Genomic DNA, 55,928 nt, shown 5'->3' on the forward strand with positions numbered 1-55,928 from the left:
CGCGGCTGCGGGAAACCGCAGCCGCGCCCCTTTGCTTTTTGCGACGCCAGTCCCCGCGCGGGCCGCGCGAGGTGTCGCCGATCATAAAACTCAAGAGTGGTATCTATGTCTTTCGAATCTCTCGGCCTGGCCGAACCGCTTGTCAAGGCGGTCAACGAGCTCGGCTACACGTCGCCGACTCCGATCCAGCAGCAGGCGATCCCCGCCGTGCTCGGCGGCGGCGACCTGCTCGCCGGCGCGCAAACGGGCACCGGCAAGACCGCCGGCTTCACGCTGCCGATCCTGCAGCGCCTGCACACGTACTACGCCGAACATCGCGGCGCGAAGCGCGCGGTGCGCGCCCTGATCCTCACGCCGACGCGCGAACTCGCCGCCCAGGTCGAGGAAAGCGTGCGCGCATACAGCAAGTACCTGAAGCTGCGTTCGACCGTGATGTTCGGCGGCGTCAGCATCAATCCGCAGATCGATGCGCTCAAGCGCGGCGTCGACATCGTCGTCGCGACGCCGGGGCGCCTGCTCGATCACATGCAGCAGAAGACGATCGACCTGTCGGATCTCGACATCCTCGTGCTCGACGAAGCCGACCGGATGCTCGACATGGGCTTCATCCACGACATCAAGCGCGTGCTCGCGAAGCTGCCGCCGCAGCGCCAGAACCTGCTGTTCTCGGCCACCTTCTCGGACGAGATCAAGGCGCTCGCCGACAGCCTGCTCGACTCGCCCGCGCTGATCGAAGTCGCGCGCCGCAACACGACCGCCGAAAGCGTCGCGCAGAAGATTCACCCGGTCGACCGCGACCGCAAGCGCGAACTGCTCACGCACCTGATCCGCGAGCACAACTGGTTCCAGGTGCTCGTGTTCACGCGCACGAAGCACGGCGCGAACCGTCTCGCCGAGCAGCTGACGAAGGACGGCATCAGCGCGATGGCGATCCACGGCAACAAGAGCCAGTCGGCACGCACGCGCGCGCTGGCCGAGTTCAAGAACAGCACGCTGCAGGTGCTCGTCGCGACCGACATCGCCGCGCGCGGGATCGACATCGACCAGTTGCCGCACGTCGTCAACTTCGACCTGCCGAACGTGCCCGAGGATTACGTGCACCGGATCGGCCGCACGGGCCGCGCGGGCGCGACCGGCGAAGCCGTGTCGCTCGTGTGCGTCGACGAGAAGCAGCTGCTGCGCGACATCGAGCGGCTGATCAAGCGCGAGATTCCGCAGGAAGTGATCGCGGGCTTCGAACCCGATCCGAACGTGAAGCCGGAGCCGATCCAGCAGCGCCGCGGGCAGCAGCAGCCGCGTGGCGGTGGCGGTGGTGGCGGCGGCAATCGCCAGCCGCGCGCAGGCGGCTCAGGCCAGCCGGCCGCGAAACGCGAAGGCAGCGCGCAACCGAAAGCGGCACAGCCGAAGGCCGCGAAGCCGCGCACGCAAGGCGGCGCCGGCGGTACCGGCGGACGCCCGGCGGGCGGCGGCAACAGCGCGCGCCCGGCAAGCGGCAACGCCGCGCACCCGAACCGCAACCGTTCGTCGCGCAGCGGCCAGCGCGGTCACTTAAGCCGCGCGGCCGCGCGCCGCAGGTGCTCGACCTGGCGTTGCCAGCGTGCGAGCACCGCGGCGCGCTCCCCTTCCAGCGTGAACGTGACGCCTGTCGCGAGACGCGCATAACCGACCCGCTGTGCATCGCCGTGCGCGATCGTCGCAGCGAATCCGGCCAGTCCGCCGAAGTCGCCTTCGAGCGGCTCGAGCCTCAATTGCGCCTGAAAGAACGCACCGTCCGCGACCAGCGTCAACGCGGCCGCGCGCCGTTGTGCGAGCGCGCGCGCCGCACGCGATTGCGGCCATAGCGCGATCAGCAGCGTGCGCGCATCGTGCGCATAGATCTCGCCGACGCCGAGCAGCGTCGTGCGCAACTGGCCGTCGTCGGTCGCGACGATCAAGGATGCAGCGATGTCGGCATGACGCTCGAGCGCGGTGCCGTCGAACAGCGAGACGACGGCCGGCGGCCACGCGTCGAACGTCCATTGTTCGAGCGCGTGGCGATGGGTATCGGTCATGGTGGCGTGGCCCTGGTGCGGATCGGATAACGATGCGCCAGCATACGCCCGGCAGGCCGCGCCGCGGCGATCAGCGCAGGAATACGTGCCGCGTGATCTTCGTGAGCGGATAGTGGACGCCCGGCTGGATCTTTGCGGGCAGGTCGAGCGGCTTGAGCAGCATCTTCACGCACATGTCGGCCGACAGGTTGCGCCGCACGAGCGTACTGATGCGCGCGGCGCGCTCGCGGTTGTACTGGCTGTCGCCGACGCGATCCGGATAGCGGACCGCGAACACGTGGCGCAACGCAATCTCCGAATCCTCGTTCTTGATTTCCATCACGCGGCGCATCAGCGCGCCGAGCACCGCGAGCCGGCCATTGCCTTCGAGCTTGTTGTATTTCTTGAAGAACTTGAAGAAGTGCTTGTAGTGACGCACTTCGTCCGTGCGGATGTTGTCGGTGATTTCCTTCAACACGGGCTCGTCGGAGCACTCGTTGATCGCGCGATAGAGCGTGGCCGTGCCCGTCTCGACGACGCAGCGCGCGACCATCTCGAGCGCGCGGGTCTTCTCGAATGCCTCGACCTTGCAGGTCTTCGAATACTCGGCGAAGAAATTCGCGAACGCGGTATCCCAGTCGAACTCTGGCCACACGTGCGCGATGTACGCCTTCAGCGCGCGGCCATGCTGCAATTCTTCGTGCTCCCATGCATTGTTGAGCCACGCCGATACTTCAGGATCGTCGTTGAAGAATTCGCTCAGATTGCTCGTGTAGAGATCCGAGCCGCTTTCGATGAACGACGATGCGCACAGCAGCAGCAGCAGATCTTCGTTGGCGGCGGCACGCTGACGATCGATCCGGTTCAGGTCGATGTCCTCGATTCGCCACGGCATCACATGTGTCGTTTCGGTGTGCATGGTGGTGCGCTCCCAGTCGTCGTGCAGGGGCCGGCCCATGCCTTCGGCACAGGCGCCAACCGTCCAGCAGGCGGCGTTTTACTTGCGTTTATAGTGACTTGGTCCGGCCGAACCATCCTGGCATCTTAGCCGGACTTTGATGTTCGTGCTCCAGAGCACTGACCATACCGGACAAGCGCAGTTCCGCGACGTCTGTTGCCGTTCGTTAGACGAGTCCTTCGAACCCGTCGCGCCCGCTCGACGGCACGGGCCGCACCCAACGAAACGGGCGGCCATGCGGCCGCCCGTCGAGCATCAAAAATGGAAGCGAACCGTCAGAAACCGGCCGCCAGACCGTCGCGCCGGCTGTCGCTCGCGGCCACGTAACCACGCTCGCGATCGTCGCGGTCGAGACGACAGATGAACTGCCCCGAACCGAAATCCATGTAAGGATCGTCGATCGACTTGATCGTGTGGCCGCGTGCGGCCAGCCCGTCGACGGTCGCGCGGTTCATCGTCGATTCGACGTCGAGCGTGAAGTCGCGGTTGACCTTCCAGCGCGGCGCATCGCATGCGGCCTGCGGCTGCTGCCCGTAGCCGAGCATCCGCACGACGGTCTGCAGGTGGCCCTGCGGCTGCATGTCGCCGCCCATCACGCCGAAGCTCATCACGGCCTCGGTGCGGCTATCGACCTCCTCGGTGACGAACGCCGGGATGATCGTGTGGAACGGCCGCTTGCCGCCCGCGACGACGTTCGGCGAAGCCGGATCCATCGAGAAGCCGTGCCCGCGGTTCTGCAGCGCAATGCCGGTGCCGGGCACGACGAGCCCCGAACCGAAGCCCATGTAGTTCGACTGGATGAAGCTCACCATCATCCCGCGCTCGTCGGCCGCCGACAGGTAGATCGTGCCGCCCGAATGCGGCCGGCCGGCACCGAAGTGCGTCGCACGCGCGGGATCGATCAGCTTCGCGCGTTCGGCGAGGTACGCGTCGTCGAGCATCTGCTCGGGCGTGACTTCCATCGCGCGCGGATCGGCGACATAACGATAGACGTCCGCGAACGCGAGCTTCATCGCCTCGATCTGCAGATGCTGCGAGTCGACCGAATCGACCGGCCATTCGGTCACGCCCGCATGCTCGGCGATGCCGAGCGCGATCAGCGCGGCGATACCCTGCCCGTTCGGCGGAATCTCGTGAATCGTGTGGCGGCCGAAGCGCTTGCCGATCGGCTCGACCCATTCCGGCCGATACGCACGCAGGTCGGCTTCGGTCAGCGCGCCGCCGCCTTCACGGGAAAACGCGGCGATGCGCTCGGCCAGCGCGCCCTCGTAGAACGCGCGCGCGCCGTCCTTCGCGAGCGTGCGCAGCGTCTGCGCATGGCCGGGCAGGCACACGCGTTCGCCGACGAGCGGCGCACGGCCGCGCGGCATGAAGGTCTCCGCGAAACCGGCCAGCCCCTGCAGCGCGGGCACGGCAGCCGCCCACTTGTGCGCGACGATCGGCGGCACCGCATAACCGCGCTCCGCGATCTCGATCGCCGGCTCGAGCAGGTCCGCGAACGGCAGCGAACCGAACTTCGCGTGCAGCGCTTCCCAGCCCGCGATCACGCCCGGTACCGTGACGGTATCCCAGCCGCGCATCGGCTTGTTCGCGAAGCCGCGCACATCCTCGCCGTGGCGCTGGCGGAAATAGTCGACGTTCCACGCGGACGGCGCGACGCCCGACGCGTTCAGCCCGGACAGCCGCTCGCCGTCCCACACGAGCGCGAACGCGTCGCCGCCGAGCCCGCACGACACGGGCTCGACGACCGTGATCGCGGCGGCGGCGGCCAGCGCCGCGTCGACCGCGTTGCCGCCCTTCCACAGCATCCGCAGCCCGGCCTGCGCGGCGAGCGGGTGCGATGTCGACACGACGTTGCGCGCGAACACCGGAATGCGGGTCGTCGGATACGGGTTGTGCCAGTTGAAGCCAGTCATCGGTTCCACCTCGTCGAAAGCTGAATGAGTGCGCGCCCGCGAGCGCGGGCAATCCGCCATTGCAGCGCGATCAGCGCAATCGTACAAATTCATTTGTCACATGAATCAATGCATTTTCCGCATGAATACCCTGTGGCCACGCGCGGCAAGCCGGCCGATCGCCGTTACCGCCCTTACAATAGCCGCTCCGTCTCACGACACGACCATCGAGCCATGACCCGAGATCCCCGCCTCACCCTCAACGCGCGTCAGCAGGAATTGCTCGAATGGGTGCAGCGCGACGGCTTCGTGACCGTCGACGATCTCGCCGCGCACTTCGCGGTGACGCCGCAGACGATCCGCCGCGACGTGAACTGGCTCGCCGACCTGAACCTGCTGCGTCGCTACCACGGCGGCGCGAGCCTGCCGACCAGCTCGGAGAACGTGTCGTACACGGCGCGCCAGCGGATGTTCCACGACGAGAAGCGGCGCATCGCGGCGCTCGCGGCGTCACATATCCCCGATCAGGCATCGCTGTTCATCAACCTCGGCACGACGACCGAGGAAGTCGCGCGCGCGCTGAACCGCCACCACGGGCTGCACGTGATCACGAACAACCTGAACGTCGCGTCGATGATGAGCGGCTACCCCGACTGCGAGGTGCTGATCACTGGCGGCATCGTGCGGCCGTGGGACAAGGGCATCGTCGGCGAGCTCGCGATCGACTTCATCCGCCAGTTCAAGGTCGACTACGCGATCATCGGCACGTCGGCGATCGAGGCCGACGGCACGCTGCGTGATTTCGACACGCGTGAGGTGCGCGTCGCCGAGGCCATCATGCAGCACGCGCGCACGGTCTACCTCGTGACCGACCATTCGAAGGTCGGCCGTCCCGCGCTGGTGCGCCAGGGCCACCTGAGCCAGGTGCACGCGCTGTTCACCGACAAGCCGCTGCCGCCCGAAATGGCCGACACGGTGGCCGCCGCCGGCACCCAGGTGTACGTCGCGGAATGACGGTGGCGATGCTGCACCGCACCCGAAACTTCAAGTGAAATCAAGAAGTTGGCGGCGCAAGCGGACCGCTTGCGCGCGGCCCGGCTGTCAAACGGAAAATTAACGGGGCACGATTTGTCGTTGCCTGCGCGCTCGACTAGACTCCAGTTCCCCGGCCCGTTCGCCCGATCCGCCCGTGCCAAGGCGTGTGCGAATCTCAGGGTCGGCGAATACAGCTTTTCCCCCCAAGCCATACCCCCCGGGGTATCGTGCACCGGCGTTTGCGCCGGCCGCGCGGGCAGACCGGATGCCATGGAGAGAACGATGCTGAGTCCGCATGAATTCGCCACGCTATTGCTTGTGAAGGACGCGCCTGACCAGCGCGACATGGATCGGGATGAACTGGACATCCTGCTCGAACAGCAGCTCGTCCGCCTGGAAGGGCTCGGCTCGGGGCGCAAATACTGCGTGACCGAGACCGGCGACGCCGCGTTGCGATCCATCAAGTACCGCTATTCGTAAAGCCACGCTGTTCCTGACCTGACCGCGCCGGCCGGATTCCCGGCCGCGCTGTCGCTCCCGCCTCCCCCGCCAAGTTCGCCGCGGCCTGCTTCAGCCGCCGCGCAGCGTCGGATCGACCGCCGCCCGCCAGCTGATGGCCTGCGCGCGCGCACCGTTGAAATACGCGATCCAGCCGGCGCGCGCCGCCGCGTCGGGCGCCACATAGTGCGTCGAAAGTTCGTTTACGAACGCGCAATAGTTCGCTTCGGTCAGCCCGCGATACCGTTTCGCCACGTACGCGTCGTACAGCGTCGAATAGACCGGCTGCGCATCCGCGCCCCAGTCGCGCGCCGTGCCGCCGCACGACGTCTGCAGATCGGCGAACGACGGCGCCCGCCAGTTGCCGGCCAGCGGCGGCGTGCCGGCGCTGCACCCGGCCAGAAGGACGGCGCACGCGCCGGCCCACATCCCAATACGCATGATTCACCTCGTGAAACGGTCGATCCCGCCAGTATCGTCCGGGATCGTGCCGCGCGCTACTGGCCCCGCTTCTTCGAACTTTACTTTTTCGATTCCGTTCGTTAAATTTCGAATTCGAACATTTCGTGTTCGCCCATTTCCCTCAGACGATAAGGACAGCAGGTGACCCAACCGAATCGCTTCGATCTGCTCGTGGTCGGCGGCGGCATCAATGGCGCGGGTATCGCGCGCGATGCGGCCGGCCGCGGCCTGTCGGTCATGCTCTGCGAGCAGGACGATCTCGCGTCGCACACGTCGTCGTCCAGCACGAAGCTGATTCACGGTGGCCTGCGCTATCTCGAGTACAACGAATTCGGGCTCGTGCGCAAGGCGCTGCAGGAACGCGAGACGCTGCTGCGCGCGGCGCCGCACATCATGTGGCCGCTGCGCTTCGTGATGCCGCACATGCCGAACCTGCGGCCGGCCTGGCTGATCCGCATCGGCCTGTTCCTCTACGATCACCTCGCGAAACGCGAACTGCTGCCCGGCTCGCGCGGCATCGACATGCGCCGCCATGCGGCCGGCGCGCCGCTGATCGACTCGATCAAGCGCGGCTTCGTGTATTCGGACGGCTGGGTCGACGACGCGCGCCTGGTCGTGCTGAACGCCATGGACGCGAAGGAGCGCGGCGCCGAGATCCTGACGCGCACCAAGCTCGTGTCCGCCGAACGCCGCGGCGACGAATGGGAAGCGCGGCTGCAGCACGCCGACGGTTCGATCCGCGTCGTGCATGCGCGCGCGATCGCGAACGCGGCCGGCCCGTGGGTCGGCGAAGTGCTGCACGGCGCGCTCGGCCGCGGCGCGCATCATAGCGTACGGCTCGTGAAGGGCAGCCACATCATCACGCGCCGCCTGTTCGATCACGACCACGCGTACATCTTCCAGAACCCGGACAAGCGGATCATCTTCGCGATTCCGTACGAGCAAGACTTCACGCTGATCGGCACGACCGACGTCGAATACACGAACGATCCCGCGAAGGTCGCGATCGACCGCGACGAAACGCAGTACCTGTGCGATTCGATCAACCGCTACTTCAAGCGCAAGATCGCGCCGGCCGACGTGCACTGGACCTATTCGGGCGTGCGCCCGCTGCTGGAAGACGAGAACGCGACGAACGCATCGGCCGTCACACGCGACTACCGCCTCGAACTGGACGACGGCGCGGGCGCGCCGCTCCTGTCGGTGTTCGGCGGCAAGATCACGACCTTCCGCAAGCTCGCGGAAGAAGCCGGCGACATGCTGTGCCGCGCGCTCGGCCGCGACGCAAAAACCTGGACGGCCGGCGTTGCACTGCCGGGCGGCGACATCGCGAACGCGAAGTTCGACGCGTTCGCCGACGCGTTCGCCAAACGTCATCCGTGGCTGCCCGCCGCGCTCGCCCGCCGTTATGCGCGTGCCTACGGCACGCGTGCGGAGCGCGTGGTCGACGGTGCGAAGTCGCTCGCCGATCTCGGCGCCGAGATCGCGCCGGGCATCCACGACGCCGAACTGCGCTACCTGCGCGACGCCGAATGGGCGACCTGCGCGCAGGACGTGCTGTGGCGCCGCTCGAAGCTCGGCCTGCACGTCACGCCGGGCTCGCTCGATGCCGTGACGGCCGCGGTCGACGCATGGTTCGCCGCCGCGCACGCGCCGCACGCGTGACCCGAATGCAGTTGCAGTTGTCTTACCGACGTTGACTCACCGACGCGCCGCCCACCATGCGGCGCGCATCACAACTAAGCAATCCACGGATGGAGATGAGAGACATGCAGGACCAGTACATCCTCGCGCTTGACCAGGGCACCACGAGTTCCCGCGCGATGCTGTTCGATCGCCAGGGCAATATCGTATCGATCGCCCAGAAGGAATTCGAACAGATCTACCCGCAACCCGGCTGGGTCGAGCACGACCCTCAGGAAATCTGGTCGACGCAAGCCGGCGTCGCCGCTGAAGCCGTCACGCGCACGGGCCTGAACGGCACGTCGATCGCGGCGATCGGCATCACCAACCAGCGCGAAACGACGATCGTCTGGGATCGCGAGACGGGCCAGCCCGTCTACAACGCAATCGTCTGGCAGGATCGCCGCACGGCCGACTTCTGCGACTCGCTGAAGCAGCAGGGTCTCGAAGCGAAGGTGCGCGCGAAGACCGGCCTGCCGATCGACTCGTACTTCTCGGCGACGAAGATCCGCTGGATCCTCGACAACGTGCCGGGCGCGCGCGACAAGGCGCGCCAGGGCAAGCTCGCGTTCGGCACCGTCGACAGCTGGCTCGTGTGGAACTTCACGAAGCACGAACTGCACGTGACCGACGTGACGAACGCATCGCGCACGATGCTGTTCAACATCCATACGCGCGAGTGGGACAACGAGCTGCTCGAACTGCTCGATATCCCGCGCAGCATGCTGCCGGAAGTGAAGGCATCGTCGGAAATCTACGGCTACACGAAGACGACCGTATTCGCGTCGAAGATCCCGCTCGCGGGCATCGCGGGCGACCAGCAGGCCGCCCTGTTCGGCCAGATGTGCACGACGTCGGGCATGGTGAAGAACACCTACGGCACCGGCTGCTTCCTGATGATGAACACCGGCAACAAGCCGATCGAGTCGAAGAACAACCTCGTCACGACGATCGCCTGGCAGATCGGCGACGACGTGCAGTACGCGCTCGAGGGCAGCATCTTCATCGCGGGCGCGGTCGTGCAGTGGCTGCGCGACGGCGTCGGCGTGATCAAGACGGCCGCGGAAATCGAAGCGCTCGCCGCGAGCGTGCCGCACACCGACGGCGTCTATCTCGTACCCGCGTTCGCCGGCCTCGGCGCACCGCACTGGAACGCGCGGGCGCGCGGCTCGGTGTTCGGCGTCACGCGCGGCACGACGTCCGCGCACCTCGCACGCGCGGCGCTCGATGCGATCGCGTACCAGTCGCTCGACGTGCTGGCCGCGATGGAAGCCGACTCGGGCATCAGCATCGGCGAGCTGCGCGTCGACGGCGGCGCGAGCGCGAACAACCTGCTGATGCAGTTCCAGGCCGACCTGCTCGGCGTCGACGCGGTGCGGCCGCAGATCACCGAGACGACCGCGCTCGGCGCGGCGTATCTCGCGGGTCTCGCGATCGGCTACTGGAAGAACCTCGACGAAGTGCGCGACCAGTGGCAGCTCGACCGCCGCTTCTCGCCGTCGATGCCGAAGGAGCAGGTCGAACGCTGCATGTCCGGCTGGCAGCGTGCGGTGCGCGCGGCGAAGGCGTGGGCCGACGACACGCAGTAACCGTCAGCGCTCCATACGAAATACAACAACACCGGCGGACCGCGCAGCGCGCGAGTCCGCCGTGACATTCGAGAGACAACCATGTCACCTTATATTGCAGAATTCATCGGCACAGCGATCCTCGTGCTGCTCGGCAACGGCGCGGTCGCAAACGTGCTGCTTGCAAAGACCAAGGGCAAAGGCGCGGACCTGATCGTGATCGTGATGGGCTGGGCGATGGCCGTGTTCGTCGCCGTCTACGTGACCGCGTCGTTCAGCGGCGCGCACCTGAACCCGATCGTGACGATCAGTCTCGCGCTCGCGGGCAAGTTCGCGTGGTCGAAGGTCGGCGGCTACATCCTCGCGCAGATGCTCGGCGGGATGGCGGGCGCACTGCTCGTGTGGCTCGCCTATCGCCAGCACTTCGCGAAGGAAGCCGATGCCGACCTGAAGCTCGCGGTGTTCTGCACCGCGCCCGCGATCCGCAGCGTCACGCACAACGTGCTGACCGAAGCGATCTGCACGTTCGTGCTGATCCTCGGCGTGCTGTACCTCGCCTCGCCGCAAGTCGGCCTCGGCGCACTCGACGCGCTGCCCGTCGGCCTGCTCGTGCTCGGCATCGGCATCTCGCTCGGCGGCCCGACCGGTTATGCGATGAGCCCCGCGCGCGACCTGTCGCCGCGCATCATGCACGCGCTGCTGCCGATTCCCGGCAAGCGCGACAGCGACTGGCGCTATGCGTGGGTGCCCGTCGTCGGCCCGCTGCTGGGCGGCGCCGCGGCGGCCGGGTTGTATCTGCACCTGCACGCGACGGTCTGATCGCTGTTTCACCGAAACGCGCGGCGTTCATCGCCGCGCGTTTTTTCGCTTCCCCTCCCCCGCATCACCGCCGCTTCGCCGGTACCGCCTCCCGCTACCGCTCGCCTTCGGCCGACACCAGCGATTTCAGCTTCACGCCCGCATCCGCGACCGCGGCCGGCGTCACGTCGATCCTCCGCTCGACCAGCATTCTCGCCACGCGCATCTCCTTGACGAATCCCGACGCGCGGCCGAAACCGCTTGCCGCGACCAGCCGCGCATTGCCGTCGAAATGGAAATGGATTTCCGCGTCGTCGCCGAGCACGCGCGCGACCGACCGTTCGCCGAGTGCCGGCTCCCCGGCCACCTGCAGCTGTGCGTCGTACTGATCCGACCAGAACCATGATGTCTCGCGATACGGCTCGTCGGCGCCGAGCATGTTGCGCGCGGCGACGCGCGCCTGCGTCTCGGCGCCGTGCCATGTCTCCTGCCGGATGAGCCGCCCCGACAACGCGCTCGGAAACACCGCGACGTCGCCGGCCGCATGAATGCCGCGCGCCGATGTCTCGAGCCGCGCGTTCACGACGATGCCGCGATCGACCGCGAGGCCTGCTTCGCGCGCCAGTTCGTCGGCCGGTTCGATACCGACGCCGGCCACGACCGTATCGGCGATCAGCGTGTCGCCGTCGTCGAGCACGACGGTCAGCGCGCCGCGTGCCGCGCGCTCGATCGCAACCGGTTTCCGGTTCACGCGGATCGCCACGCCCTGCCGTTCGTGCAGCGCCTGCACGCGCGCCGCGATCGGTTCCGGCACCGCGCGCCCGAGCAGGCGCGGCGCAGCGTCGAGCACCGTCACGCGGCAACCGCGCAGTCGCGCCGACGCCGCGACTTCGAGACCGATGAAACCGCCTCCAATCAGCACGATCCGCGCGCCGGGTACGAGCCGTGCGCCGAGCGCTGTCGCGTCGTCGAGCGTGCGTAGCGCGAACACGCCGTCTGACGCCGCGCCCGGAATCGCGAGACGGCGCGCGCGGCCGCCGGTCGCGAGCAACAGCGCGTCGTAGCCGAACACCCGCCCGCCGGACACGCGCACTTCGCGTGCGTGCGGATCGATGCGCTCGACCGTCGCGACGACCGCCTCGATGCCATCGGCCGCCCAGGCGGCCGGATCGCGCAACCGGCACTGCGCCGCGCTGCGCTCGCCCGTCAGCATGCCCTTCGACAACGGCGGCCGCTCGTACGGCAGGTGCGCTTCCGCGCCGATCAGCACGATGCGCCCGCGCCAGCCGGACTCGCGCAGCACTTGCGCCGCGCGGCCGCCCGCATGGCCCGCGCCGACGATTGCCATCACCCGGTCGGTCGTCATCGTGTCACACCTCGATCAGGATGCGGCCGCTTTCCACTTTCGCGCGATACGTGCGCAGCTTCTCGCACGCGGGCGCGGACAGCGGCCGGCCGTCGCGCACGTCGAAGCGTCCGTTGTGCTTCGGGCATTCGATCACGTGATCGATCACGAGCCCGTCGGCGAGATGCACGTGCTCGTGCGTGCACAGGCCGTCGCTCGCATAAACGTGACCGTCGATCCGGTAGATCGCGTACGTGCGGCCTGCGTGGTCGAAGCGTGCGACGTCTTCATCGTCGATGTCGTCGAGCGCGCCGGTGTCGATCCATTGCGTCATGATGCGTGTCTCCTTGATCGGGTGGTTCGATGTCCGTCACGCGCGCGCCGTGTCCGGCACCGGCCGCACGACATGATGGGACGGATCGCGCGTCTGCCGGACCAGCGCCGGCACGATCTCCGCATACGCGGCGAGCGTGCTGCGGTACGGCGGCGGCATGTCGGCCTTCACGGCCTCGTGCAGCTTCGGCAGCGCGTGGAACGGCACCATCGGGAACATGTGGTGCTCGACGTGATAGTTCATGTTCCAGTACAGGAAGCGGAACACGGGATTCATCATCACGGTCCGGCAGTTGCGCCGGTGATCGAGCACGTTCTCGGGCATGCCCGCGTGCTGCGTAAGGCCGAAATACAGGTACAGCCATGCGCCGTAGAGGCTCGGCAGCCCGATGTAGAGCAGCGGCAGGATCGTGCGCCAGTACAGCGAAGCACCCGCCACGAGCGCGTAGACCGCGAGATGGATGCGCGCTTCGCGCGCGACCTTCGGCCATTCCGATTCAGGCACATAGGTGCGCGCCTCGTTGTCGAGGCGACCGGTGAACGCGACGGCGATCATCTTGCGCAGCTCGCTGGCCACGTGCTTCAGCGCGACGACGTTCAGCACGAGCGAGAGCCAGTCGGTCGGCTTCGGCGCGGCGATTTCCGGATCGCGCCCGACGACCAGCGTATCGGTGTGATGGCGCGCATGGCTCCAGCGCCATGCCGTCGCGCCGCGAAACACCTGGAACGATGCGACCTGATACAGCGCGTCGTTCATCCAGCGCGTGCGGAACGCGGTGCCGTGCCCGCATTCGTGCCAGCGCGAGTCGGCCGGGCTGCAGTAGAGCGTGCCGTACACGAAGAATGCGGGAATCGCCCACGCCGAATGCGCGTGCCAAGCGAACCACGCGAGCACGCCGCTGGCCGCGATCGCCGCGTACCAGATCAGCGTGTCGCGGATCGCGCGCGCGTCGCCGCGCTGCATCAGCTGCTTCATCAGCGGCCGCGGCACCGTGCATCGGTACCACGCGGCGTTGACGAGCCCCGCCGCGTGCGCGCGCTCGCCGGCGCCGCCGATCAGTCGGTATTCCTGACGGCGCGCCGCCCTGCGATCGCGCGCCTGGTCGTCCGGATGGGCCACTCGTGTCTCCTGGGTTCGTTGTGCGTGGGAAGCGCGGCGAGCGCTTCGGCATATCTCCGAAATTAGGCGTCCCGCCGCCCCCGCTCAATCGAAACGTTGACGAAATTTCGCCATCGTTTTAGCGTTCCCGGCAACGCCACGCACCCGATGATGGCGACCACCAGATGGAGACGACCATGGCAGGTGAATCCGGGCCGCGCTGGCGCAAGCGCACCGCGCGCTTCGACGAGATCGCGGCGCTCGCCGGCGTCAGCACGACCACCGTCGACCGCGTGCTGAACGAGCGCGGCAGCGTCTCGGCGCAGGCGCGCGAGCGCGTGGTCGCCGCGGCGCGGCAGCTCGGCGTGCCGCGCCAGCTGCCCGACACGCGGCACGGGCTGATCCACGTCGACGTGCTGCTGCCGGACACCGACACGCCGTTCTTCCGGCGGCTGCAACAGGCACTGCAGCGCTCGCTGCAGATGCTCGACCGGCGCGTGGTCGTGCACCGGACGATCCTGCCCGCCGCGGACGACGAGCGGGCCGCCGCGCTGATCGAACGGCCCGCCTACCGGCGCGCGGCGCTGATCGTCACCGCGCGCGACACGGCCCGCGTGCGCGACGCGCTGGCCGGCGCGATCGCACGCGGCGAGACCGTCGTCACGATGGTCACCGACATCGGCGGCATCGCACGCAGGCACTACGCGGGCATCGACAACTACCGCGCCGGACGCACGGCCGGCTACTACATCGGCCGCCTGGCGGCGCGCCCCGGCCGCGTGCTGCTACTTGGCGGACGCATGGGCTACCGTGCGCACGTCGACCGGATGGCCGGCTGCCGCGACCAGCTCGCCGACGCGTTCGCCGCGCTGCGCTGCGACGGCGAGCCCGTCGAGACGCTCGACCAGGACGACCGCTGCTACCGCGCGGTGACGAAGGCGATGCAGGCGCACGACGACATCGTCGCGATCTACAACAGCGGCGCCGGCTCGGCCGGCATCGAGGCCGCGCTGCGCAAGGCGGGCGCGACCGGGCGCGTGGTCTGGATCGGACACGAGATGCTCGACGAACACCGCGCCTTCATCGAAGCCGGCGCGATGGATCTTGCCATCGACCAGGATCCGGACGGCCAGGCGATTTCCGCGCTGCAGCACGTGCTGCATGCATGCGGGATCGTCGAACAGCCGCCGCCGGGCGACCCGGTCGAATTCCGTGTGTTCTGCCCGGCGAACGTGAGGACGAGCGCCTACCTGCAGGCCTGAATGTCGCCGCGCCGCGCGCCGCCTGCGCGTTGCGAAAAAATCGACCGCCGCATTGGCGATTTTTCGTCAACGTTTGTCATGCAGTCCGCGCGCCGCATCCGTACATTGGGCAGCCATCCCCAGCACAACAACGGACAGGAGACGATGGCTGAACCGATCCTCATCGGCGTGAACCTCGACGGCGTGCTCGACCACGACGGCCTGCCGCTGCCCGCGCCGGCCGAGCGTTTCCGGATGATCGCCGACACCGGCGTGTTCGATTACGTCGAAAAGAACCCGACGCGCGACGAAGACCTGTCGCCGTATTTCGCGCTGGTCGAACGCCACGCGCTGCCGATTCGCGTGATCGGCGGCATCTGGCGCGCGGGCCGCGACGACGCGCACGTCGCCGACATCATCGATGCGGGCACGCGCTTCGGCAGCACGGTGCTCAACTGCCAGTTGTACGCGCATCACACGGACGGCCATCCGCTGTCGGACCGCGAAGTCGCCGATTTCTACCTGCGTGCCTATGAACGCGGCGAACCGGCCGGCTGCCTGCCGAGCCTCGAAGTGCACGTCGACATGTGGAGCGAGGATTTCACGCGCATCGCGCACGTCGCGCGGCATGTCGAGCAGGCCGGTGCGCCGTTCCGGATCACGCTCGATCATTCGCACCTGCTGTTCAAGATCGGCAATCGCGCCGAACTCGATGCATCGGGCATTCGCGAGCAGGTCGACAGCGGCCGCGTCGTGCTCGACCCCGCATCGCCCGCGGTCATCTACGCCGACTGGATCGCGCGCGGCTGGGTCCGTCATGCGCATGCGCGCAGCGTGATTCCGAACAATCCGGACAACCGCTGGATGCGGCGCGCTGACGGCAGGCCCGGCCGCGGCATCCAGTACCCGTTCGTCGCGCCCGCGCCGGGCGCCTATCACGGCGAATGGCGCGCGGCGGCGCTCGATACGTGGAAGGCCGCGCTGCGCCAGTTGCTGCAAGCGCAGGTTCATGCGCGGCCGGCGCGCCTCGAGCAGATCAGCTGCGAGTTCATCCCGTTTCCCGACTACGGCGGCGGTGCGCGTTATTCGATCTTCGACAACAACGTCGCGTGCGCGCAATGGCTGCGCGACACGTGGCATGCGCTCGCCGCTTCGCCGGCGAACCTGCCGGCAGGCGACGTCGTGTACGCCGGCACCCGATTCGAACCCAGCCCCACTCGAGACACGAGGACAGAACGATGACGCAAGCATTCCACTTTTCGCTGAACCGCATGAGCGCGCCGCGCCTGCCGCTCGACCGCTATGTCGCGCTGTGCCGGCGCCTCGGCGTCGACACGATCGAGATCCGCAACGATCTCGACGGCGTCGAGATCGCCGACGGCACGCCGGCCGCCGCCGTGCGCGCGACGGCCGAAGCCGGCGGTGTGACGATCCTGACGATCAACGCGCTGCAGCGCTTCGAGCAATGGAACGCCGAGCGCGCGGACGAGGCGACCGCACTGGCCGACTACGCGGCGCACTGCGGCGCACGCGCGCTCGTGCTGTGCCCGACCAACAGCCGCGGCGACACGCGCGGCGCCGACATGCGCCATGCGGACCTCGTGAAGGCGCTGAAAGCGCTGAAGCCGATCCTCGACGCCCGCGGCCTGCTCGGCTTCATCGAGCCGCTCGGCTTCGAGGAGTGCGCGCTGCGCCGCAAGTCGGACGCGGTGAAAGGCATCTACGACGCGGCGGGCGAACAGGTGTTCCGGCTCGTGCACGACACGTTCCACCATCACCTGTCGGGCGAGGACATCTTCTTCCCGAACCTGACGGGCCTCGTGCACATCTCGGGCGTCGAGGAAGACGACCTGCCGGTGGACCGGATGCGCGACGGCCATCGCGTGCTGGTCGGCAGCGCCGACCGGCTCGGCAACCTCCGGCAATTGCGCGAGCTGCTCGCGCGCGGCTACCGCGGCGCGTTCTCGTTCGAGCCGTTCGCGAACGAAATCGCCGAAGCCGACGACATCGAAGACCGGCTGCGCGCCAGCATCGAATACGTGCGCGGCGAACTGGCGGATCGCTGACCGTCGCGACGGTGCGCGCCGACACGAGCCGCGTGCCGACGGAAGACAACCCACTCAACAGGAGAACGGAATGATCGAATTCGCGTTGTTCGGCGCGGGACGAATCGGCAAGATCCACGCGGCGAATCTCGCACGCCATCCGGGCGCGACACTCCGCTACGTGATCGACCGCCATGCGCCGTCGGCCGAGGCGCTCGCGCACGCACACGGCGCGCAGGTCGCCGACATCGACCGCGCGCTCGGCGATGCGGCCGTGCAGGCGGTCGTGATCGCGTCGAGCACCGACACGCATGCGGACCTGATCGTCGCGGCCGCGAACGCGGGCAAGGCCGTGTTCTGCGAGAAGCCGGTCGACCTGAGCGTCGAGCGCTCGCGCGCATGCGCGGACGTCGTCCGGCGCAACGGCGTGACCTGCATGCTCGGCTTCCAGCGCCGCTTCGACCCGACATTCGCCGCGCTGAAGGCGCGCGTCGAGCGCGGCGAGATCGGCGCGCCGGAAATGCTGATCGTCACGAGCCGCGACCCGGGCGCGCCGCCCGCCGACTACATCCGCAGCTCGGGCGGCATCTTCAAGGACATGCTGATTCACGACTTCGACGTGTTCCGCTGGATCCTCGGCGACGAAGCGCAGACGCTGCACGCGACGGGCAGCTGCCTGACCGACCCGGCCGTGCTCGATGCCGGCGATATCGATTCGACCGCCGTGACGATCCGCACGCGGCGCGGGCTGCTGTGCCAGATCAACACGTCGCGGCGCGCCGCCTATGGCTACGACCAGCGCTTCGAGCTGCTCGGCAGCAACGGGATGCTGCAGGCCGGCAACGTGCGGCCGACCGAAGTGAGCGCGTGGCTCGCGGGCGGCATCGCGACGGACGTGCCGGAGCCGTTTTTCCTCGAACGCTACCGGCATGCGTATGCGGCCGAGATCGCGCACTTCGTCGACGCGCTGCGCGACGGCACGCCGGTCAGGACGACGATCGACGACGGACTCGCCGCGCTCGAGCTGGCCGAGGCCGCGATGACGTCGTGGAAAACGGGGCGCGTGATCGAGATGTGACGAAAGCGGCGGCGGCCCGTGCAAGCAGGCCGCCGCCGCACGACGGCCCCACGGCGCGCGGGCGCGATCGGCAGCACACCTGTACGAAATGCGGCGACCGTCCGGCTGCATCGGGCATATTTGCCGAAACGCCACTCGGCATGCGCGTGAAAGCACGTATCATTGCGAGATGCTCGGCGTCGCCGACACCCGCTTTTTCACCATCATGCTCGATCACCTCATCTGTGACTGCGACGGCGTGCTCGTCGACAGCGAAGTCATCGCCGACCGCGTGCTGCTCGAGACGCTGTCCGCCACGTTCCCGAACATCGATTTCGAAGCCGCCGCGAAGTCCGCGTTCGGCCAGCAGACGTCGCGCTTCCTCGCCGGGCTCGAATCCCGCTTCGGGATCGAAACGCCCGCCAACTTCATCGAGACCATCGAGCACAACATCGAGATCGCGCTGGCGCAATCGCTCGCGCCGATCACCGGCGTACGCGACGCGCTGCTGAAGGTCAGCCTGCCGGCGGCCGTCGTGTCGAACAGCCGGCTCGTGCGCGTGCGCAACTCGTTGAAGCGCGCCTCGCTCACCGAGATCTTCGGCGACCGCGTGTTCAGCTCCGAGCAGGTGTCGCGGCCGAAGCCCTACCCCGACGTCTACCTGCACGCGGCGCAAACGCTCGGCGTCGCGCCGGAGCGCTGCATCGTCGTCGAGGACAGCGTGTCGGGGCTGAACGCCGCGCGCGCGGCGGGGATGAAGACGATCGCGTTCGTCGGCGCGAGCCACATCCCCGACAACTACGCGGACGCGCTGCGCGCGATGGGCATCACGCGGATCATGCGCAAGATGGACGAACTGCCGTCGCTCGTCGAAGCCGGCATGCGCGGCGAATTCGGCGACGTGCAGTCGTAAACGTAGCGCGACGGCACGTCGTTGAACGACAAACCGTCGCAAACGAAATGCGCCGTACAGCGCGGCAAGGGCAGCGGGATGCCGCAGGAACGGAAGCCGGCCGGCCAATTGCCGGACTCGATCAGCAGGACACGTCGTCAGTGCGATGCCCGGCGTGAAGCCGGGCCATCGACACTTAACGCAGCCATTCTCGCGGAATCTCCGGCGGGGTGTAGCCGTCCGGGAACATGTAGATGAAATAGCGGCCGCGCGAGCCGCCAACCGCCGCCCCCGGCCAAACGCCACGCTGTGCCGTATCCTCGCGGGCCGCGCCCCGCGCATCGATGGTGCCCGCCGGCAACTGAATCGTGTTCTGGCCGCCCGCCCCGCCACCGACGCACGCGCGTTCCGTCACGTTGATTGTTCGCATGATTTCCCTACCTCTGTTGGTTCGTGATCGACCCCGTGCGCGATCGTCACGGGCTCCCGTGCAAGCACGGCACCACGAACCGGACTGTCGGTGCGCAATGCCGTCGAGCCCGGTCGAGTATAGGTAGCGGTCCGGAAGCCGAACATCACCGAATCTCCAGATTTCGGGGCCCGCGCGGCCATCCGGCTACGCTTCGCTCAGGCAGCCTTCGCGTGCAGCAGCCAGCGCCTCGCGGAACTCGACGAGCTCCGCGATCGTCAGCATCGGCAGGCCGTGCCGTTGCGCGAAACGCTCGACATCATCGCCGCGCGTCATCGTGCCGTCCGGATTCATCAGCTCGCACAGCACGCCGGCCGGCTTCAGGCCCGCAAGGATCGACAGGTCGACCGTGCCTTCGGTGTGACCGCGGCGCGCCAGCACGCCACCCGGTTGCGCACGCAACGGAAACACGTGACCGGGACGCACGATGTCGTGCGGCTTCGCGTTATCTGCGATCGCCGCGCGGATCGTCGTCACGCGGTCGGCAGCGGATACGCCCGTATGCACGCCTTCGCGTGCCTCGATCGATACGGTGAACGCGGTGCCGTTGCGGCTCTCGTTGGTCTGCACCATCGGCGGCAGCTCGAGCGCGCGCACAGTGTCGTCGGTCAGGCACAGGCACACGATGCCGCTGCACTCGCGGATCAGCAGCGCCATCGTCTCGGGTGTGATCCGCTCGGCGGCGACGATCAGGTCGGCCTCGTTCTCGCGGTCGTGATCATCCTGCAGCACGACCGCACGGCCCGCGCGCATGGCGTCGAGCGCAGCGGCGATGCGCGGCGGCACCGGTTCGGAATCCAGCAAAGGGAGATCGGCAAAGGCGTCGGCGGGTGCCGACGAAACGGACATCAAGGACATGTGAAACGCTCCTCGCAAATACGATTTGGGCGAAAAACGTTTCAGGGCATTGCAAACAGACAGAACGACAACCCGCTTCGCTAATAGCGCGAAGCGGCCCTGGCGGACATGACTATCTGCACATCTTCTCTCATCCGGACTATGACCGTCGGCTCTGGCATTCGACCAGATCTGCTGACCCCGCGCGGATGCGCGGGCGCTCGCGGGCTCGCCGGCTTACGCCAGCCTACCGCCGGTGGGGAATTTCGCCCCGCCCTGAAGACGCACTGATTGCCGGATGGGGACTGCCCATCACCGGCGGGCCAAGCATACAACAGCTGCGCGCGCGGCGCAGCGAACCACATCGATAACCTTACTGACGACTCCGTCTAACGGCATCGTCCAAACGGCCGACGGCCCGGGTGCGACCCCGCGCGAGGCAGGGACAGCGGCCGTTCCGTGCGGCCCGCGCGGTCAGCCGGCCGCGTGCGCCACATCGGGCACGAGCCAGCGCGGCGGCACCTCGGGGCTCACCGTCACGCGAAACGCGCGTGCCTCGCTGTCGCCCGGGTTGCGCAGGCTGTACGGCTGGTCGGCATCGAACACGATCGCGTCGCCGGTCGCGAGCAACTGGCGGCGATCATGCACGCTGACTTCGAGCGTGCCTTCGCTGACGACGAGGTTGACGGTCGTGCCGGGCGCGCGGCGGGCACCGGGCTCCGTATGCAGCGGCGCGATCCGCAGTTCGTGGAACTCGGCCGCGGCCGGTTCGCCTTCCGGGTACAGCGCGCGCGCCGAGAAGCGGCCGTTCGAGCTGACGACGCGCGACGCGCGCTCGGCCGCCAGATGCTCGAAGCCGTTCACCGCATGGCGGCGCAGGAACGCGGCGACCGACACCTTCAGCGCCGCGGCGATCTTGCAGAGCACCTTGATCGACGGCACGCTGCGCGCCGACTCGATCTGCGCGAGCATCGCGCGCGACACGCCGGACAACCGCGCGAGCGCATCGAGCGACAGCTGCCGCTCGGCACGCAACCGCGCGAGATTCACGCCGACGACCTGTTCGAGGACATCGAGCGACGCGGATGCCCGCGCGTCGGCGGCATTGCCGGACTCGAAGGAAGACACGTCGCGCACGAGCGCCAGGGATGAAGACATAGCATTGCCTCCGGGCCGCTGCGCGGCCCTGCGTATGGGGTAAGCCGGGATCGGAATCGGGTTGCGCCAGCAATGGCGCGTATCGAGACGCTATCACCCGGCCTGGCGCGGGCAAACGAAGTTATCTTCACACCGTTATCAGCATCGCGGAGGAATGCGTTCCCCGCGAACCTTTTCCCGCCGCTATGGCGCCGCTCATTGCGGCGCCGGCGCCGCACCGCGTGCCGGACCGCGCGCATCGAGCCGCATCGCGAACCACGTGACGACCAGCGCCGCGAACGTCACCGCGACGGCGACCCACGGCAGCGCATCGAGCGCGAAGCCATGCTCCAGCGCGAGGCCGCCGAGCCACGCGCCGCCCGCGTTGCCGACGTTGAATGCGCCGATATTCAGCGTCGATGCGAGATGCGGCGCGCTCGCGGCCTTCTCGACCACGCGCGCCTGCAGCGGCGGCACCGTCGCGAACGCGGCGATCCCCCACACGAACACCGTGACGGCGGCCGCGACCGGCAGGTGGCTCGTCTTCGCGAACACGGCCATCACGGCCATCAGCGCGACGAGGATCGCGATCAGCGACGGCATCAGCGCGCGGTCGGCGAGCTTGCCACCGAGCGTGTTGCCGACCGTCAGTCCCGCGCCGAACAGCACGAGGATCAGCGCAACCGCGCGCGGTGAGAAGCCCGACACGGTTTCGAGAATCGGCGCGATGTACGTGAACACGACGAACACGCCGCCGAAACCGAGTACGGTCATCAGCAGCGCGAGCCACACCTGCGGCTCCTTCAGCACGCGCACTTCGTGGCCGAGGCCGACCGGCCCGCTGTCGTGGCGGTTCGGCACCAGCGCGGCGACGCCGCCGAGCGCCAGCACGCCGAGCGCGGCGACGATCCAGAACGACGCGCGCCAGCCGAGCAGCTGGCCGACGAAGGTGCCGAACGGCACGCCGAGCACATTCGACAGCGTGAGCCCCGTGAACATCAGCGCGATCGCGCTCGCGCGCTTGTCGGCCGGCACGAGCGACGCGGCCACCACCGCGCCGATCCCGAAGAACGACCCGTGCGCGAACGACGTGACGACACGCGCGACCATCAGCATCGCGTAACCCGACGCAGTGGCGCACAGCACGTTGCCGACGATGAAGATCGCCATCAGCAACTGCAGCGCGGCCTTGCGCGGCATGCGGCTCGTCAGCACCGCGAGGAGCGGCGCGCCGACCGCGACGCCGAGCGCATAACCGGTGACGAGCAGGCCGGCCGACGGCAGCGACACGGCGAGGTCGTGCGCGACTTCGGGCAGCAGGCCCATGATGATGAATTCGGTGGTGCCGATGGCAAAGGCGCTGATCGCGAGCGCCAGTAACGGAATGGGCATGACGTTCTCCGGAGGGCGGCGGACGCGGCGCCCGGTCGGTGCCGCACCGCACAAAATGCGGGATGTGCGCGCATTGTCCCGAAGACGTCTATATTTGATAATTGGCGTGGTGTTTGAACCATTTTCAAATAATTTTGGAAAATCGAATGGATCGACTGGGCGATATCCGGCTGTTCGTCGAAGCGGCGGAACTGGGCAGCCTGTCCGCGGCCGGGCGCAAGCTGAACCTCACGCCGGCCGCCGCGAGCGCGCGCCTCGCGAAGCTCGAGGCGAAGACCGCCACGCGGCTGTTCGAGCGCTCGACGCGGCAATTGCGGCTCACCGACGAGGGCCGGCTGTACCTGAACTGCTGCCGGCAGGCGCTGCAGGCGCTCGACGACGCGGACGCGATGCTGCAGGAAGGCCGCAACGTGGTCAGCGGCAAGGTACGGTTGTCGTCGACGTCCGATTTCGGCCGCAACCAGTTGCTCGACTGGCTCGACGAATTCACGACGCGCCATCCCGACGTCACGTTCTCGCTGACGGCGTCCGATTCGTCATCGAACCTGTGGCAGGACGAGATCGACCTCGCGATCCGCTTCGCCGCACCGCCCGACGGCGCGCTGATCGCCCGTCGGCTCGCGACCAACCGGCGCGTGCTGTGCGCGGCACCGTCGTTCGTCGAACGCCACGGCATGCCGGCCGATCCACACGATCTGGCCCGCTTTCCGTGCAACGTGATCACGATCGCGTCCGGGCCGATGAACACCTGGCACTTCACGCGCGGCGACGAGGTGCAGATCCACACGGTGCCGGTGTCGACCGCTTTCGAGACCAACGACGGCGGCCTCACGCGCGAATGGACGCTGCGCGGCCACGGCATCGCGCTGAAATCGCTTTGGGACATCGCCGACGACGTCCGCGCCGGCCGGCTGCGCGTGCTGCTGCCCGACTGGCGCCATCAGGACGCGCCGTTGCACGCGATCTATCACAGCAAGCGCTACATGGCGCCGCGCGTGCGCGTGCTGCTCGACTTTCTCGCCGAACGCTTCGCGCGCGAGGAAGCCGCGCTCGACGACCTGCTGAACGCGTGCCGCTGACAACCGGCGCGCCGCCGCCCAGGGGTCGGAACCTGACGTTCGGCGTCGCGCGCCCGCAACCGGCCGCCCGTCCGGGGCGGCGTGAAAAGCTATAATGGAAAGCTTTCCCGACGGCTTTCCATGCTTGATGCGCGCCGCCTGCGTGCCGCGCGCGGCCGTCCCGATTCACCCTTGACGACGCCCCCAGGTCAACCACTGCGAACGGCGACCCCCCATGACCAAGAAAGTTTACGTAAAGACCTTCGGCTGCCAGATGAACGAGTACGACTCGGACAAGATGGTGGACGTACTCAATGCGGCCGAAGGCCTCGAAAAGACCGACACGCCGGAAGACGCGGACATCATCCTGTTCAACACGTGCTCGGTGCGTGAAAAGGCGCAGGAGAAGGTGTTCTCCGATCTCGGCCGCGTGCGCGAGCTGAAGGAAGCGAAGCCCGGCCTGCTGATCGGCGTCGGCGGCTGCGTCGCGAGCCAGGAAGGCGCCTCGATCGTGTCGCGCGCGCCGTACGTCGACCTCGTGTTCGGCCCGCAGACGCTGCACCGCCTGCCGCAGATGATCGACGCGCGCCGCGAGAGCGGCCGCGCGCAGGTCGACATCTCGTTCCCCGAGATCGAGAAGTTCGACCACCTGCCGCCCGCGCGCGTCGAGGGGCCGAGCGCGTTCGTGTCGATCATGGAAGGCTGCTCGAAGTACTGCAGCTACTGCGTGGTGCCGTACACGCGCGGCGACGAGGTATCGCGCCCGCTCGACGACGTGCTGACCGAAGTGGCCGGCCTCGCCGACCAGGGCGTGCGCGAAGTCACGCTGCTCGGCCAGAACGTGAACGCCTATCGCGGCGCGCTGACGGCCGGTGCGTCCGAGATCGCCGATTTCGCGACGCTGATCGAATACGTCGCCGACATCCCCGGCATCGAGCGGATCCGCTATACGACGTCGCACCCGAAGGAATTCACGCAGCGCCTGATCGATACCTACGCGAAGGTGCCGAAGCTCGTGAGCCACCTGCACCTGCCGGTCCAGCACGGCTCCGACCGCATCCTGATGGCGATGAAGCGCGGCTACACGGTGCTCGAATACAAGTCGGTGATCCGCAAGCTGCGCGCGATCCGCCCCGACCTGTCGCTGTCGACCGACATGATCGTCGGCTTCCCCGGCGAGACCGAGGACGATTTCGACAAGATGATGGCGCTCGTGCACGAGATGAGCTACGACACGAGCTTCTCGTTCATCTACAGCCCGCGCCCCGGCACGCCGGCCGCGAACCTGCACGACGACACGCCGCGCGAAGTGAAGCTCAAACGCCTGCAACATCTGCAGGCGACCATCGAGGAGAACGTCGCGCGCATCAGCCAGTCGATGGTCGGAAAGGTCGAGCGGATCCTCGTCGAGGGCCCGTCGCGCAAGGACCCGAACGAACTCGCGGGCCGTACCGAGAACAACCGGGTCGTGAATTTCCCGGCGCCGCTCGCGTCGCACCCGCGCCTGATCGGCCAGATGATCGACGTGAAGATCAACCATGCGTACCCGCACTCGCTGCGCGGCGAGCTCGTGCTCGTCAGCGACGACGCGAGCGCGGCCACCCACTGACTGACGCATCACCGGAGCCCGACGCCACTTTGAAGACCACCCAACCCCTGGAATTCATCGCGCCGCGCGACGACAACGCGCGCCTCGCCAATCTCTGCGGCCCGCTCGACGAAAACCTGCGGCAGATCGAACAGGCGCTCGACGTGACGCTGTCGCGACGCGGCCACCGGATCACGATCCGCGGGCGCGGCGCCAAGCTCGCGCTCGCGGCGCTCGACAACTTCTACAACCGCGCGCGCGATCCGCTGTCGGTCGACGACATCCAGCTCGCGCTGGTCGAAGTGCGCCACACCGCCGGCAACGGCCGCGAGACCACGCTCGACGTGCGCTTCCGCGGCGACCCCGATCATCCGTTCGACGAGCCGGTCGTGCAGCTCGACGACGAGGCGCTCGAAGAGCAGGGGCCGAAGCTCTACACGCGACGCGCCGACCTGCGCGGCCGCACGCCCGCGCAGCGCGAATACCTGAAGCAGATCCTGTCGCACGACGTGACGCTCGGCATCGGGCCGGCCGGCACCGGCAAGACCTACCTCGCGGTCGCTTGCGCGGTCGACGCGCTCGAGCGCGACCAGGTCAAGCGGATCGTGCTGACGCGCCCGGCCGTCGAGGCCGGCGAACGGCTCGGCTTCCTGCCGGGCGACCTCGCGCAGAAGGTCGACCCGTACCTGCGGCCGCTGTACGACGCGCTGTACGACCTGCTCGGCTTCGACAAGACGGCGAAGATGTTCGAGCGCCAGATGATCGAGATCGCGCCGCTCGCGTACATGCGCGGCCGCACGCTGAACCACGCGTTCATCATCCTCGACGAGGCGCAGAACACCACGCCCGAGCAGATGAAGATGTTCCTCACGCGGATCGGCTTCGGCTCGAAGGCGGTCGTGACCGGCGACACGAGCCAGGTCGACCTGCCGCGCGGCCACAAGAGCGGGCTCGTCGAGGCGCAGCAGGTACTCAGCGGCGTGCGCGGCATCGCGCTCACGCGCTTCACGAGCGCGGACGTCGTGCGCCATCCGCTCGTCGCGCGCATCGTCGAGGCGTACGACGAATTCCACGCGCAGCACCAGGACGGCTGACCGGCCGGCGGCGCCCGCGCGCTGCCCCGGCACCCCGGCCCGGCCCGCCAGACGGCGCGCCGGGCTTTTTTTCGCCCGCGCGAATTCGGGTGCGATCGGCCGTTTGGTGTATCCTCAACGCGTCCCAATCGCCGCACGCGTCATGAAATCCTCCCGTTCTCGCAAGTCCGGGCGCGCCCAGTCCGCCGCGCCCGAATCTCCCCGTCTTTCGCTGTTCGATGCGAAGGGCAAGGCCCGGACCGTCAACGCGCAAGGGCTGCGGATCGACTTCCCGGACGGTCGCAGCCTGATGTTCGACCTGTCGGGCAGCTCGGGCGACGCGGCCGTCGCGATCGTCGCTCAGCACAACGATCCGGCGATGCGCGCGAAGCTCGCGCTGCAGCCCGAACACTACGACAGCGTGACGCTGCACGTGGGTGCCGAGCCCGCGCCGCGCGAAGACGAAACCGACGACGAGCTGCTCGAGCTGGAACTCGACCTGTCCGTGCAGTATGGCGACGAGATCACGAGCGACGTGCGCAAGACGCTGCCCAAGCGCAAGCTGATCGCCGAATGGATCGAGCCGGCGCTGTTCGCCAGCGCGCAGCTCACCGTGCGCTTCGTCGGCGAAGTGGAAGGCCGCACGTTGAACGACGGCTACCGCCACAAGGACTACCCGACCAACGTGCTGACCTTCGCATACGACGCGGCGCCCGACGGCACCGTGATCGGCGACCTCGTGCTGTGCTGCCCGGTCGTCGAGAAGGAAGCGCACGACCAGGGCAAGCCGCTCGCGGCCCACTACGCGCACCTGCTGGTGCACGGCGCGCTGCACGCGCAGGGCTACGACCACGAGACGAGCGACGAGGACGCGGCCGAGATGGAAGCGCTCGAAGTCGACATCCTCGCGAAGCTGGGCTTCCCGAATCCGTATCAGTAAGTCAGTCGCCCGATGCGCAACGCCGCGATGCTCCCGCCCGCCTACCCGCCGTCGATCGGCGACGGGCGGCTGCTGACGGAAGACGAGCTCGCGACATCGCTCGCGCACACGATGCGCGACTGGGACGGCCGGCAGGACCTCTGGCTGTTTGGTTATGGCTCGCTGATCTGGAACCCGGGCTTGCCGACCATTGCCGCCGTGCGCGGCAAGGTGCACGGCTACCATCGCGGGCTGTACCTGTGGTCGCGCGTGAACCGCGGCACGCCCGAACGCCCGGGCCTCGTGCTTGCGCTCGATCGCGGCGGCTCGTGCTCGGGCATTGCGTTCCGGCTCGCGGGCCCGACCGCGCAGCCGCACCTCGAGACGCTGTGGAAGCGCGAGATGCCGATGGGGTCGTATCGGCCCGCGTGGCTGCCGTGCTCGCTCGAGAACGGCGAACGCGTGAACGCGCTCGCATTCGTGATGCGCCGCGACGTACCGACCTATACGGGCAAGCTGTCGGATCCTGTCGTAAAGGAGGTCTTCAGTTGCGCGGCCGGCCGCTACGGCACGACGCTCGACTACGTGAGTCGCACGGTCGACGCGCTGCGCGCGAGCGGCATCCCCGATCGCGCGCTGGAAGGGCTGCTCGCGCGATGCCGGTGACGCCTCGCGCCGCCCGGCTTGCCGCCACCCGATGCCGCACTCCCCGCTGATTCGAACGAGGCCCCTGGCGATGAAACCGTCACCTTGGTCGCGCTGCAAGATCGCCGCGCTGCTCGTCGCCGCGAGCGTCGCGCTGTCCGGCTGCGGAATATTCGGCTGCGGCGGCGCCGCGAGCAACGGCGGAGCCGCCGGCGGCTGCTCGGCCGGCATGCGGTTCTGAGCCGCACGCCGAACGCGATCGCATGCGGCAGAATGCCGCCGGCGCCGCCCGGCCGGCCGGGCGCCCTTGCGCGTCATACCGGCCCGCTCTTCCCGCACCCGTTTTTTGCCGCTGCTGCGCCGCCGGCCTTTTCTGAGATAGGATGGGCACAAGGACGATGTCGCGCCCGGCGCGGCCGTCCGCGAGCGGGGCCCGCGCGAGCTGCCCACCCTGGCCGTGCGGCCGGTGTGACACGGTCGCGTCGTGCCCTTGGTGTATCCTTGCCTACTCCGTGACAGCGCGCCCCGGCATGACCCGGGCGCACCACCATGAACGATTCGTATCCCAGTCGTAAGCCAACCGACAAACCGCAAGAAAAGCGCTCATTGCTCGAGCGCCTGACCGACTTCATCTCGCCCGAGCCCGAATCCCGCGGCGAGCTGCTGGAAATCCTCCAGGACGCCCACGAACGTAACCTGATCGACGCCGACTCGCTGTCGATGATCGAAGGCGTGTTCCAGGTATCCGATCTGTGCGCCCGCGACATCATGGTGCCGCGCGCTCAGATGGACGCGATCAACATCGCGGACAAGCCCGAGGATTTCATCCCGTTCGTCCTCGAGAAGGCGCACTCGCGCTACCCCGTGTACGAGGAGAACCGCGACAACGTCATCGGCGTGCTGCTCGCGAAGGATCTGCTGCGCTTCTACGCCGAAGACGAGTTCGACGTGCGCGGGATGCTGCGCCCGGCCGTGTTCATTCCGGAATCGAAGCGCCTGAACGTACTGCTGCACGACTTCCGCGTGAACCGCAACCACCTGGCGATCGTCGTCGACGAATACGGCGGCGTCGCGGGGCTGATCACGATCGAGGACGTGCTCGAACAGATCGTCGGCGACATCGAGGACGAATACGACTTCGACGAGGAAGCCGGCAACATCATCTCGGGGCCGGACGGCCGCTACCGCGTGCGCGCGCTCACCGAGATCGAACAGTTCAACGACGTGTTCGGCACCGATTTCCCCGACGACGAGGTCGATACGATCGGCGGCCTGATCACCCATCATTTCGGACGCGTGCCGCACCGCGGCGAGAAACTGCAGCTCGGCAACCTCGTGTTCGAGATCCAGCGCGGCGATGCGCGCCAGGTCCATGTGCTGCTGGTGCGTCGCAACCCGCTCACCAGCCGTCGCGCCGAAACCTCGCACGAGGACTGAGCGTCCCGCGCCAGCCGCGTTTCCTTCAACCGCTCGCCCACTTCCGCTTCACATGGACGATCCGATCCCGTCCCGCCCGGCTGGCGGCCTTCTCGCGCCGGCGCCCGGCCGCGCGCTGCCGCGCTGGCACTACCCGGCCGCGCTGCTCGCCGGCGCGGCCAATACGCTCAGCTTCGCACCGACGCCGCACGGCGGCTGGCTGCAACTCGTCGTATTCGTCTGGTTTTTCGCGCAACTGACGCGCACGTCGAGCTGGCGCGGCGCCGCGCTGACGGGCGGCGCGTTCGGCTTCGGCAACTTCATCAGCGGCATCTGGTGGCTCTACATCAGCATGCACGTGTACGGCGAGATGGCCGCGCCGCTCGCGGGCGGCGCGCTCGTGCTGTTCTCGCTGTACCTGTCGCTGTACCCGGCGTTCTCGGCCGGGCTGTGGTCGTTCTGCGCGGGCCATGCGTGGCATCGCCGCGAACCCGACCCGCGGCCGTTCTCGCCGACCTGGCACGGCGCATTCGCGTTCGCGAGCGCGTGGGCGTTCAGCGAATGGCTGCGCGGCACGCTGTTCACCGGCTTTCCGTGGCTCGCGAGCGGCTACCCGCAGGTCGACGGCCCGTTCGCGGGCTTCGCGCCGATCGTCGGCGTGTACGGGATCGCCTGGGTGCTCGCGCTGTTCGCCGCGCTGGTCGTGCAGGCGCTCGCCGCCGCGCGCCCGTCGGACGCGCATGAAAGCGGCGCCGGCGGCAACGTGCGCGTGCGCATCGCCGCGCCGGCCGGCATCGCCGTCGCGCTCGTCGCGGCCGGCCTCGGGCTGTCGCAGGTCACGTGGACCGTGCCCGCGAACGCGCCGCTCACCGTGCGGCTGCTGCAGGGCAACGTGAAGCAGGACATCAAGTTCGAGGAAGCGGGCATCGACGCGGCGATCAAGATGTACCAGCAGATGATCATCGAGAAGCCGGCCGACCTGATCGTCACGCCCGAGACCGCGATCGCGGTGATGATCCAGGAGCTGCCCGAGCCGTTCGCCGTCGCGATCCGCAAGTTCAGCGACACGACGGGCTCGGCCGTGCTGTTCGGCGCGGTCGGTGCATCGGTGACCGAGGACGGTCGTTACGTCGACTATACGAACAGCCTGTACGGCGTGACGCCGAACTCGCGCGACATCTATCACTACGACAAGCACCACCTCGTGCCCTTCGGCGAATTCATTCCGTGGGGCTTCCGGTGGTTCGTCAACCTGATGAAGATGCCGCTCGGCGATTTCGCGCGTGGTGCGCCCGTGCAGAAGCCGTTCCTGGTGCACAACCAGCCCGTGATGGCCGACATCTGCTATGAGGACTTGTTCGGCGAGGAAATCGCCGCGACGATCCGCGACAATCCGCAGCCGCCGGGCGTGCTCGTCAACGTGACGAACCTCGCGTGGTTCGGCGACACGATCGCGCTCGACCAGCACCTGCAGATCGCGCGAATGCGTTCGCTCGAGACGGGCCGGCCGATGCTGCGCTCGACCAACACGGGGATGACGGCCGCGATCGACGCGCACGGCCGTGTGCTCGGTCAGCTGAAGCCGTTCACGATCGGCTCGCTCGACGTGCGGATCGAGGGTACGAGCGGCTTCACGCCCTACGTGACGAGCGGCAACAACATCGTGCTCGCGGTGTCGTTCGTGCTGCTCGCGTTCGGCTTCACGTTCGGGCCCGGGCTGCGCCGGCGGTCGAACTAGGTCCACGGACGCCAGCATGCGATGTCCGGCCCCGGACGTGTCCCCCACCACACATGACAAGGAATAACGAGAAAATCGATCGATGACGAATCCATCTCGATTTGATCAAGTCATTGCACCGCACCGCCGACGACAGTAAGGTTTCCGACAGCAAAGCAATCAGGCGCCTTCTCCCGGGTGCGTATCGGACGCGATACCCACCCAACTCGATTCGAGGGTAAGCAAATGACGATGCAAGTTCTGTCGGAAAACGAAATTCGTAACGTGTCGGGAGGATTAGGCCCGGTCGGAATGATTCCTGGTGCGCTCGGAGGATTGGCCATGTATGCCGGCGGCCAATTTTTCTCCAGTAAGCCGATGACATGGCAAGGCGCAGCCTGGGCCGCCGGCACAGGTGCCGCGGTCGGTGCAACGGGCGGTGCGCTTATGGTTGCATCCGGCGGCGGACTTGCCGCAAATCTCGCATGGCGTCCCGGCATGGCGGGTACCAATTTGGGCCTCGGCCAGTATTCCGGATATAAAGGCTGGTAATACAGGCGGGTGATTGCTTTCATCGCGTCGCCGCGCGCGACGCGATGAAAGCCCCTGAAAAACCACATGCTCGAGCTCCTGGTCAGCTTCGTCGCCGGCGCGATGGAAGCCCGTTTTCAGCAACAACGCACGAAACCGATGCGTGCGTTCTTGCTCACCTTTCTCTCGTTCACACTCATTTCCGCCATCGGCCTGCCATTGGCCACGCCCTCCGATGCGCCGCAGCGAAGCTGGACGTTCGTCGCTCTGCTGTCTGCAGGATTAGGGCTATTCATGGGTCTCCTGATGTTCGCCCTGATGCATTTCCACCGGCGCAAATCGAAAACCATCGACGCCGATCAATGAACGCCGACGCGTTTGCGATCCTGGTCCGCTGGCCAACGCACTACACCTGTCAATCCGCGGGCCTGTTGTCCGCGAGACACCGCAAATCCCGCGTCACGTCGCCCATCACCGGTTCCCACGCGCCGAACGTCCGTTGCCGGTACAGCGTCGCGGTCGGATACCACGGGCTGTCGTTGCGCTCGAGCAGCCACGGCCAGTGCGGATTCACGTCGAGCAGCACCCAGGTGCGCGCGCCGAGCGCGCCCGACAGGTGCGCGACCGACGTGCACACGGTAATCACCAGATCCAGCGCACCGATGAATGCGGCCGTATCGTCGAAGCTCGTCAGTTCCGCCGTCCAGTCCTCGATCGCGAAGCCGGCCGCGCGCGCCGCCGCGACATCCGCATGCGCGCCCGGCTGCAGCGAATGAAACGCGACGCCGTCGATCCCGCGGAACGCATCGGCATAACGCTCGAGCCCGACGCGCCGGAACGGATTGCGCTGGTGGCCCGCACTGCCCGTCCACACGAGCCCGACCTTCAGCCGGCCGTCGCCCGCGAGCCGCGCGCGCCACGCATCGCGCGCATGCGGATCGGCCCGCAGGTACGGCACCGACGATCCGAGCGTCTCGTTCTCCATGCCGAGCATCAGCGGCAGGCCGATCAGCGGCACTTCGTAATCGAATGCGGGCAGCACGTCGACGCCGCCGCCCGCGCCGAACGCGTCCGCATGCGCGCCAAGGCTGCGCTGCATCAGCGTGCCCACCTGCGGGAACGTATTCCACACGAGCCGGCCGCCCTCGCGATGCACGCGCTCGGCGAGCGGCGCGACGAAGCGGCTGAACTGCAGCACGTCGCCGAGCCCCTGTTCGCCCCACACGAGCAGCGTCTTACCCCCGAGCGGCTCGCCCTGCCAGCGCGGGCCCGGCAGCACCGGCCGGCGGCCGCGCAGCTCGCCCGCGCCGTCCCAGCGCGCCTCGTGGCCGCGCCAGCCGGCCGCGTAATTGCCGCGCACGAGCTGGATGATCGCGAGGTTGAAACGGAACGACGCATCGTCGGGCGCCAGTTCGCACGCGCGCGCCGCGTAACGCTCGGCCTCGTCCCAGCGCTGCGCCTCCTTCATCGCCATCGCGACGTTGTTCATCGCGAGTCCGTTGTCGGGCGCGAGGTCCGCGAGCCGCGCGGCGCACGCGAGCGCGCCGTCCAGGTCGTGCGTCGCGATCCGCGCGACGACGAGGTTGATCCACGCCTGCACGTCGCGCGGATCGGCAATCACGGCCGCATCGAGCAGCGCGATCTCCTCCGCGCGGTCACCGCCCGACAGCCGCAGCGCGATCGCGAGGTTGTTGCGCAGCGACGGCCAGCCGGCATCGACCGCCAGCGCGGCGCGGTACGGTGCGATGGCGTCCGCGTGACGGCCGGCCATCTGCAGCGCGTAGCCGTGATTGAAGTGCGCGGCCGCGCCTGGCCGCACGCGCGCCGCGCATTCGGCGAGCGCGAGCGCGTCGGCCACGCGCTGCCGCGCGACGAGCGCCACCGTGAGCTGCGCGAGCGCATCGGCGTCTACCGCATGCAGATGGGCGGCGGCGGCGAGCCACAGATCGTGCGCGGCGCGCTCGCCGCGCGCCTGCGCATCGGCGGCCTGCCCGAGCAGCGCGAGGAATGGCGGAAGCAGCGGAATGAGGATGTCGGTCGAGTCGTCCATGCAATCGGGATCGGCAAGCGGTGGCGCGGCACGCGTCGCGCGCCGCAATACGCGCATCTTAACGCCCGCGCGAAGCGGCGCGGAACGTGCGGCCCGAACACGCGCAACGGTGCCTTCTGCCGCGTTCCGGCCGCATCCGGCCGCCGATCCGGTAAAATTACGCGTTTCAGCACACTAACAAGCCGCGCCGCCGCGCGAGCCGACCCTCCGGGCCCACCCGGAGCGCCGCCCGCAACGGAGCGCCAGCGCCACGAAGGCTCTTCATGCTTACGTTTCAGCAAATCATCCTGACGCTGCAGTCCTACTGGGACAAGCAGGGTTGCGCTCTGCTCCAGCCCATCGACATGGAAGTCGGCGCGGGCACGTCGCACGTCCACACGTTCCTGCGCGCGGTCGGCCCCGAGCCGTGGCGCGCCGCCTACGTGCAGCCGTCGCGCCGCCCGAAGGACGGCCGCTACGGCGAGAACCCGAACCGCCTGCAGCACTACTACCAGTACCAGGTCGTGCTCAAGCCGGCGCCGGAGAACATCCTCGACCTGTACCTCGGCTCGCTCGAAGCGCTCGGCTTCGACCTGAAGCAGAACGACGTGCGCTTCGTCGAGGACGACTGGGAAAACCCGACGCTCGGCGCGTGGGGCCTCGGCTGGGAAGTGTGGCTCAACGGGATGGAAGTCACGCAGTTCACGTATTTCCAGGAAGTCGGCGGCCTCGAATGCAAGCCCGTGCTCGGCGAAATCACGTACGGCCTCGAGCGCCTCGCGATGTACCTGCAGAAGGTCGAGAACGTATACGACCTCGTGTGGACCGAGTGGGAAGAGCAAGGCCCGAACGGCCCCGAGCTGCGCCGCCTGTCGTATGGCGACGTCTACCACCAGAACGAGGTCGAGCAGTCGACCTACAACTTCGAGCACGCGAACGTCGACCTGCTGTTCACGTTCTTCAACAGCTACGAAGCCGAAGCGAAGCGGATGATCGACGCGCAGCTCGCGCTGCCCGCGTACGAACTCGTGCTGAAGGCCGGCCACACGTTCAACCTGCTCGATGCGCGTGGCGCGATCTCGGTGACCGAGCGCGCGGCGTACATCGGCCGCATCCGCGCGCTGTCGCGTCTCGTCGCACAGGCTTATTACGACTCGCGCGAGAAGCTCGGCTTCCCGATGCTCGGCAACCCGCCGGGCGTGCCGGGCCTCACCACCGATGCCCAGGAAGCCGCGCAACCGGCATGGGCGCCGCCGCTCAAGGTCGAACGCAAGATCGATCAGGACTGACGAGACGAGATTTATTCCAAACATGACGCACAATCATCCCGCCCCCCTGCTCGTCGAACTGCTGACCGAAGAGCTGCCGCCGAAGGCCCTCGCGCGCCTCGGCGATGCATTCGCCGAAGGTCTCGCGCAACGCCTCGCGGCGCGCGACCTCATCGAAGGCGAACTCGTCTTCGAACGCTACGCCACGCCGCGCCGCCTCGCCGTCGTCGTGCAGAACGTGCGCGCCGTCGCGCCGGACAAGCAGGTCCGCGAAAAGGTCCTGCCCGTATCGGTCGCGCTCGACGCGGAAGGCAAGCCGACCGCCCCGCTCGCGAAGAAGCTCGCGGCGCTCGGCCATCCGAACCTGTCGATCGCCGATCTCGAGCGCGCGCAGGACGGCAAGGCCGAAGCGTTCTTCGTCAACTATTCGGCAGCCGGCGCGACGCTCGCCGACGGCCTGCAGGCCGCGCTCGACGAAACGCTCGCGAAGCTGCCGATCCCGAAGTTCATGACCTACCAGCGCCCGGACGGCTCCGACGTGAAGTTCGTGCGCCCCGTGCATCGCCTGACGGTGCTGCATGACGATCGCGTCGTGCCCGTCACCGCGTTCGGCATCGACGCCGGCGACACGACGCTCGGCCATCGCTTCCTGTCCGACGGCCTCGTCGCGATCCAGCACGCGAGCACCTATGCCGACACGCTGCGCGACAAGGGCCGCGTGATCGCGCACTTCGTCGACCGCCGCGAAACGATCCGCACGCAGCTGAACGAACACGCGAACGGCGATACGGTCGTGATGCCCGAATCGCTGCTCGACGAAGTGACGTCGCTGGTCGAATGGCCGGTCGTCTACCCGTGCCGCTTCGAGGACGAATTCCTGCAGGTTCCGCAGGAATGCCTGATCCTCACGATGCAGACGAACCAGAAGTATTTCGCGCTGACCGACGTCGAAGGCAAGCTGCGCTCGCGCTTCCTGATCGTGTCGAACATCGCGACCAAGACGCCGGGCGAGATCATCGAAGGCAACGAGCGCGTCGTGCGCCCGCGCCTCGCCGATGCGAAGTTCTTCTTCGAGCAGGACAAGAAGAAGCCGCTCGCCGACCGCGTGCCGCAGCTCGCGAACGTCGTGTATCACAACAAGCTCGGTTCGGCACTCGCGCGCGTCGAGCGCCTCGAGGCGCTGGCCGGCGAGATCGCGCCCGCGATCGGCGCCGACGCCGCGCACGCGCAGCGTGCCGCGCGCCTGGCGAAGGCCGACCTGCTGACCGACATGGTCGGCGAGTTCCCGGAACTGCAGGGCACGATGGGCACGTACTACGCGCGCCACGACGGCGAAGCCGACGACGTCGCCCTCGCATGCGCCGAGCATTACCAGCCGCGCTTCTCCGGCGACGCGCTGCCGACCACGCCCGTGTCGACCGCCGTCGCGCTCGCCGACAAGCTCGAGACGATCGTCGGCATCTGGGGCATCGGCCTCGCGCCGACCGGCGAGAAGGATCCGTTCGCGCTGCGCCGTCACGCGCTCGGCGTGCTGCGCCTGCTGCTCGAGAAGCAGCTGCCGCTCGATCTCGTGTCGCTGCTGCGCACGACCCATGCGCGCTTCGAAGGCGTGCCGGGCGTGGCCGAATCGACCGACGCCATCTTCGCGTTCTTCATGGATCGCCTGCGCGGCCTGCTGCGCGAGCGCGGTTATTCGGCCGGTGAAGTCGACGCGGTGCTGAGCCTGAACCCGACGCGCGTCGACGATCTCGTCGCGCGCCTCGACGCGGTGCGCGAATTCACGCGCCTCGCGGAAGCCGAAGCGCTCGCGGCCGCGAACAAGCGGATCTCGAACATCCTGAAGAAGTCGGAAGGCGGCGCGAACGGCGCGGTGCAGCCGGCGCTGCTCGTCGAGCCCGCCGAGAAGGCGCTGCACGAACAGCTCACGGCCGTGACGCCGCACGTGCAGTCGCAACTCGAGGCGCGTGCGTACACGGGCGCGCTGTCGGCGCTCGCCGCGCTGCGCGTGCCGGTCGACACGTTCTTCAACGACGTGATGGTCAACGCGGAGGATCCCGCGCTGCGAGCGAACCGTCTCGCACTGCTGTCCGCGCTGCACCAGCAGATGAACTGCGTCGCCGACATCTCGAAGCTCGCCGCATAAGGGCCGCACGATGCCGACCAGCCCCAACCGAAAGCTCGTCGTCCTCGACCGGGACGGCGTGATCAACGTCGATTCGGATGCGTTCATCAAGACGCCCGACGAATGGATCGCGCTGCCCGGCAGCCTCGAGGCGATCGCCCGGCTCAACCACGCAGGCTATCGCGTGGTGGTCGCGACCAACCAGTCCGGCATCGGTCGCGGGCTGTTCGACATGGCCGCGCTCAACGAGATGCACCTGAAGATGCATCGCGCGGCGGCCGCGGTCGGCGCGCGCATCGACGCGGTGTTCTTCTGCCCGCACACGGCCGAGGATCACTGCGACTGCCGCAAGCCGAATCCCGGCATGATGCAGATGATCACCGAACGCTTCGAGATCGATCCCGATCACACGCCGGTCGTCGGCGATTCGCTGCGCGATCTGCAGGCCGGCGTCGCGGTCGGCTTCCAGCCGCACCTGGTGCTGACCGGCAAGGGCAAGAAAACGCTTGCCGCGGGCAATTTGCCGCCCGGCACGAAGGTCCACGACGACCTGCGCGCGTTCGCGCTCGATTTCCTTTCACACGAACACGAGTGATGCAGCCGCCGCGCGCATCCTCCCTAACGCCAGACCCACGCCGATGCGCTTCGTCCGCTCCCTGCTGCTGCTGATTTACTTCATCGTGTACACGGTGCCGTACGCCACCGCGTGCTTCATCGCGTTCCCGTTCATGCGCCCCGACGCGCGCTACTGGATGGCGGCCGGCTGGTGCAAGTCGACGCTGTGGGTCGTGCGCTGGCTGAACGGCATCCACTACCGGATCGAAGGGATGGACAACCTGCCCGACGGCCCGGCCGTGCTGCTGTCTAAGCATCAGTCCGCGTGGGAAACCCTCGCGTTTCCGGCGCTGATGCCGAAGCCGCTCTGCTACGTGTTCAAGCGCGAGTTGCTGTACGTGCCGTTCTTTGGCTGGGCGCTCGGGCTGCTGCACATGGTCAACATCAACCGCAAGGAAGGCAAGCACGCGTTCACCTCGGTGATCCGCCAGGGCAGGAAGCGCCTGTCGGAAGGCGCGTGGATGATCATGTTCCCCGAAGGCACGCGCACGCCGGTCGGCAAGCAGGGCAAGTACAAGACGGGCGGCGCACGCTTCGCAATCGAAACCGGCGCGCCCGTCGTGCCGATCGCGCACAATGCAGGACGGGTGTGGCCGCGCAACTCGTTCACGAAATTCCCGGGCGTCGTCACCGTGTCGATCGGCAAGCCGATCCCCGTCGAGGGGCTGACGCCCGATGCATTGAACTCGCAGGTCGAAGCATGGATCGAAGCGGAAATGCGCCGCATCGATCCCGACTCCTATCGCCAGGCGGGCAATGCAGGCACGCGCGATGCCGCGCGCGTCTGAATCCCCCGGATTGCAGCCGTTGCATACGACAACAAGAAGCGAACTGATGAAACAGCGTCCGCGGCCACGGCCAGCCGTCGTGGCCCTCGATCATCGCCAGATGGATCTGCCGCTCTTCGACGGGCCGGCCGCCGCACCGTCGGCGCCCGCCAAACCGCCGGCGCCGCCCGAAGCGGCGCCCGCAGCGCCTCTCGATCCGGGCCCGGCACCCGACCGCTCGCGCGTGCGCACGTTCGCCCTCGACAGCCGCGTGCTCGAATACCGCCTGAAGCGCTCGGCGCGCCGCACGATCGGCTTCACGATCGACGGCAGCGGGCTGTCGATCACCGCACCGCGCTGGGTCACGCTCGCCGACATCGAGGCCGCAATCTCCGAGAAACAGCGCTGGATCTTCGCGAAGCTCGCCGAGTGGAAGACGCGCACCGAGCAGCGCGCGCTGCCGCAGATCGACTGGCGCGACGGCGCGCAGCTTCCGTATCTCGGCAAGACGGTCACGATCGCGCTCGGCGCGGGCACCGTCGCGTTCGATGCCGAAGCGCTGCGGCTCTCGCTGCCGCTGCCCGTGCAGGCCGACATGCAGCAGATCAAGGATCGCGTGCAGGGCTGGCTGCAGGGCGAGGCCAAGCGGATCTTCGGCGAACGCCTCGCGGTCTATGCGGAAATGCTCGGCGTCACGTATTCGATGTACGCGCTGTCGTCCGCCGCGACGCGCTGGGGCAGTTGCTCGAGCGACGGCAAGATCCGCCTGAACTGGCGGCTCATCCATTTCCCGATGTCGATCATCGACTACGTCGTCGCGCACGAGCTGTCGCACCTGCGCGAGATGAACCACAGCCCGGCCTTCTGGCAGACCGTCGAATCGATCTTCCCCGAGTTCCGCGAGGCACGGCACACGCTCAAGCATCATCCGCCCGAGCTGCTGCCGTCGCTGTAACGCCCGCCGGCCTTGCCGTAAACGCGAACGGGCGATGCGGGTCACCCCGCACCGCCCGTTGACGCCACCGCCGCGCGCATCGCGCGCCGCCGTGCGTTCATCCGGCGCTCAGTGCGCCTTCTTCTGGATGAACTCGATCTTGTAGCCGTCCGGATCCTCGACGAACGCGATCACGGTCGTGCCGTGCTTCATCGGGCCCGCTTCGCGCGTGACCTTGCCGCCTTGCGCCTTGATCTTCTCGCACGCCGCGTAGGCATCCTCCACCGCCACCGCCAGGTGGCCGAAGCCGTTGCCGAGATCGTAGGACGGCGTGTCCCAGTTGTGGGTCAGCTCGATCACGGTGCCCGTGCTTTCGTCTTCGTAGCCGACGAACGCGAGCGTGAACTTGCCTTCCGGATAATCCTCGCGACGCAGCAGCTTCATGCCGAGCAATTCGGTGTAGAACTTGATCGAGCGGTCGAGATCGCCGACTCGCAGCATCGTATGCAGCAAACGCATGTCTTGTACTCCTGTGGGGGCCTTTCCAGAACCGGAAACTCTACCAGAGACGGGTGAACTTCGCCGGGGACGCCCGGCCGGCAGTGACCGATACGGCGCAGCGGTTCGATATCCGCGAGCGCGATCGCCGCAGCGACGAACAGCCCAACCTGGCTCCCCCCTGCTCCGCCGCCGATCGGGTAACATCCCTCCACTTCGCACCAAAAGCGGGCATACAGCCCACGCCCCGAACGCGACCACCTTCCCATTCAGTCACACTGCCGTGCGAAATCGCCCCTTCGAGCGCGCCGGACGCGCCGCCCACCCGACCTCGCTGGCGTCGTGCCGGACCGGCGAGGCGCGCCGATGACCGCGCTCGCCGGCGCCCCCGTGCGCCGCGCGCTCGACACGCGCGCCGTCGGCCTGATGTTGCTGCTGTGCGCGATCTGGGGCTTCCAGCAGGTCGCGATCAAGAGCACCAACGCCGCGATCGCGCCGATGTTCCAGGCCGGGCTGCGCTCGGTGATCGCCGCGATGCTGCTGTGGGGCTGGACCCGCGCGCGCGGCACGCCGCTGTTCCAGGCGGACGGCACGTTCCGCGCGGGCCTCGCGGCCGGTACGCTGTTCGCCGGTGAATTCGTCTGCGTGTTCTTCGGGCTGACGCTGACGAGCGCGTCGCACATGGCGATCTTCCTGTACACGGCACCGTGCTTCACCGCGCTCGGGCTGCACCTGTTCGCGCCGGGCGAACGGCTGCAGCGCACGCAGTGGGTCGGTGTCGGCCTCGCGTTCGCCGGCATCGCGCTCGCGTTCGCGGACGGCTTCCTGAAGCCGCGCGCCCCCGGCGCATCCGTGCTGGCGGGGCTGGCCGGCGACGCGCTCGGCATTCTCGGCGGTGCGATGTGGGCCGCGACGACGGTCGTCGTGCGCTCGACGGCGCTCGCGCGGGCAAGCGCGAGCAAGACGCTGTTCTACCAGCTCGCGGTATCCGCCGTCGTGCTGGTCGCGCTCGCCGCGCTGTTCGGCCAGGTATCGTTCGCGCACGTCACGCCGGTCGCGGTGGCAAGCCTCGCGTACCAGTCGGTGATCGTCGCGTTCGTCAGCTACCTGTCGTGGTTCTGGCTGCTGACGCGCTACAGCGCGTCGCGGCTGTCCGTGTTCACGTTCCTGTCGCCGCTGTTCGGCGTCGCATTCGGCGTGCTGCTGCTCGGCGAATCGGTCGGCTGGCGCTTCATGTCCGCGGCCGCGCTCGTGCTGACCGGCATCGCGCTCGTCAACGCGCCGCCGCGCAGGCGGGCGTGACGACGGGCGGCGGCCCGCCCCGACGTGCGAAAGGCACGCATGCAATAAAAAAGGCTGCCCCGTCGGGCAGCCTCGTCGAACCCTCCGCTCCGCTCGAGCGGCGTGCGTTACCCGGCCTTGCGCAGCGCCGCGAGCGCCTGCGCGACGCCGACGTATTCGGCCACGCTCACGTCCTCCGCACGGCGCGCGAGATCGAAGCCGAGCGCATCGAAATCGATCGTCTCGCGGTAGTCGCCGAGCGTATTGCGCAGCATCTTGCGGCGCTGCGAAAACGCGGCGGTGACGATTTCGCCGAGCAGCACGGGATCGACGTCCGGCAGTTCGTGCGGCTCGTACGGAATCATCCGGACGATCGCCGAATCGACCTTCGGCGGCGGCTGGAACGATTCCGGCGGCACGTCGAGCATCTTTTCCATCACGTAGCGGTACTGCAGCATCACCGACAGCCGCGAAAACGCCTTCGTGCCCGGCTCCGCGACCATCCGTTCGACGACTTCGTTCTGCAGCATGAAATGCTGGTCGATGACCGCATCGGCGAACGTCATCAGGTGAAACAGCAACGGGCTGGAAATGTTGTACGGCAGATTGCCGACGATCCGCAGCGACGGCTTGTCGCCGGGCACCGCGAGCGACCGGAAGTCGAACGCGAGCGCGTCGCCCGCATGCAGCTCGAGCAACGCGCCGAAGCGCTGTTGCAGGCGCCCGATCAGGTCGCGGTCGAGCTCGACCGCATGCAGCGGCGCCTCGGGCGTCGCGAGACGCTCGATCAGCGGCCCGGTCAGCGCGCCGAGCCCGGGGCCGATCTCGACCATGCGCTGGCCGCGCGCGGGACCGATCGTCGAGACGATCGAATCGATCACGCCGTGATCGACGAGGAAGTTCTGCCCGAAGCGCTTGCGCGCGAAGTGGCCTTGGTGCTGTCTGCTGTTCGACATCGACTGAGTAAAACGAAAAATACGACGAATGAGGTGAGGCCGGGCCGCGTCAGGCGGCGCGGCGATGGCGCGCCATCGTGACGGCCGTGTCGAGCGCGGCAATCATGCTGCCCGGATCCGCGCGGCCCGTGCCGGCCAGATCGAGCGCGGTGCCGTGATCGACCGACGTACGGATGATCGGCAGCCCGAGCGTCACGTTGATGCCCTCGCCGAACGTCGCGTACTTCAGCACGGGCAAACCCTGGTCATGGAACATCGCGAGCACGCAATCGGCGTCCGCGAGATGGCGCGGCTGGAACAGCGTGTCGGCCGGATACGGGCCGCGCGCGTCGATACCCTGCGCTTGCGCGCGGGCCAGCGCCGGCGAGATCACGTCGATCTCCTCGCGGCCGAGATAACCGTTCTCGCCTGCGTGCGGGTTGAGGCCCGTCACGAGGATGCGCGGCGCGGCGAGACCGAAGTCGCGCCGCAGGTCGCGATCGATGATCGCGAGCGTCTCGACGAGCCCGTCGATCGTCAGCGCGGCCGACACGTCCTTCAGCGGCAGGTGCGTCGTCGCGAGCGCGACGCGCAGCGGCTTGTCGCCGGTGCCCGCCAGCATCATCACGACACGCGGCGTATGCGTGCGCTCCGCCAGGTATTCGGTATGGCCGGTGAACGGCACGCCCGCATCGTTGATCGTGCTCTTCTGCAGCGGCGCGGTAACGATCGCGTCGTACCGGCCTGCCAGCGCGCCGTCGATCGCCGCGTCGAGCAGCCCGAGCACGTACCGGCCGTTCGCCGCGTCGAGCTTGCCCGCCTGAGCGGGAACGGCGAGCGCGCAATGCGCGACCGACACCTGCCCGCCACCGGCAAGCGTGGTGCGGTCGGCGCCGACGGCTGCCGCACGCGCGTCGAGCAGCGCGGCATCGCCGAGCACGGTGAAATGCGCGTCGGGCCAGCGCTGCGCGGCGTCACGCAGCGCCTGCACGGTCAGCTCCGGGCCGACTCCCGCGGGTTCGCCAGTCGTGATCGCGATCTGCAGCGCGGGCGTGGTCATCCGAAGCTCGCTCAGTTGGCCGGACCGGCGCCGCCGATCTTGTACTGAACGTACGACGAATCGCGCAGCTCGCGCAGCCAGTCGGCATACGCCTGCTCGGCCTTGCGCTGGCCGATCGCCTGGCGCGCGATGTCCATCTGCTGCTGCACCGAGCCTTCCGCGTCGCGGCGGTTCAGCACCTGGATCAGGTGGTAGCCGTATTCGGTACGAATCGGCTGGCTGATCTGGCCGTCCTGCAGGTTGTTCATCGCACGCTCGAATTCCGGCACGGTCTCGCCCGGGCTGATCCAGCCGAGATCGCCGCCCTGCGACGCCGAACCGTCCTGCGAGTAGGTACGCGCGAACTTCGCGAAATCGCCGCCGGCCTCGACCTGCTTGCGGATGTCGACCAGTTGCTGGCGCGCCTGGCCTTCCGACTTGCCCTCGCCCACGCGCAGCAGGATGTGGCGCACGTGCGTCTGGACGATCTTCGGCGCCGCGGCCGTCGCGCCCTGGCTCTGGCGGCGGTCGACGAGACGCACGATCTCGAAGCCGTCCGGCACGCGGATCAGCGTCGGGTTGACCTCGCCCGGGCGCAGCTTCGAGGCGGCATCGACGACTTCGGCCGGCAGCGTGCTCGGCGCCTTGAAGCCGAGATCACCGCCCTTCTTCGCGTCGTTCGCTTCCGAATTGTTCTTCGCGAGCCGCTCGAAATCGGCGCCCGACTTCGCCTGCTGCAGCAGCGCTTCGGCCTTCTTCTGCGCGGCGTCGATGTCGGCCTGCGGCGCGTTGGTCGGCGCCTTGATGAAGATGTGCTGGAAGCGCAGGTCCTGCTGCTGGGCCGCGTTCGGCCCGCGCTGGCTCGCGATGTAGTTCGCGACTTCGGCGTCCGACACGGTGATCTTGCCGTCGACCTCGCGCTCGCGCAGCTTCGACAGCATCAGCTCGGTGCGCGCATCGCTCGTGAAGATGCTCCACGGCACGCCTTGCGCCTCGAGACGCGCGCGATACTGGTCGAGCGTCATCCCGTTCGCTTGCGCGAGACGCTGCAGCGTGGACTGCACGGTCGCATCGTCGATGCGGATCCCGTCGTCCTTGGCCTTCTGCACCTGGATCCGCTCGAGCACCATCTGGTTCAGCACCTGTGCGCGCAACTGGTCGTCAGGCGGCACCGGCGCGTTCTGCTGCTGCAGGCGGCGCGCGATCAGGCCGGCGCGCTGGTCGAGTTCGCGGCTCGTGATCACGTCGTTGTTGACGACCGCGACGACTTCGTCGGCGAGCTGCGCACCTTGCGAACCGAGCGCCTGCGCCGCGGCCGGCGCGGCGGCGAGCAGCACGGCGGACGCGGCGAGGCTGGACACGACTGCCGCGAAACGAAGGTTTTTCTTCATTGCCACTGAAACTCCATTGAAATCGTGCTGACCGGTGCAGACAAGCCGGCGTTACTCGTAGTTGCTGAAGCGGGACATCGGCGGCGGCGGCGACGGTAACGGCGTGTAGCCAGCCACCCCGGCGCGGAATGCGGACACGAGGCCGTTGTCGATGGTCGACAACCCCTTGAGCGTGAGCTGCATCATGAAACGCGTCGACGAACTCTGCTGTCCCGACGTATTGATGCCGTTCGCGGCCCGCTGCACGCCGACCCCGAGCGCCCAGCAATCCGCGTCGTATTGTAAGCCGAGCAGACCGTCGACCACGCGATCGCCGGCGAGATCGAAGTTGAAGCGGCCGATCGCATACAGGCGGCGCGTGAGCGGCCATTGCGCGGACACCAGAAACTGGTTGATCGGCAGGCCGGCGAGCGTGGGGGTCGCGCGCGTATAGCGGTAGCCGACGTTGATCACGCGGCGCTCGCCCGGGCTGTAACCGAAACCGATGCTCGACTTCGCGAGCTGGTTGTTGTTCTGGTTGTACTGGAACGCCGTCTCCGACATGAAGCCCGAGCCGAGCTTCAGCGAGGCGCCGACGATCAGGTCCGAGTGGCGCGCCTGCGCGGCGGTCTGGCCGGAATTCAGCGTGACGCGCTGATCGGCGAAGTAGTACTGCTGCGCGATCACGAAACGCGCACGCTCGTCGCCGGTGCGCGGGTCGATGAAGCGCGACGTGAGGCCGGCCGTGATCCGGTTCGCATCGGCGATCCGGTCGTTGCCGACGAACGTGTTCGGCTGGTAGATCTCCGCGAGGCCGAAGTCCGATTCCGCAGTGTCGAACAGCGGCGCGTTCGACTGGTCGCGGTACGGCGTGTACACGTAGTACAGGCGCGGCTCGAGGGTCTGGATGAAGTCCTGGCCGAACAGGTGCACCGAGCGGTCGAAGATCAGGCCCGTATCGAAGCTCACGGTCGGGATCGACTCGGTGAAGCGCTTCGGGCTGTTCGGCGTTTTCGACGACAGGTAGCTCAGGTCGTACGACGCGAAGTGGTACTGGACCTTCGGCACGACGAAGTAGCCAGGGCCGTACACGCCGTACGCGATGTACGGGTTGAAGACGATCCGGTCGCCTTGGGTCGCATCGGCCGTCGTGATGCGGAACCGCGAATAGTCGGCTTCCGCGCCGTAGTCGAAGCCGCCGACGTTGTACTTCGTGTACTTCACGTTCAACTGCGGCTCGCGGCTGTACGGCGCGGTCGACGGCGGCAGCGTCTGCCAGTGCTGGTAGCGCGTGAGCACCGACCACGGGCCGTTGTTGTACGTGAGGCCCGCTTCCTGCTGGTACAGCGTCTGCGTCCCGTTGATGAACTGGTTCGACGAACCGAGATCTTCGGGATAGTTGTTGTCCGAGACCTTGTTGTAGTAGACGTAGCCGCCGAAACCGCCGCCGAAGTTCTGCTGGTGCTGCCAGTAGATCGCGTAGCGGTTGCGGTGCGCGAGCCGGTCATCCGGCAGGTAATTGGCCGTAAACGTGCCCGAATACGACGGCGACAGGTAGCGGAACGTCGCCTCGGTCATCACGCCGCGCCGCGAGATGATGCGCGGCGTGAGCGTCAGGTCGCGGTTCGGCGCGATGTTGAAGTAGTACGGCAGCGTCAGCTCGAACCCGTTGCTCGAGTTCACCGAGAACGTCGGCGGCAGCAGGCCGCTGCGCCGATCGCCCGACAGCGGGAACGTCATCCACGGGCTCGCGAAGATCGGCACGCCCTGGAAGAACAGCACGCTGTTGCGCACGGTGCCTTCGTCGGCGCCCGTATCGAAGTCGAAGCGGCTGCCCTTGATGTACCACGCGGGGTTCGTCGAGCACTGGCACGCGGTGTAGGTGCCGTTGAAGAACACCGAGCGCTCGTTGTCGAGCATGTCGGCGCGCTCCGCGCTGCCCGACCCGCCCGTCATGTTGAAGTGATACTTCGGCGCCGTCATGAAGCCCTGGTTCGCCTCGATCTTCAGATGCGCCTCGGGGCCGACGAATGACGTGCCGGAATTGAATACCCTGACCTGGCCGTACGCATCGGCCATGTCGGTATCCTGATCGTAGTGGATCGCGTCGGCCTTCACGATGGCCTCACCGCGCCGCAGTTCGGCCGAACCCTTCGCGGCAAGATCCTGCTCGGCCGTGCCGCTCGTGTGGTCGGCGATCACGAAGGCGGCCGGCTTCGCGCCGTCCTTCAGCGGATGATCCTCGAGCTGGGGTGCGAGACGCAGATCCCACGGCGAGTCGAGCGGCTGCGGCTGCGCGGCCGCGCCCGACAGCTGCGCGTACGACACGGCCGGCACGAGGCCGGGCACGGCCAGGAGCGCGAGCGCGAGCCGCCGTTTGCGCGGCGCCCCGTCACCGGGGAAAACATTCGGGAATAGCGTTTTGGGCGGCATCTATCGTTTGGCGAATCGCCCCTTGTCAACCGCGCCTTCACACACGGCGGGCCGCGCCGTCGCACCGCGACTGCGGCTGAGCGCAAACCGGGGAGGCGATCGGGCGGACGGCGCGACAGGCGGCGGGCCTGCACGGCGGAAGCTGACGCGGGGCGCGTCAAAAAAGTCGTGGGGTATTATATGGCAAGACGTTCTCCCCTCCCCCGAGTTTCATGACGCCCCCATCCGCCGCATCCCAGCCCGACGCCCGCCTCGAAGCGCTCACCGCGTGGCTGCACCCGCTCGCCGAGCGCTACGCCCTCGACCTGTCGACCCTCGCGCCGGCGTCGTCGGACGCCAGTTTCCGCCGTTATTTCCGTGTCGCATCGGCCACGAGCCCCGGCGGCACGGTAATCGCCGTCGACGCGCCGCCGCCCGAGAAGTGCCGCGAATTCGTCCAGGTCGCGCAATTGCTCGCCGCGGCCGGCGATCACGTGCCGGACGTGCTGGCCCACGATTTCGACGCGGGCTTCATGCTCGTGACGGACCTCGGCCGCACGTCGTACATCTCGGTGCTCGATCCGGCCGACCCGGCCGCCGCGAAGCCGCTGATGCGCGACGCGCTCGACGCGCTGATCCGCTTCCAGCTCACGTCGAAGCCCGACGTGCTGCCGCCGTTCGACGAGGCGTTCCTGCGCCGGGAAATGGAGCTGATGCCCGAGTGGTACGTCGGCCGCCACCTCGGCAAGCCCGTCACCGACGCGATGCGCGGCACGCTCGACCGCACCTTCGCACTGCTGGTCGCCAGCGCGCATGCGCAGCCGCAGGGTTTCATGCTGCGCGACTTCATGCCGCGCAACCTGATGGTCTGCGAGCCGAACCCGGGCGTGCTCGACTTCCAGGACGCCGTCTACGGGCCGCTGACGTACGACGTCGTGTCGCTGCTGCGCGACGCGTTCATCAGCTGGGACGAGGAGTTCGAGCTCGACTGCTTCGCGTACTACTGGGAAAAGGCGAAAAAGGCCGGCCTGCCGGTCGACCCCGATTTCGGCGAGTTCTACCGCCAGCTCGAATGGATGGGCCTGCAGCGCCACATCAAGGTTCTCGGCCTGTTCGCGCGCATCAATTACCGCGACGGCAAGCCGCACTACCTGAACGACCTGCCGCGCTTCGTCACGAATGCGCGCAAGGTCGCGCTGCGCTACCGCCCGCTCGTGCCGTTCGCGAAGCTGCTCGACGAGCTCGAGGGCAACGCGCCGGCCGACGTCGGCTATACGTTCTGACCGTCCCGACCGACCCGACACCCAGCCGAACATGAGCGACACCCTGACCACGGCGATGATCTTCGCCGCCGGGCGCGGCGAACGGATGCGCCCGCTGACCGACACCCGCCCGAAACCGCTGCTCGAAGTGGGCGGCAAGCCGCTGATCGTGTGGCAGATCGAAGCGCTCGCGCGTGCGGGCATCGAGACGATCGTGATCAACCACGCCTGGCTCGGCGAGCGGATCGAGGCCGCGCTCGGCGACGGTTCGCGCTGGGGCGTGCGGATTGCGTATTCGGCCGAGGGCGACGCGCTGGAGACCGCCGGCGGGATTGCGCAGGCACTGCCGCTGCTGGAGCGCGACGGGCAGTCGACAGTGTTCGTCGCGGTGGCCGGCGACGTGTTCGCCGAGTTCGATTACGGCAAGCTCGCCGTCCGTGCAGCGCGCATGTCGGCGCTCGACGCGCCCGCGATGCATCTCGTGATGGTGCCGAATCCGCCGTTCCATCCGTCCGGCGACTTCGTGCTCGGTGGCGACGGGCGCCTGTCGCTCGACGGCGGCGAGCGCGTCACGTTCGGCAGCATCGGCCTGTACGACACGCGCATGTTCCGCGATCTCGCACCCGGCACGCGACGCGCACTGACGCCGTACTTCCGCGCGACGATCGAAGCCGGACGCGCGAGCGGCGAACTGTACGAAGGCATCTGGGAGAACGTCGGCACGCCCGCGCAACTCGGCGAGCTCGACGCGCGGCTGCGCGCCGCGGACTGACCGAACGACGGACGGTCCGGCAAAGCGCCGCCCGCACACCCTTCCGGCAGTCCGCTGCCTTCCTGCCGCGCGCCGCCCCGCCGCTTACGCGGCCTCGGCCTCTTCCCCGCCCGCCGCCGCGCGCTGCTGCTGCAGCGCCCACATCTGCGCATAGAGCCCATCCGCGCGCACGAGTTCGTCGTGCGTGCCGCGCTCGACGATCTGCCCGTGATCCATCACCAGGATCTGCTGCGCGTGCACGACCGTCGACAGCCGGTGCGCGATCACGAGCGTCGTGCGATGCCGCGCGATCTGGTCGAGCTCGTGCTGGATCGCGCGTTCCGAACGCGAATCGAGCGCCGACGTCGCCTCGTCGAACAGCAGGATCGGCGGATCCTTCAGCAGCGTGCGCGCGATCGCGACGCGCTGCTTCTCGCCGCCCGACAGCTTCAGCCCACGCTCGCCAACCGGCGTGTCATAGCCCTTCGGCAAGCTTTCGATGAAATCGTGGATGTGCGCGGCGCGCGCGGCCGCGACCACCTCGTCGCGGGTCGCGGTCGGCCGGCCGTACGCGATGTTGTAGTAGATCGAATCGTTGAATAGCACGGTGTCCTGCGGCACGATCCCGATCGATGCGCGCAGCGAGTCCTGCGTGACGTCGCGGATGTCCTGGCCGTCGATCCGGATCGCGCCGCCCGCCTGCCGATCGAGATCGTAGAAGCGGAACAGCAGCCGCGACAGCGTCGACTTCCCGGAGCCGCTGTGGCCGACCACCGCGGTCGTCGTGCCCGCGTCGATCGTAAACGTCACGTCGTGCAGGATCGGCCGCGCCGGCTCGTACGCGAAGTTCACGTGCTCGAAGCGCACCTGAGCACCGGCTACCGCGAGCGGCCGTGCATCGGGCAAGTCCGCGACTTCCTTCGCGGACGACAGCAGCCCGAACATCCGGTCCATGTCGGTGAGGCTCTGCTTCAGCTCGCGATAGACGACGCCGAGAAAGTTCAGCGGAATATAGAGCTGCAGCATGAACGTGTTGATCAGCACGAGATCGCCGAGCGTCAGCTTGCCCGCGAGCACGCCCTGCGTCGCGCGCCACAGGATCAGCACGAGCCCCGTGCCGATGATCGCCTGCTGGCCGAAGTTCAGCACCGACAGCGAATTCTGCGAGCGGATCGCGGCCTTCCGGTAGCGCTTCAGGTTCTCGTCGTAGCGCTGCGCTTCCCACTCCTCGTTGCCGAAATACTTCACCGTCTCGTAGTTGATCAGCGAATCGATCGCCCGCGAGTTCGCACGCGAGTCGAGCTCGTTCATCGTGCGGCGGAAGTGCGTGCGCCAGTTGGTGACCTTCACGGTGAACACGATGTACGTGGCCAGCGCCGCGAACGTCACGTACGCGTAATAGGCCTCGTACTTGACCACGAAGAAGCCGAGCACGAGCCCGACCTCGACGAGCGTCGGCAGGATGCTGTACAGCGAATAGGAAATCAGTTGCTGGATGCCGCGTGTGCCGCGCTCGATGTCGCGCGACATGCCGCCCGTCTGGCGTTCGAGATGGAAGCGCAGCGACAGCCCGTGCAGGTGCCTGAACACCTGCAGCGCGAGCTGGCGCACCGCGCTCTCGGTGACCTTCGAGAACAGGATCTCGCGCAGTTCGGTAAACAGCGACGTCGACAGCCGGACGAGCGCATACGCGATGACCAGCAGCCCGACGCCGCCCGCGAGCACGATGCCGGCCGACTGTTCGGCGCGGCCGAGCGCGGTGAGCTGCTGCACGGACGACAGGTGGTCGACGATGCGCTTCATCACGACCGGCACGCCAAGGTTGGCGACCTTCGCACCGATCAGGCAGCCGAGCGCGAGCGCGACGCGCCATTTGTAGGTGGCCAGATACGGCAGCAGCGACCGGATGGTCTGCCAGTCGTTGCGGGGCCCGGTCGAAGCCGGCGCGGGCTCACCGGAAGCAGGAAATCGGCGCATGGGGGGAAGGATCGGCGGCAGTGCCGGACGCGTGCATCGGCGGCCGGCTCGCCCGCTTTCTCGTACAATTTGCGAACGTTGTATTGTCGCAGAAGCCGCTTCGCGCCGCTGCCGGCGGCCTCGCCGGCCAGCCTGCGCGCGGCGGCCTATTTATTACAGGATGAAAGCCCCCGCCATGACCGATTCGACCCTCGACCTCCCGCAAATGCAGCCCGCGCTGCGCGTCGTCCCGCAACCGCACGACGCGAACGTCCACGGCGACGTGTTCGGCGGCTGGATCATGTCGCAGGTCGACATCGCTGGCTCGATCCCCGCGAGCCAGCGCGCGAACGGCCGCGTCGCGACGGTCGCGGTCAACTCGTTCGTGTTCAAGCAGCCGGTGTTCGTCGGCGATCTGCTGAGCTTCTACGCGACCATCACGCGCACCGGCAACACGTCGATCACGGTCGACGTCGAGGTGTACGCGCAGCGCATGCGCCTGATGGGCGAAGTCGTGAAGGTCACCGAAGCGACGCTCACATACGTCGCGACCGGCCCGGACCGTAAGCCGCGGCAACTGCCGCCGCTCTGACGGGCGAGCGCCGCGTTGCGGCGCGGCACGCGGCCACGTCAGTGCGTGGCCGTCAGCCCGAACTCCCGCATCGCGGGCAGGAAATCGTGATTCAGCTTCGGCTTGCGCGACAGCTTCACCAGCACGTAGCGCTGGAACGGCGCGAGCCGCTGCCACTGCGCGAGCGCGGGCGCCGACAGCCCGGCCAGCGCGCTCTGCTGCACGAGCGACTCCGGCACCGTATCGACGGCGCGCCAGGTCGGCCGCTCGTCCGGCTGGAACCATGACGGTTCCAGATCGGCATGCGTGCGCAGCATTTCGAACAACGCGTGATCGAAGTTGGGCTCGATCGCGGTGTCGTCGTCGGCCGGAAAGCGCGCGAGCAGCTTGCGGTCCTCGAGCGGCAGCAGCTGCCATTGCTCGAGCGAAATCCGCAAACCGAAGCGGTCGAGGTTGAAACGCACGATCATCGGGATGTACGTGAAGTTTTCCGACGAATCGTGTTCGAAATTGAATAGCAACGGAGCGTCGCTGAGTCCCATGGTCGTTACCTGACTTGGCGGATGCCGGCGCGGCCGGCCTGCCTGAGGTATTTTAGAACCTCTGCGCGCGGGCGGCGGACACGATTGTCGCCGGCCGTGCTTCGAATCAACGGGAGTGCTCGTGAATCCGACCAAGATCGATCAACCGCGCGACGAACCGGGCGCCGAACCGCGCGGCGCGATCGAACTGTCCGTCAGCCGCACGCGCGGCGGCACCGTCGAAACCGCGCACGACTACGTCGGCCAGGAATGGCCCGTCGCACTTGTCTTCAACGGCATCTCGCATGCGGTGATGATGTGTACGCCATGCGACCTCGAGGCGTTCGCGGTCGGTTTCGCGATCTCGGAAGGCATCGTCGCGCGCGGCAGCGACATCAAGGACATCGAGGTGATCCTGCATACCGACGCGCCGCTGCCGCACGCGGAAGTGCACCTGGAAGTCGTCCAGCAGGCGTTCGCCGCGCTGAAGGACCGGCGCCGCGCGCTCGCGGGGCGCACCGGCTGCGGCGTGTGCGGGATCGAAAGCATCGATTTGCTCGACCTCGCGCCCGAACGCGTGCCCGACACGGGCTTTCTCGCGCGCCTCGCACCCGACGCGCTGGCACGCGCGGCGCATGCGCTGCCGGCCCACCAGGCGCTCACGCAGCTCACGGGCGGCCTGCATGCGGCCGCGTGGTGCGACGCAACAGGCGCGATCCGGACGGCGTTCGAGGACGTCGGCCGCCACAACGCGCTGGACAAACTGATCGGCTCGCTCGTGCTGTCGCGCGCCGACACGACCGACGGCTTCGTGTTCCTGTCGAGCCGCGCGAGCTACGAGCTCGTGCGCAAGGCCGCGCGGGTCGGCATCCCGCTGGTCGCGACGATCTCCGCGCCGTCGTCGCTCGCGATCGACATCGCGAAGGCGGCCGGTTTGCGGCTCGTCAGCTTCTGCCGCGAAACCGGCCACGTCGACTACGGCACGGCCTGATCGCGCCGGCGGTCCCCCGCCGGCGCGGCCCGTTCCGTCAGTCGAACTGACGGAAATCCGGCTTGCGCTTCTCGAAGAACGCCGTCATCGCCTCGCGCGCTTCCGGCGCGCGCAGCATCGCGGAGAAATGCCCCGCCTCTTCGGCCATCCGCGCGGCGGTCGCCACGCCGCCCGTATCCTTCAGCAGCGCCTTCGTCACGCGCAGCGACGACGCCGGCAGCGCCGCGAGCTTCGCCGCCTGCTTCGCCGCGAACGCGTCGAGCTCGGCCGCCGGCAGCACGCGGTTCACGATACCGATCCGGTGCGCTTCCAGTGCGTCGAACGCCTCGCCGAGCAGCAGCTTCTCCGCGGCGACCTGATGGCCGGCCAGGCGCGGCAGCAGCACGCTCGATGCGGCTTCCGGGCACAGCCCGAGCTGCGCGAACGGCAGAGAGAACACTGCGGTATCGGCCGCGTAGACCAGATCGCAGTGCAACAGCATCGTCACGCCGACGCCGACCGCGATGCCCGGCACCGCAGCGACGACCGGTTTCTGCGCACTGCTGATCCGCGCGAGGAACTGGAACACCGATGCGGTCTCATCCTTCGGCGGCGCCTTCAGGAAATCCTCGAGATCGTTCCCCGCGCTGAAATTGCCGTCGCTGCCGCGCAGCAGGATCACACGGACCGCCTTGTCTTCCTGCGCGTCGGCGAGTGCATCGGCCATCGTCTGGTACATCGCCGCCGTCAGCGCATTCTTCTTCGCCGGGCGCGCGATCGTGATCGTCATCACGCCTTCGGCGCGTTCCACTTGAATTTCGGACACAACCGTCTCCTTTGACTTGCCTCTACCGGAATGAAAAAACGGTGCGCGAGCTCGTGGCCCGCGCACCGTCGTCGCTATGGTCGCGTCCCGCTTACAGACGTTCGATGATGCCTGCGGCGCCCATGCCGGTGCCGACGCACATCGTGACCATGCCGTACTTCAGGTTGCGGCGGCGCAGGCCGTGCACGACGGTCGCCGCGCGGATCGCGCCGGTCGCGCCGAGCGGGTGGCCGAGTGCGATCGCGCCGCCCAGCGGGTTGACCTTCGAAGGGTCGAGGCCGAGATCGCGGATCACCGCCAGCGATTGCGCGGCGAACGCCTCGTTCAGCTCGATCCAGTCGAGATCGTCCTGCTTCAGGCCCGCGGCCTTCAGCGCGGCCGGAATCGCTTCCTTCGGGCCGATGCCCATGATTTCCGGCGGCACGCCGCGCACCGCGAAGCTCACGAAGCGCGCGAGCGGCGTCAGGTTGAACTCCTTGAGCACCTTCTCCGACACGACCAGCAGCGCACCCGCGCCGTCCGACGTCTGCGAGCTGTTGCCGGCCGTGACCGAACCCTTGTTCGCGAACACCGCGCGCAGCTTCGCGAGGCCTTCGATCGACGTATCCGCACGCGGACCTTCGTCGAGCGCGATCTCGCGCGTCTTCACGTCGACTTCACCCGTTGCCAGGTTCGGGAAACGCTCGGTGAGCGTGTACGCGGCGATCTCGTCGTTGAACTCGCCGGCCTGCTGCGCGGCGAGCGCCTTGCGGTGCGACTCGACCGAGAACGCGTCCTGGTCTTCGCGGCTCACCTTCCACTGTTCGGCGACACGCTCGGCCGTCAGGCCCATCCCGTACGCGATGCCGAAATCTTCGTTGCGATCGAAGATGTGCGGCGACATCGACGGCTTGTTGCCCATCATCGGCACCATGCTCATCGATTCGCAGCCGCCCGCGAACAGCGCATCCGACTCGCCGACGCGGATGCGGTCGGCCGCCATCGCGAGCGCGGTGATGCCCGACGCGCAGAAACGGTTGACCGTCACGCCGCCGACCGTCTGCGGCAGGCCCGCGAGCAGCGCGCCCATGCGCGCGACGTTCAGGCCCTGTTCGGCTTCCGGAATCGCGCAGCCGATGATCGCGTCCTCGATCAGCTTCGTGTCGAAGCCGGGCACCTGCGCGACTGCCGACTTGATCGCGTGGACCAGCAGCTCGTCCGGGCGCGTGTTCTTGAATACACCGCGCGGTGCCTTGCCGATCGGGGTGCGGCTGGCGGCGACGATGTATGCGTCTTGCAATTGTTTGCTCATTTCAAACTCCTGTTGGACGGAGCGGGTGCTTCGGCGCCCGCTCCGATCCCATGCAAAGTTGTCCGCTCGCTCAGTTACGCACCGGCTTGCCGGTCTGCAACATGCCCATGATCCGTTCCTGCGTCTTCTGCGTGCCGAGCAGCTCGACGAACGCACGGCGCTCCAGCGCGAGCAACCACTGCTCGTCGACGAGGCTGCCGGCTTCGACGTCGCCGCCGCACACGGCTTCGGCGATGCGGCTCGCGATCAGGTAGTCGTGGTCGCTGATGAAACGACCGTCACGCATGTTGACGAGCGATGCCTTGATCGTCGCGATGGCCGAGCGGCCCGCGACCGGCACGTCCTTCGCCCGCAGCGGTGCGCGGTAGCCGGTTGCGGCCAGTGCGCGCGCTTCCTTCTTCGCGGTATCGAGCAGTTCGAACACGTTGAAGATGATCGTGTCGGACGGCTTCAGGTAGCCCATCGCACGTGCGTCGTGCGCGGAAGCCGACACCTTCGCCATCGCCGCGTTCTCGAACGACTTCGTCACGAACTTCAGGATGTCGGTGGTCGCGTTCGCGGCCGTTGCGGCTTCCGCCGCGCGCAGCGCCGCTTCCTTCAGGCCGCCGCCCGCCGGCACGAGGCCGACGCCCACTTCGACGAGACCGACGTAGCTTTCGACGTGCACGACACGCTTCGCGCTGTGCAGCATCAGCTCGCACCCGCCGCCGAGCGCAATGCCCGACACGGCCGCGACGACCGGCACGTTCGCGTACTTCACGCGCAGCATGCCTTCCTGGAACTTCTTCA

The 55,928-nt window shown here is 67.9% G+C and carries 53 protein-coding genes and 1 riboswitch (1 of these 54 cut by a window edge); of the genes, 31 read left to right on the plus strand and 22 right to left on the minus strand.

The window, feature by feature from the left end; translation table 11 throughout:
- The first annotated feature begins 105 nt into the window (after positions 1-105).
- The gene (locus tag ACTRWB_RS26745; protein WP_446903599.1) at positions 106-1,662 is read left to right on the plus strand and encodes a DEAD/DEAH box helicase; all 1,557 of its coding nucleotides are present in this window, start codon (positions 106-108) and stop codon (positions 1,660-1,662) included.
- Here ACTRWB_RS26745 and ACTRWB_RS26750 read toward each other — a convergent pair.
- From ACTRWB_RS26750 to ACTRWB_RS26760, 3 genes are all read right to left on the minus strand, one after another.
- Complete coding sequence (locus ACTRWB_RS26750) at positions 1,545-2,051, minus strand: hypothetical protein (RefSeq protein ID WP_446903600.1); 507 nt, start codon at positions 2,049-2,051, stop codon at positions 1,545-1,547. The two genes, ACTRWB_RS26745 and ACTRWB_RS26750, sit on opposite strands and share 118 nt — an antisense overlap.
- Positions 2,052-2,121: 70 nt before the next feature.
- Positions 2,122-2,949, minus strand: a complete 828-nt coding sequence (locus ACTRWB_RS26755) for a ferritin-like domain-containing protein (RefSeq protein WP_048242802.1) — start codon at positions 2,947-2,949, stop codon at positions 2,122-2,124.
- A gap of 314 nt (positions 2,950-3,263) precedes the next feature.
- Positions 3,264-4,904 (minus strand): gamma-glutamyltransferase family protein, encoded by a 1,641-nt coding sequence (locus ACTRWB_RS26760; protein WP_446903601.1) that lies wholly within the window; start codon positions 4,902-4,904, stop codon positions 3,264-3,266.
- Positions 4,905-5,117: 213 nt separating this feature from the next.
- On the opposite strand from ACTRWB_RS26760, the gene ACTRWB_RS26765 reads away from it, so the two are divergent.
- Both ACTRWB_RS26765 and ACTRWB_RS26770 read left to right on the plus strand, forming a co-directional pair.
- Positions 5,118-5,897 (plus strand): DeoR/GlpR family DNA-binding transcription regulator, encoded by a 780-nt coding sequence (locus ACTRWB_RS26765; protein ID WP_006493999.1) that lies wholly within the window; start codon positions 5,118-5,120, stop codon positions 5,895-5,897.
- A gap of 303 nt (positions 5,898-6,200) precedes the next feature.
- On the plus strand, positions 6,201-6,398 hold the full coding sequence (locus ACTRWB_RS26770) for a hypothetical protein (protein WP_006477892.1): 198 nt from the start codon (positions 6,201-6,203) through the stop codon (positions 6,396-6,398).
- A gap of 90 nt (positions 6,399-6,488) precedes the next feature.
- Here the strand turns inward: ACTRWB_RS26770 and ACTRWB_RS26775 are convergent, their stop codons facing one another.
- Positions 6,489-6,857: a hypothetical protein gene (locus ACTRWB_RS26775; RefSeq protein WP_193098999.1), complete on the minus strand. Its 369-nt coding sequence runs from the start codon at positions 6,855-6,857 to the stop codon at positions 6,489-6,491.
- Positions 6,858-7,019: 162 nt separating this feature from the next.
- On the opposite strand from ACTRWB_RS26775, the gene glpD reads away from it, so the two are divergent.
- From glpD to ACTRWB_RS26790, 3 genes are all read left to right on the plus strand, one after another.
- On the plus strand, positions 7,020-8,543 hold the full coding sequence (gene glpD, locus ACTRWB_RS26780; RefSeq protein ID WP_193099001.1) for a glycerol-3-phosphate dehydrogenase: 1,524 nt from the start codon (positions 7,020-7,022) through the stop codon (positions 8,541-8,543).
- A 104-nt stretch (positions 8,544-8,647) separates the two neighbouring features.
- On the plus strand, positions 8,648-10,150 hold the full coding sequence (glpK, locus tag ACTRWB_RS26785) for a glycerol kinase GlpK (protein ID WP_412023071.1): 1,503 nt from the start codon (positions 8,648-8,650) through the stop codon (positions 10,148-10,150).
- An 81-nt stretch (positions 10,151-10,231) separates the two neighbouring features.
- Entirely contained in the window at positions 10,232-10,948 is a 717-nt protein-coding gene (locus tag ACTRWB_RS26790) for an MIP/aquaporin family protein (protein ID WP_048242695.1), read from the plus strand.
- 94 nt (positions 10,949-11,042) lie between these two features.
- On the opposite strand, the gene ACTRWB_RS26795 is transcribed toward ACTRWB_RS26790, so the two are convergent.
- Genes ACTRWB_RS26795 through ACTRWB_RS26805 form a run of 3 tightly spaced genes read right to left on the minus strand, consistent with a single transcriptional unit; the run spans position 11,043 to position 13,725 of the window.
- Positions 11,043-12,293, minus strand: a complete 1,251-nt coding sequence (locus ACTRWB_RS26795) for an NAD(P)/FAD-dependent oxidoreductase (protein WP_446903602.1) — start codon at positions 12,291-12,293, stop codon at positions 11,043-11,045.
- A 4-nt stretch (positions 12,294-12,297) separates the two neighbouring features.
- A complete protein-coding gene (locus tag ACTRWB_RS26800) occupies positions 12,298-12,606 on the minus strand; it encodes a non-heme iron oxygenase ferredoxin subunit (RefSeq protein WP_446903603.1) in 309 nt (102 codons plus the stop codon).
- Positions 12,607-12,642: 36 nt separating this feature from the next.
- On the minus strand, positions 12,643-13,725 hold the full coding sequence (locus ACTRWB_RS26805) for a fatty acid desaturase family protein (RefSeq protein WP_446903604.1): 1,083 nt from the start codon (positions 13,723-13,725) through the stop codon (positions 12,643-12,645).
- A gap of 176 nt (positions 13,726-13,901) precedes the next feature.
- Between ACTRWB_RS26805 and ACTRWB_RS26810 the strand changes: the two genes are divergently transcribed.
- The 5 genes from ACTRWB_RS26810 to ACTRWB_RS26830 all read left to right on the plus strand — a co-directional run bounded on the left by ACTRWB_RS26810 (position 13,902) and on the right by ACTRWB_RS26830 (position 18,960).
- Entirely contained in the window at positions 13,902-14,966 is a 1,065-nt protein-coding gene (locus tag ACTRWB_RS26810; protein ID WP_419685285.1) for a LacI family DNA-binding transcriptional regulator, read from the plus strand.
- A 144-nt stretch (positions 14,967-15,110) separates the two neighbouring features.
- Positions 15,111-16,187, plus strand: coding sequence for a xylose isomerase (locus ACTRWB_RS26815; protein WP_446903605.1), 1,077 nt, complete (start codon positions 15,111-15,113; stop codon positions 16,185-16,187).
- Positions 16,184-17,011, plus strand: a complete 828-nt coding sequence (locus ACTRWB_RS26820; protein WP_446903606.1) for a TIM barrel protein — start codon at positions 16,184-16,186, stop codon at positions 17,009-17,011. The genes ACTRWB_RS26815 and ACTRWB_RS26820 overlap by 4 nt, the downstream gene beginning before the upstream one ends.
- A 70-nt stretch (positions 17,012-17,081) precedes the next feature.
- Entirely contained in the window at positions 17,082-18,068 is a 987-nt protein-coding gene (iolG, locus tag ACTRWB_RS26825; RefSeq protein WP_048242702.1) for an inositol 2-dehydrogenase, read from the plus strand.
- Positions 18,069-18,273: 205 nt separating this feature from the next.
- Complete coding sequence (locus ACTRWB_RS26830; RefSeq protein ID WP_048242804.1) at positions 18,274-18,960, plus strand: HAD family hydrolase; 687 nt, start codon at positions 18,274-18,276, stop codon at positions 18,958-18,960.
- Positions 18,961-19,135: 175 nt separating this feature from the next.
- Here the strand turns inward: ACTRWB_RS26830 and ACTRWB_RS26835 are convergent, their stop codons facing one another.
- The 4 genes from ACTRWB_RS26835 to ACTRWB_RS26850 all read right to left on the minus strand — a co-directional run bounded on the left by ACTRWB_RS26835 (position 19,136) and on the right by ACTRWB_RS26850 (position 22,774).
- Entirely contained in the window at positions 19,136-19,369 is a 234-nt protein-coding gene (locus ACTRWB_RS26835) for a hypothetical protein (RefSeq protein ID WP_419685289.1), read from the minus strand.
- Positions 19,370-19,555: 186 nt separating this feature from the next.
- Positions 19,556-20,266 carry a 3,4-dihydroxy-2-butanone-4-phosphate synthase gene (gene ribB, locus ACTRWB_RS26840; RefSeq protein WP_446903607.1) on the minus strand — a complete coding sequence of 237 codons (711 nt, stop codon included), beginning with the start codon at positions 20,264-20,266 and terminating at the stop codon, positions 19,556-19,558.
- A gap of 118 nt (positions 20,267-20,384) precedes the next feature.
- A riboswitch (FMN riboswitch) is annotated at positions 20,385-20,533 on the minus strand.
- Between the two features lie 186 nt (positions 20,534-20,719).
- Positions 20,720-21,403 carry a helix-turn-helix domain-containing protein gene (locus ACTRWB_RS26845; RefSeq protein WP_446903608.1) on the minus strand — a complete coding sequence of 228 codons (684 nt, stop codon included), beginning with the start codon at positions 21,401-21,403 and terminating at the stop codon, positions 20,720-20,722.
- Positions 21,404-21,598: 195 nt separating this feature from the next.
- A complete protein-coding gene (locus ACTRWB_RS26850) occupies positions 21,599-22,774 on the minus strand; it encodes an MFS transporter (protein WP_048242707.1) in 1,176 nt (391 codons plus the stop codon).
- 146 nt (positions 22,775-22,920) lie between these two features.
- Between ACTRWB_RS26850 and ACTRWB_RS26855 the strand changes: the two genes are divergently transcribed.
- The 10 genes from ACTRWB_RS26855 (at position 22,921) to ACTRWB_RS26900 (ending at position 32,087) form a co-directional block, all read left to right on the plus strand.
- Complete coding sequence (locus ACTRWB_RS26855) at positions 22,921-23,853, plus strand: LysR family transcriptional regulator (protein WP_129512915.1); 933 nt, start codon at positions 22,921-22,923, stop codon at positions 23,851-23,853.
- 214 nt (positions 23,854-24,067) lie between these two features.
- A complete protein-coding gene (gene miaB, locus ACTRWB_RS26860; RefSeq protein ID WP_048242709.1) occupies positions 24,068-25,441 on the plus strand; it encodes a tRNA (N6-isopentenyl adenosine(37)-C2)-methylthiotransferase MiaB in 1,374 nt (457 codons plus the stop codon).
- 29 nt (positions 25,442-25,470) lie between these two features.
- Positions 25,471-26,514, plus strand: coding sequence for a PhoH family protein (locus tag ACTRWB_RS26865; protein ID WP_129512917.1), 1,044 nt, complete (start codon positions 25,471-25,473; stop codon positions 26,512-26,514).
- Positions 26,515-26,656: 142 nt separating this feature from the next.
- Positions 26,657-27,433, plus strand: a complete 777-nt coding sequence (gene ybeY, locus ACTRWB_RS26870) for an rRNA maturation RNase YbeY (RefSeq protein WP_129512918.1) — start codon at positions 26,657-26,659, stop codon at positions 27,431-27,433.
- Between the two features lie 12 nt (positions 27,434-27,445).
- Entirely contained in the window at positions 27,446-28,078 is a 633-nt protein-coding gene (locus ACTRWB_RS26875) for a gamma-glutamylcyclotransferase (RefSeq protein WP_419685292.1), read from the plus strand.
- A 70-nt stretch (positions 28,079-28,148) separates the two neighbouring features.
- Positions 28,149-28,298 carry a hypothetical protein gene (locus ACTRWB_RS26880; RefSeq protein ID WP_164991970.1) on the plus strand — a complete coding sequence of 50 codons (150 nt, stop codon included), beginning with the start codon at positions 28,149-28,151 and terminating at the stop codon, positions 28,296-28,298.
- 308 nt (positions 28,299-28,606) lie between these two features.
- Positions 28,607-29,494 carry an HlyC/CorC family transporter gene (locus tag ACTRWB_RS26885; protein WP_343492393.1) on the plus strand — a complete coding sequence of 296 codons (888 nt, stop codon included), beginning with the start codon at positions 28,607-28,609 and terminating at the stop codon, positions 29,492-29,494.
- A 52-nt stretch (positions 29,495-29,546) separates the two neighbouring features.
- Positions 29,547-31,211 carry an apolipoprotein N-acyltransferase gene (lnt, locus tag ACTRWB_RS26890; protein ID WP_446903609.1) on the plus strand — a complete coding sequence of 555 codons (1,665 nt, stop codon included), beginning with the start codon at positions 29,547-29,549 and terminating at the stop codon, positions 31,209-31,211.
- 231 nt (positions 31,212-31,442) lie between these two features.
- Positions 31,443-31,742 (plus strand): class IIb bacteriocin, lactobin A/cerein 7B family, encoded by a 300-nt coding sequence (locus ACTRWB_RS26895; protein ID WP_446903610.1) that lies wholly within the window; start codon positions 31,443-31,445, stop codon positions 31,740-31,742.
- A gap of 66 nt (positions 31,743-31,808) precedes the next feature.
- Positions 31,809-32,087 carry a hypothetical protein gene (locus ACTRWB_RS26900; RefSeq protein WP_419685295.1) on the plus strand — a complete coding sequence of 93 codons (279 nt, stop codon included), beginning with the start codon at positions 31,809-31,811 and terminating at the stop codon, positions 32,085-32,087.
- 49 nt (positions 32,088-32,136) lie between these two features.
- On the opposite strand, the gene ACTRWB_RS26905 is transcribed toward ACTRWB_RS26900, so the two are convergent.
- On the minus strand, positions 32,137-33,771 hold the full coding sequence (locus tag ACTRWB_RS26905) for a hypothetical protein (RefSeq protein ID WP_446903611.1): 1,635 nt from the start codon (positions 33,769-33,771) through the stop codon (positions 32,137-32,139).
- Positions 33,772-34,034: 263 nt separating this feature from the next.
- On the opposite strand from ACTRWB_RS26905, the gene glyQ reads away from it, so the two are divergent.
- Genes glyQ through ACTRWB_RS26930 form a run of 5 tightly spaced genes read left to right on the plus strand, consistent with a single transcriptional unit; the run spans position 34,035 to position 39,477 of the window.
- Complete coding sequence (gene glyQ / locus ACTRWB_RS26910; RefSeq protein ID WP_080970672.1) at positions 34,035-35,039, plus strand: glycine--tRNA ligase subunit alpha; 1,005 nt, start codon at positions 34,035-34,037, stop codon at positions 35,037-35,039.
- A gap of 22 nt (positions 35,040-35,061) precedes the next feature.
- Complete coding sequence (gene glyS / locus ACTRWB_RS26915) at positions 35,062-37,161, plus strand: glycine--tRNA ligase subunit beta (protein ID WP_446903612.1); 2,100 nt, start codon at positions 35,062-35,064, stop codon at positions 37,159-37,161.
- A 10-nt stretch (positions 37,162-37,171) separates the two neighbouring features.
- Positions 37,172-37,735, plus strand: coding sequence for a D-glycero-beta-D-manno-heptose 1,7-bisphosphate 7-phosphatase (gmhB, locus tag ACTRWB_RS26920; protein WP_129512924.1), 564 nt, complete (start codon positions 37,172-37,174; stop codon positions 37,733-37,735).
- 43 nt (positions 37,736-37,778) lie between these two features.
- The gene (locus ACTRWB_RS26925; protein ID WP_446903613.1) at positions 37,779-38,543 is read left to right on the plus strand and encodes a lysophospholipid acyltransferase family protein; all 765 of its coding nucleotides are present in this window, start codon (positions 37,779-37,781) and stop codon (positions 38,541-38,543) included.
- 46 nt (positions 38,544-38,589) lie between these two features.
- On the plus strand, positions 38,590-39,477 hold the full coding sequence (locus tag ACTRWB_RS26930) for a M48 family metallopeptidase (RefSeq protein WP_446903614.1): 888 nt from the start codon (positions 38,590-38,592) through the stop codon (positions 39,475-39,477).
- A gap of 108 nt (positions 39,478-39,585) precedes the next feature.
- On the opposite strand, the gene gloA is transcribed toward ACTRWB_RS26930, so the two are convergent.
- Positions 39,586-39,975: a lactoylglutathione lyase gene (gene gloA / locus ACTRWB_RS26935; RefSeq protein ID WP_031401084.1), complete on the minus strand. Its 390-nt coding sequence runs from the start codon at positions 39,973-39,975 to the stop codon at positions 39,586-39,588.
- Positions 39,976-40,320: 345 nt separating this feature from the next.
- On the opposite strand from gloA, the gene ACTRWB_RS26940 reads away from it, so the two are divergent.
- On the plus strand, positions 40,321-41,256 hold the full coding sequence (locus ACTRWB_RS26940; RefSeq protein ID WP_446903615.1) for a DMT family transporter: 936 nt from the start codon (positions 40,321-40,323) through the stop codon (positions 41,254-41,256).
- A 107-nt stretch (positions 41,257-41,363) separates the two neighbouring features.
- Here the strand turns inward: ACTRWB_RS26940 and rsmA are convergent, their stop codons facing one another.
- The 4 genes from rsmA to ACTRWB_RS26960 are packed head-to-tail and all read right to left on the minus strand — an operon-like array spanning position 41,364 to position 47,012.
- The gene (gene rsmA, locus ACTRWB_RS26945; RefSeq protein WP_129512928.1) at positions 41,364-42,191 is read right to left on the minus strand and encodes a 16S rRNA (adenine(1518)-N(6)/adenine(1519)-N(6))-dimethyltransferase RsmA; all 828 of its coding nucleotides are present in this window, start codon (positions 42,189-42,191) and stop codon (positions 41,364-41,366) included.
- A 49-nt stretch (positions 42,192-42,240) separates the two neighbouring features.
- Complete coding sequence (pdxA, locus tag ACTRWB_RS26950; protein WP_446903616.1) at positions 42,241-43,230, minus strand: 4-hydroxythreonine-4-phosphate dehydrogenase PdxA; 990 nt, start codon at positions 43,228-43,230, stop codon at positions 42,241-42,243.
- Positions 43,231-43,241: 11 nt separating this feature from the next.
- Positions 43,242-44,600 (minus strand): peptidylprolyl isomerase, encoded by a 1,359-nt coding sequence (locus ACTRWB_RS26955; protein WP_412023052.1) that lies wholly within the window; start codon positions 44,598-44,600, stop codon positions 43,242-43,244.
- A gap of 51 nt (positions 44,601-44,651) precedes the next feature.
- Entirely contained in the window at positions 44,652-47,012 is a 2,361-nt protein-coding gene (locus tag ACTRWB_RS26960; protein ID WP_446903617.1) for an LPS-assembly protein LptD, read from the minus strand.
- Positions 47,013-47,224: 212 nt separating this feature from the next.
- Here ACTRWB_RS26960 and ACTRWB_RS26965 point away from each other — a divergent pair, with 212 nt between their 5' ends.
- Both ACTRWB_RS26965 and murU read left to right on the plus strand, forming a co-directional pair.
- Positions 47,225-48,274 carry an aminoglycoside phosphotransferase family protein gene (locus tag ACTRWB_RS26965; protein WP_446903618.1) on the plus strand — a complete coding sequence of 350 codons (1,050 nt, stop codon included), beginning with the start codon at positions 47,225-47,227 and terminating at the stop codon, positions 48,272-48,274.
- A 31-nt stretch (positions 48,275-48,305) separates the two neighbouring features.
- A complete protein-coding gene (murU, locus tag ACTRWB_RS26970) occupies positions 48,306-49,025 on the plus strand; it encodes an N-acetylmuramate alpha-1-phosphate uridylyltransferase MurU (RefSeq protein WP_446903619.1) in 720 nt (239 codons plus the stop codon).
- Between the two features lie 84 nt (positions 49,026-49,109).
- On the opposite strand, the gene ACTRWB_RS26975 is transcribed toward murU, so the two are convergent.
- Positions 49,110-50,981, minus strand: coding sequence for an ABCB family ABC transporter ATP-binding protein/permease (locus ACTRWB_RS26975; protein ID WP_412023048.1), 1,872 nt, complete (start codon positions 50,979-50,981; stop codon positions 49,110-49,112).
- 175 nt (positions 50,982-51,156) lie between these two features.
- Here ACTRWB_RS26975 and ACTRWB_RS26980 point away from each other — a divergent pair, with 175 nt between their 5' ends.
- Positions 51,157-51,552 (plus strand): acyl-CoA thioesterase, encoded by a 396-nt coding sequence (locus ACTRWB_RS26980; RefSeq protein WP_048242730.1) that lies wholly within the window; start codon positions 51,157-51,159, stop codon positions 51,550-51,552.
- Positions 51,553-51,590: 38 nt separating this feature from the next.
- On the opposite strand, the gene ACTRWB_RS26985 is transcribed toward ACTRWB_RS26980, so the two are convergent.
- Entirely contained in the window at positions 51,591-52,073 is a 483-nt protein-coding gene (locus ACTRWB_RS26985; RefSeq protein ID WP_048242731.1) for a nitrate reductase associated protein, read from the minus strand.
- A gap of 115 nt (positions 52,074-52,188) precedes the next feature.
- On the opposite strand from ACTRWB_RS26985, the gene fdhD reads away from it, so the two are divergent.
- Positions 52,189-53,043, plus strand: coding sequence for a formate dehydrogenase accessory sulfurtransferase FdhD (gene fdhD / locus ACTRWB_RS26990; RefSeq protein ID WP_413463968.1), 855 nt, complete (start codon positions 52,189-52,191; stop codon positions 53,041-53,043).
- Positions 53,044-53,080: 37 nt separating this feature from the next.
- Here the strand turns inward: fdhD and ACTRWB_RS26995 are convergent, their stop codons facing one another.
- From ACTRWB_RS26995 to ACTRWB_RS27005, 3 genes are all read right to left on the minus strand, one after another.
- Positions 53,081-53,848: an enoyl-CoA hydratase gene (locus ACTRWB_RS26995; RefSeq protein ID WP_419685307.1), complete on the minus strand. Its 768-nt coding sequence runs from the start codon at positions 53,846-53,848 to the stop codon at positions 53,081-53,083.
- 91 nt (positions 53,849-53,939) lie between these two features.
- Positions 53,940-55,139 (minus strand): acetyl-CoA C-acyltransferase, encoded by a 1,200-nt coding sequence (locus ACTRWB_RS27000; RefSeq protein ID WP_129512937.1) that lies wholly within the window; start codon positions 55,137-55,139, stop codon positions 53,940-53,942.
- A 70-nt stretch (positions 55,140-55,209) separates the two neighbouring features.
- Positions 55,210-55,928: the 3' end of a 3-hydroxyacyl-CoA dehydrogenase/enoyl-CoA hydratase family protein gene (locus ACTRWB_RS27005; protein ID WP_048242735.1), read on the minus strand. The gene runs 1,717 nt beyond the window's last position; 719 of the gene's 2,436 nt are visible here — the last part of the coding sequence; its start codon lies beyond the right edge, outside the window — the gene reads right to left on this strand; it ends in the stop codon at positions 55,210-55,212.

It is taken from the genome of Burkholderia sp. YIM B11467 (assembly GCF_052952715.1).

Coding starts and splice junctions, on each gene's coding strand:
- glyQ (WP_080970672.1), top strand. CDS start 34,035: ATGCTTACGTTTCAGCAAATCATCCTGACGCTGCAGTCCTACTGGGAC.
- rsmA (WP_129512928.1), bottom strand. CDS start 42,191: ATGTCGAACAGCAGACAGCACCAAGGCCACTTCGCGCGCAAGCGCTTC.
- ACTRWB_RS27000 (WP_129512937.1), bottom strand. CDS start 55,139: ATGAGCAAACAATTGCAAGACGCATACATCGTCGCCGCCAGCCGCACC.
- ribB (WP_446903607.1), bottom strand. CDS start 20,266: ATGTCCTTGATGTCCGTTTCGTCGGCACCCGCCGACGCCTTTGCCGAT.
- ACTRWB_RS26940 (WP_446903615.1), top strand. CDS start 40,321: ATGACCGCGCTCGCCGGCGCCCCCGTGCGCCGCGCGCTCGACACGCGC.
- ACTRWB_RS26800 (WP_446903603.1), bottom strand. CDS start 12,606: ATGACGCAATGGATCGACACCGGCGCGCTCGACGACATCGACGATGAA.
- miaB (WP_048242709.1), top strand. CDS start 24,068: ATGACCAAGAAAGTTTACGTAAAGACCTTCGGCTGCCAGATGAACGAG.
- ACTRWB_RS26770 (WP_006477892.1), top strand. CDS start 6,201: ATGCTGAGTCCGCATGAATTCGCCACGCTATTGCTTGTGAAGGACGCG.
- pdxA (WP_446903616.1), bottom strand. CDS start 43,230: ATGACCACGCCCGCGCTGCAGATCGCGATCACGACTGGCGAACCCGCG.
- lnt (WP_446903609.1), top strand. CDS start 29,547: ATGGACGATCCGATCCCGTCCCGCCCGGCTGGCGGCCTTCTCGCGCCG.
- gloA (WP_031401084.1), bottom strand. CDS start 39,975: ATGCGTTTGCTGCATACGATGCTGCGAGTCGGCGATCTCGACCGCTCG.
- ACTRWB_RS26845 (WP_446903608.1), bottom strand. CDS start 21,403: ATGTCTTCATCCCTGGCGCTCGTGCGCGACGTGTCTTCCTTCGAGTCC.
- ACTRWB_RS26965 (WP_446903618.1), top strand. CDS start 47,225: ATGACGCCCCCATCCGCCGCATCCCAGCCCGACGCCCGCCTCGAAGCG.
- ACTRWB_RS26810 (WP_419685285.1), top strand. CDS start 13,902: ATGGCAGGTGAATCCGGGCCGCGCTGGCGCAAGCGCACCGCGCGCTTC.
- ACTRWB_RS26985 (WP_048242731.1), bottom strand. CDS start 52,073: ATGGGACTCAGCGACGCTCCGTTGCTATTCAATTTCGAACACGATTCG.
- ACTRWB_RS26765 (WP_006493999.1), top strand. CDS start 5,118: ATGACCCGAGATCCCCGCCTCACCCTCAACGCGCGTCAGCAGGAATTG.
- ACTRWB_RS26960 (WP_446903617.1), bottom strand. CDS start 47,012: ATGCCGCCCAAAACGCTATTCCCGAATGTTTTCCCCGGTGACGGGGCG.
- ACTRWB_RS26895 (WP_446903610.1), top strand. CDS start 31,443: ATGCAAGTTCTGTCGGAAAACGAAATTCGTAACGTGTCGGGAGGATTA.
- glpK (WP_412023071.1), top strand. CDS start 8,648: ATGCAGGACCAGTACATCCTCGCGCTTGACCAGGGCACCACGAGTTCC.
- ybeY (WP_129512918.1), top strand. CDS start 26,657: ATGAAATCCTCCCGTTCTCGCAAGTCCGGGCGCGCCCAGTCCGCCGCG.
- ACTRWB_RS26900 (WP_419685295.1), top strand. CDS start 31,809: ATGCTCGAGCTCCTGGTCAGCTTCGTCGCCGGCGCGATGGAAGCCCGT.
- ACTRWB_RS26755 (WP_048242802.1), bottom strand. CDS start 2,949: ATGCACACCGAAACGACACATGTGATGCCGTGGCGAATCGAGGACATC.
- ACTRWB_RS26905 (WP_446903611.1), bottom strand. CDS start 33,771: ATGGACGACTCGACCGACATCCTCATTCCGCTGCTTCCGCCATTCCTC.
- ACTRWB_RS26925 (WP_446903613.1), top strand. CDS start 37,779: ATGCGCTTCGTCCGCTCCCTGCTGCTGCTGATTTACTTCATCGTGTAC.
- ACTRWB_RS26885 (WP_343492393.1), top strand. CDS start 28,607: ATGAACGATTCGTATCCCAGTCGTAAGCCAACCGACAAACCGCAAGAA.
- ACTRWB_RS26850 (WP_048242707.1), bottom strand. CDS start 22,774: ATGCCCATTCCGTTACTGGCGCTCGCGATCAGCGCCTTTGCCATCGGC.
- ACTRWB_RS26745 (WP_446903599.1), top strand. CDS start 106: ATGTCTTTCGAATCTCTCGGCCTGGCCGAACCGCTTGTCAAGGCGGTC.
- ACTRWB_RS26795 (WP_446903602.1), bottom strand. CDS start 12,293: ATGACGACCGACCGGGTGATGGCAATCGTCGGCGCGGGCCATGCGGGC.
- glyS (WP_446903612.1), top strand. CDS start 35,062: ATGACGCACAATCATCCCGCCCCCCTGCTCGTCGAACTGCTGACCGAA.
- ACTRWB_RS26775 (WP_193098999.1), bottom strand. CDS start 6,857: ATGCGTATTGGGATGTGGGCCGGCGCGTGCGCCGTCCTTCTGGCCGGG.
- ACTRWB_RS26835 (WP_419685289.1), bottom strand. CDS start 19,369: ATGCGAACAATCAACGTGACGGAACGCGCGTGCGTCGGTGGCGGGGCG.
- ACTRWB_RS26975 (WP_412023048.1), bottom strand. CDS start 50,981: ATGCGCCGATTTCCTGCTTCCGGTGAGCCCGCGCCGGCTTCGACCGGG.
- ACTRWB_RS26955 (WP_412023052.1), bottom strand. CDS start 44,600: ATGAAGAAAAACCTTCGTTTCGCGGCAGTCGTGTCCAGCCTCGCCGCG.
- ACTRWB_RS26815 (WP_446903605.1), top strand. CDS start 15,111: ATGGCTGAACCGATCCTCATCGGCGTGAACCTCGACGGCGTGCTCGAC.
- ACTRWB_RS26760 (WP_446903601.1), bottom strand. CDS start 4,904: ATGACTGGCTTCAACTGGCACAACCCGTATCCGACGACCCGCATTCCG.
- iolG (WP_048242702.1), top strand. CDS start 17,082: ATGATCGAATTCGCGTTGTTCGGCGCGGGACGAATCGGCAAGATCCAC.
- ACTRWB_RS26980 (WP_048242730.1), top strand. CDS start 51,157: ATGACCGATTCGACCCTCGACCTCCCGCAAATGCAGCCCGCGCTGCGC.
- ACTRWB_RS26750 (WP_446903600.1), bottom strand. CDS start 2,051: ATGACCGATACCCATCGCCACGCGCTCGAACAATGGACGTTCGACGCG.
- ACTRWB_RS26880 (WP_164991970.1), top strand. CDS start 28,149: ATGAAACCGTCACCTTGGTCGCGCTGCAAGATCGCCGCGCTGCTCGTC.
- murU (WP_446903619.1), top strand. CDS start 48,306: ATGAGCGACACCCTGACCACGGCGATGATCTTCGCCGCCGGGCGCGGC.
- ACTRWB_RS26790 (WP_048242695.1), top strand. CDS start 10,232: ATGTCACCTTATATTGCAGAATTCATCGGCACAGCGATCCTCGTGCTG.
- ACTRWB_RS26930 (WP_446903614.1), top strand. CDS start 38,590: ATGAAACAGCGTCCGCGGCCACGGCCAGCCGTCGTGGCCCTCGATCAT.
- gmhB (WP_129512924.1), top strand. CDS start 37,172: ATGCCGACCAGCCCCAACCGAAAGCTCGTCGTCCTCGACCGGGACGGC.
- ACTRWB_RS26875 (WP_419685292.1), top strand. CDS start 27,446: ATGCGCAACGCCGCGATGCTCCCGCCCGCCTACCCGCCGTCGATCGGC.
- ACTRWB_RS26830 (WP_048242804.1), top strand. CDS start 18,274: ATGCTCGATCACCTCATCTGTGACTGCGACGGCGTGCTCGTCGACAGC.
- ACTRWB_RS26855 (WP_129512915.1), top strand. CDS start 22,921: ATGGATCGACTGGGCGATATCCGGCTGTTCGTCGAAGCGGCGGAACTG.
- ACTRWB_RS26820 (WP_446903606.1), top strand. CDS start 16,184: ATGACGCAAGCATTCCACTTTTCGCTGAACCGCATGAGCGCGCCGCGC.